43 protein-coding genes are annotated in these 54,667 nt (G+C 66.7%); 22 read left to right on the top strand and 21 right to left on the bottom strand.

What is annotated here, in order from left to right; all coding sequences use genetic code 11:
- Window positions 1–53 precede the first annotated feature (53 nt).
- The 8 genes from DN387_RS25340 to cpaB are packed head-to-tail and all read right to left on the bottom strand — an operon-like array spanning window position 54 to window position 7,496.
- The gene (locus DN387_RS25340) at window positions 54–311 is read right to left on the bottom strand and encodes a DUF3613 domain-containing protein (protein ID WP_054916705.1); all 258 of its coding nucleotides are present in this window, start codon (window positions 309–311) and stop codon (window positions 54–56) included.
- Window positions 308–991 (bottom strand): tetratricopeptide repeat protein, encoded by a 684-nt coding sequence (locus DN387_RS25335; RefSeq protein ID WP_043860936.1) that lies wholly within the window; start codon window positions 989–991, stop codon window positions 308–310. The genes DN387_RS25340 and DN387_RS25335 overlap by 4 nt, the downstream gene beginning before the upstream one ends.
- 14 nt (window positions 992–1,005) lie before the next feature.
- Window positions 1,006–1,890 carry a type II secretion system F family protein gene (locus tag DN387_RS25330; protein WP_054916706.1) on the bottom strand — a complete coding sequence of 295 codons (885 nt, stop codon included), beginning with the start codon at window positions 1,888–1,890 and terminating at the stop codon, window positions 1,006–1,008.
- Between the two features lies 1 nt (window position 1,891).
- Window positions 1,892–2,740: a type II secretion system F family protein gene (locus DN387_RS25325; protein WP_054916711.1), complete on the bottom strand. Its 849-nt coding sequence runs from the start codon at window positions 2,738–2,740 to the stop codon at window positions 1,892–1,894.
- 35 nt (window positions 2,741–2,775) lie between these two features.
- The gene (locus DN387_RS25320; protein ID WP_043860934.1) at window positions 2,776–4,050 is read right to left on the bottom strand and encodes a CpaF family protein; all 1,275 of its coding nucleotides are present in this window, start codon (window positions 4,048–4,050) and stop codon (window positions 2,776–2,778) included.
- On the bottom strand, window positions 4,051–5,241 hold the full coding sequence (locus DN387_RS25315; RefSeq protein ID WP_054916707.1) for a pilus assembly protein: 1,191 nt from the start codon (window positions 5,239–5,241) through the stop codon (window positions 4,051–4,053).
- Window positions 5,238–6,533 (bottom strand): type II and III secretion system protein family protein, encoded by a 1,296-nt coding sequence (locus DN387_RS25310; protein ID WP_054916708.1) that lies wholly within the window; start codon window positions 6,531–6,533, stop codon window positions 5,238–5,240. Before DN387_RS25310 ends, DN387_RS25315 begins: the two co-directional genes overlap by 4 nt.
- 21 nt (window positions 6,534–6,554) lie before the next feature.
- The gene (cpaB, locus tag DN387_RS25305; RefSeq protein ID WP_054916709.1) at window positions 6,555–7,496 is read right to left on the bottom strand and encodes a Flp pilus assembly protein CpaB; all 942 of its coding nucleotides are present in this window, start codon (window positions 7,494–7,496) and stop codon (window positions 6,555–6,557) included.
- Window positions 7,497–7,820: 324 nt separating this feature from the next.
- Between cpaB and DN387_RS25300 the strand changes: the two genes are divergently transcribed.
- Window positions 7,821–8,006, top strand: a complete 186-nt coding sequence (locus tag DN387_RS25300; protein WP_043860930.1) for a Flp family type IVb pilin — start codon at window positions 7,821–7,823, stop codon at window positions 8,004–8,006.
- Window positions 8,007–8,021: 15 nt separating this feature from the next.
- Window positions 8,022–8,429 (top strand): response regulator, encoded by a 408-nt coding sequence (locus DN387_RS25295; protein ID WP_043860929.1) that lies wholly within the window; start codon window positions 8,022–8,024, stop codon window positions 8,427–8,429.
- Between the two features lie 92 nt (window positions 8,430–8,521).
- Here DN387_RS25295 and DN387_RS25290 read toward each other — a convergent pair whose 3' ends face one another.
- The 3 genes from DN387_RS25290 to pbpC all read right to left on the bottom strand — a co-directional run bounded on the left by DN387_RS25290 (window position 8,522) and on the right by pbpC (window position 14,487).
- On the bottom strand, window positions 8,522–10,195 hold the full coding sequence (locus tag DN387_RS25290; RefSeq protein ID WP_043860928.1) for a ShlB/FhaC/HecB family hemolysin secretion/activation protein: 1,674 nt from the start codon (window positions 10,193–10,195) through the stop codon (window positions 8,522–8,524).
- A 109-nt stretch (window positions 10,196–10,304) separates the two neighbouring features.
- Complete coding sequence (locus tag DN387_RS25285) at window positions 10,305–11,858, bottom strand: collagen-like triple helix repeat-containing protein (RefSeq protein ID WP_368044656.1); 1,554 nt, start codon at window positions 11,856–11,858, stop codon at window positions 10,305–10,307.
- Window positions 11,859–12,144: 286 nt separating this feature from the next.
- Entirely contained in the window at window positions 12,145–14,487 is a 2,343-nt protein-coding gene (gene pbpC / locus DN387_RS25280) for a peptidoglycan glycosyltransferase PbpC (protein WP_054916712.1), read from the bottom strand.
- Window positions 14,488–14,591: 104 nt separating this feature from the next.
- On the opposite strand from pbpC, the gene DN387_RS25275 reads away from it, so the two are divergent.
- Window positions 14,592–14,885, top strand: coding sequence for a hypothetical protein (locus DN387_RS25275; protein ID WP_043860925.1), 294 nt, complete (start codon window positions 14,592–14,594; stop codon window positions 14,883–14,885).
- An 80-nt stretch (window positions 14,886–14,965) separates the two neighbouring features.
- Here DN387_RS25275 and DN387_RS25270 read toward each other — a convergent pair whose 3' ends face one another.
- The gene (locus tag DN387_RS25270) at window positions 14,966–19,915 is read right to left on the bottom strand and encodes an alpha-2-macroglobulin (protein ID WP_054916713.1); all 4,950 of its coding nucleotides are present in this window, start codon (window positions 19,913–19,915) and stop codon (window positions 14,966–14,968) included.
- A 147-nt stretch (window positions 19,916–20,062) separates the two neighbouring features.
- Here DN387_RS25270 and DN387_RS25265 point away from each other — a divergent pair, with 147 nt between their 5' ends.
- Entirely contained in the window at window positions 20,063–21,403 is a 1,341-nt protein-coding gene (locus DN387_RS25265) for an MATE family efflux transporter (RefSeq protein ID WP_054916714.1), read from the top strand.
- Between the two features lie 100 nt (window positions 21,404–21,503).
- Here DN387_RS25265 and speA read toward each other — a convergent pair whose 3' ends face one another.
- The 4 genes from speA to DN387_RS25245 all read right to left on the bottom strand — a co-directional run bounded on the left by speA (window position 21,504) and on the right by DN387_RS25245 (window position 25,742).
- Complete coding sequence (gene speA, locus DN387_RS25260) at window positions 21,504–23,417, bottom strand: arginine decarboxylase (protein WP_043860454.1); 1,914 nt, start codon at window positions 23,415–23,417, stop codon at window positions 21,504–21,506.
- 149 nt (window positions 23,418–23,566) lie between these two features.
- Entirely contained in the window at window positions 23,567–23,938 is a 372-nt protein-coding gene (locus tag DN387_RS25255; RefSeq protein WP_043860455.1) for a translation initiation factor Sui1, read from the bottom strand.
- A gap of 194 nt (window positions 23,939–24,132) precedes the next feature.
- Window positions 24,133–24,669, bottom strand: coding sequence for an NUDIX hydrolase (locus tag DN387_RS25250; RefSeq protein ID WP_054916138.1), 537 nt, complete (start codon window positions 24,667–24,669; stop codon window positions 24,133–24,135).
- Entirely contained in the window at window positions 24,669–25,742 is a 1,074-nt protein-coding gene (locus DN387_RS25245; RefSeq protein ID WP_043860457.1) for a DUF2333 family protein, read from the bottom strand. The genes DN387_RS25250 and DN387_RS25245 overlap by 1 nt, the downstream gene beginning before the upstream one ends.
- A 278-nt stretch (window positions 25,743–26,020) precedes the next feature.
- On the opposite strand from DN387_RS25245, the gene DN387_RS25240 reads away from it, so the two are divergent.
- The 6 genes from DN387_RS25240 (at window position 26,021) to accC (ending at window position 34,245) form a co-directional block, all read left to right on the top strand.
- Window positions 26,021–27,637, top strand: coding sequence for a PleD family two-component system response regulator (locus DN387_RS25240; protein WP_043860458.1), 1,617 nt, complete (start codon window positions 26,021–26,023; stop codon window positions 27,635–27,637).
- A 163-nt stretch (window positions 27,638–27,800) separates the two neighbouring features.
- Window positions 27,801–29,762, top strand: a complete 1,962-nt coding sequence (locus DN387_RS25235; protein ID WP_054916139.1) for a methyl-accepting chemotaxis protein — start codon at window positions 27,801–27,803, stop codon at window positions 29,760–29,762.
- A 165-nt stretch (window positions 29,763–29,927) separates the two neighbouring features.
- The gene (locus DN387_RS25230) at window positions 29,928–31,697 is read left to right on the top strand and encodes a protein-disulfide reductase DsbD (protein WP_054916140.1); all 1,770 of its coding nucleotides are present in this window, start codon (window positions 29,928–29,930) and stop codon (window positions 31,695–31,697) included.
- Between the two features lie 172 nt (window positions 31,698–31,869).
- Window positions 31,870–32,322 (top strand): type II 3-dehydroquinate dehydratase, encoded by a 453-nt coding sequence (aroQ, locus tag DN387_RS25225; RefSeq protein WP_043860461.1) that lies wholly within the window; start codon window positions 31,870–31,872, stop codon window positions 32,320–32,322.
- A gap of 91 nt (window positions 32,323–32,413) precedes the next feature.
- Window positions 32,414–32,872, top strand: a complete 459-nt coding sequence (accB, locus tag DN387_RS25220) for an acetyl-CoA carboxylase biotin carboxyl carrier protein (RefSeq protein WP_043860462.1) — start codon at window positions 32,414–32,416, stop codon at window positions 32,870–32,872.
- Window positions 32,873–32,889: 17 nt separating this feature from the next.
- Window positions 32,890–34,245, top strand: a complete 1,356-nt coding sequence (accC, locus tag DN387_RS25215) for an acetyl-CoA carboxylase biotin carboxylase subunit (RefSeq protein ID WP_043860463.1) — start codon at window positions 32,890–32,892, stop codon at window positions 34,243–34,245.
- 163 nt (window positions 34,246–34,408) lie between these two features.
- Here the strand turns inward: accC and DN387_RS25210 are convergent, their stop codons facing one another.
- Window positions 34,409–36,274, bottom strand: a complete 1,866-nt coding sequence (locus DN387_RS25210) for a sigma-54-dependent Fis family transcriptional regulator (RefSeq protein WP_054916141.1) — start codon at window positions 36,272–36,274, stop codon at window positions 34,409–34,411.
- Between the two features lie 268 nt (window positions 36,275–36,542).
- Between DN387_RS25210 and DN387_RS25205 the strand changes: the two genes are divergently transcribed.
- From DN387_RS25205 to DN387_RS25150, 12 genes are all read left to right on the top strand, one after another.
- Window positions 36,543–37,601 carry an ATP-NAD kinase family protein gene (locus DN387_RS25205; protein WP_043860465.1) on the top strand — a complete coding sequence of 353 codons (1,059 nt, stop codon included), beginning with the start codon at window positions 36,543–36,545 and terminating at the stop codon, window positions 37,599–37,601.
- A 22-nt stretch (window positions 37,602–37,623) separates the two neighbouring features.
- On the top strand, window positions 37,624–38,601 hold the full coding sequence (locus DN387_RS25200) for a thiamine pyrophosphate-dependent dehydrogenase E1 component subunit alpha (RefSeq protein WP_254506398.1): 978 nt from the start codon (window positions 37,624–37,626) through the stop codon (window positions 38,599–38,601).
- Between the two features lie 39 nt (window positions 38,602–38,640).
- Window positions 38,641–39,660: an alpha-ketoacid dehydrogenase subunit beta gene (locus DN387_RS25195; RefSeq protein ID WP_043860467.1), complete on the top strand. Its 1,020-nt coding sequence runs from the start codon at window positions 38,641–38,643 to the stop codon at window positions 39,658–39,660.
- A complete protein-coding gene (locus DN387_RS25190) occupies window positions 39,657–40,763 on the top strand; it encodes an acetoin dehydrogenase dihydrolipoyllysine-residue acetyltransferase subunit (RefSeq protein ID WP_254506396.1) in 1,107 nt (368 codons plus the stop codon). The genes DN387_RS25195 and DN387_RS25190 overlap by 4 nt, the downstream gene beginning before the upstream one ends.
- Window positions 40,764–40,987: 224 nt before the next feature.
- On the top strand, window positions 40,988–41,866 hold the full coding sequence (gene prmA, locus DN387_RS25185) for a 50S ribosomal protein L11 methyltransferase (protein ID WP_043860469.1): 879 nt from the start codon (window positions 40,988–40,990) through the stop codon (window positions 41,864–41,866).
- Between the two features lie 40 nt (window positions 41,867–41,906).
- Window positions 41,907–43,238, top strand: coding sequence for a DUF3426 domain-containing protein (locus tag DN387_RS25180; RefSeq protein ID WP_054916143.1), 1,332 nt, complete (start codon window positions 41,907–41,909; stop codon window positions 43,236–43,238).
- Between the two features lie 207 nt (window positions 43,239–43,445).
- A complete protein-coding gene (gene dusB, locus DN387_RS25175) occupies window positions 43,446–44,459 on the top strand; it encodes a tRNA dihydrouridine synthase DusB (RefSeq protein WP_043860471.1) in 1,014 nt (337 codons plus the stop codon).
- On the top strand, window positions 44,456–44,776 hold the full coding sequence (gene fis / locus DN387_RS25170; RefSeq protein WP_003186237.1) for a DNA-binding transcriptional regulator Fis: 321 nt from the start codon (window positions 44,456–44,458) through the stop codon (window positions 44,774–44,776). Before dusB ends, fis begins: the two co-directional genes overlap by 4 nt.
- 82 nt (window positions 44,777–44,858) lie before the next feature.
- A complete protein-coding gene (gene purH, locus DN387_RS25165) occupies window positions 44,859–46,466 on the top strand; it encodes a bifunctional phosphoribosylaminoimidazolecarboxamide formyltransferase/IMP cyclohydrolase (protein ID WP_054916144.1) in 1,608 nt (535 codons plus the stop codon).
- 181 nt (window positions 46,467–46,647) lie between these two features.
- Window positions 46,648–47,943, top strand: coding sequence for a phosphoribosylamine--glycine ligase (gene purD / locus DN387_RS25160; RefSeq protein ID WP_054916145.1), 1,296 nt, complete (start codon window positions 46,648–46,650; stop codon window positions 47,941–47,943).
- Between the two features lie 92 nt (window positions 47,944–48,035).
- Window positions 48,036–50,813, top strand: a complete 2,778-nt coding sequence (locus tag DN387_RS25155) for a hybrid sensor histidine kinase/response regulator (protein ID WP_043860474.1) — start codon at window positions 48,036–48,038, stop codon at window positions 50,811–50,813.
- 39 nt (window positions 50,814–50,852) lie between these two features.
- Window positions 50,853–51,449: a MarC family protein gene (locus DN387_RS25150; protein WP_043860475.1), complete on the top strand. Its 597-nt coding sequence runs from the start codon at window positions 50,853–50,855 to the stop codon at window positions 51,447–51,449.
- 3 nt (window positions 51,450–51,452) lie between these two features.
- Here DN387_RS25150 and DN387_RS25145 read toward each other — a convergent pair whose 3' ends face one another.
- From DN387_RS25145 to cobJ, 4 genes are all read right to left on the bottom strand, one after another.
- Window positions 51,453–52,106, bottom strand: a complete 654-nt coding sequence (locus DN387_RS25145) for a hypothetical protein (protein WP_054916146.1) — start codon at window positions 52,104–52,106, stop codon at window positions 51,453–51,455.
- The gene (locus DN387_RS25140; protein ID WP_054916147.1) at window positions 52,093–52,818 is read right to left on the bottom strand and encodes a hypothetical protein; all 726 of its coding nucleotides are present in this window, start codon (window positions 52,816–52,818) and stop codon (window positions 52,093–52,095) included. The genes DN387_RS25145 and DN387_RS25140 overlap by 14 nt, the downstream gene beginning before the upstream one ends.
- Window positions 52,819–52,873: 55 nt before the next feature.
- Window positions 52,874–53,665, bottom strand: coding sequence for a hypothetical protein (locus tag DN387_RS25135; RefSeq protein ID WP_043860478.1), 792 nt, complete (start codon window positions 53,663–53,665; stop codon window positions 52,874–52,876).
- Window positions 53,666–53,793: 128 nt separating this feature from the next.
- Window positions 53,794–54,667, bottom strand: an 874-nt coding sequence (gene cobJ, locus DN387_RS25130; RefSeq protein WP_254506394.1) for a precorrin-3B C(17)-methyltransferase, incomplete at its 5' end; no start/stop codon positions are given.

The following is a 54,667-nucleotide window of genomic DNA, read 5'->3' as shown; positions in this document are numbered from 1 at the left end:
CACAAAATCGTGAATGAAGCCCAGCCGACGCTGGGCTTTTTCTTGGGCATGACTCACTTGTCGCTATTGCTGGTCTTCTCCCACCGGAAGAAATCCGGAATCACGTATTTGTAGGTATCCAGCCAGCGTTGCATGCTCTGGTCGCGCTCCTTGGGCGTGGCGCTCTGCGGGGTCTTGGAGGCCTGCGCGCCGCTGGCCTGCACCTGCAACCACGCCTCGGTGGCCGACTGTGCCCTGGACGAAGGCCCGGGCTCGATCGCCTGGGCCAGGCCCGGCAGCATCACCAGCATCACCAGTATCCGACTGTTCATGACGACCTCTGCACGGCAGCCACACTGCCAGGTTTGAGTTGTTGGGCGCGCGCCTGCGCTTCGTTGAATTGCGCCGCACTCAGGCCCAGCCGGCTCACCAGGTCGGCCGCCTGCTGCCACTTGTCCTGGTACAGCAGCAAGGTCACCAGGTTGACCGCCGCCAGACGGTCGCTGTCCTTGAGTTCGATTGCGGTCAGAAACTCGAAGCGCGCCTGCTCCAGCTTGCCCTGGTTCAGGTACACCACCCCCAGGTCGTTGCGGATCTTCTCGTCGGTGGGGGCCAGTTGCATGGCCCGTTGCAGATGCTGCAGCGCCTGCGCGTTGTCGCCACGGGCCGCCGCCATCTGCCCCAGCCCATGCTCACCCTCGGCCGCCAGGCACCCGCCGAGCAGGCTGCGGTACAGCGGCTCGGCCTCGCTGCGTCCAAGCAGGCGCAGCACCTTGGCCTTGCGCACCCGCACCTGGGCCAGATCGGCCGGCAGCGCCTCCAGGTGCGCAAGGCTGGCATGCGGGCGCCCGTCGGCAAGCATCTCGTCGGCCATGTTCAGCGACAGCTCCTGGCTCGAATCGGGCTTGGCACAACTGGCCGTCGAGCCCGGCATGGCCAGCCACGGCGCCGAGCCATCCGTGGCGCAACCACCGAGCAACAACAACCCCAACGCCGCGATGCATGCCTTCATTGCGTCCACTCCTCTCAAGCCCCGAATGCCCTGGCCAGGGCGGTGAAGCCCGGGCCGGCGAGTACGATCAGCAACGCCGGGAACAGAAACAGCATCATCACTGCCGACATCTTTCCCGACATCTTCGAAATCCGTTCCTGCAAGGTGGTCAGGCGCCGGTCATCGAGCAGTTGCTTGAGCGCCAGCAGCGACTTCATCGCCCCGCCCCCCTGGGTCAGCAACTGGCGCAGGATGATGCAGGTGTCGCTGAACGCCTCCACCCCCAGCAACTGCGCGGTCTTCTCCAGCTCCGGGGCCAGCGCCAGCCCCGAATCGACCCGTGCCAACAACAGCCGCAACTCCTCGCTCAGCACCGGCAGCAGGCGCTGCCCCTCCAGGCTCAGCAGGCGCAGGCTCTGCTCCACCGCCAGGCCCGACTCGAACATGATGCGCAGCAGCGGTATGAAGGTCGACACCTCCTGCGCCACCTGGCGCTGACGGCGTGCCGCCAGCAGCGCCAGCAACCGCTTGGGCAGCAGGTAGCCCAACCCCAGCCCCATCAGCGGGAACAACCAGGGCGAACGGCTCTCGCGAAAGAACACCTCCTGCACCAGCACCGCCGCCCCCATCAGGCATAGCGGCAAGCCCACCTGGCAGGCCGCGAACAGCGAGCGCTGGCGCGAACGCCGCCAACCCACCCGGTCGAGCAACTGGCGGGTCTCGCCGTCCAGGTTCAGCGAACGCTGCCCCAGCCGGCTGTCGCCCATGCGCTGCAACCAGCCGCGCAGTGCCGGCTCGTCCGGCGCACGCCCCTGCAGGCGTTGCTCCACCAGGCGCTGGCTGCGCCGCTGACGCAGCCACTGACCCAGCAGCAGGGCGAACGCGCCAAACAACAACACCGCACTGAGCAACAAGGCCATCTCAGATACTCCGCAACATGCGCCACAGCGCCAGACACCCCAGCGCCTGCAGCACGAAGGCACTGAACAGCAGGCGCTGCCCGACACTGTCATGCCACATGGTCAGCAGGTAATTGGGGTTGCTGAACATGAAGTAGCCGGCCACGCTGACCGGCAGCACCGCCAGCACCACGGCAGTGATGCGGGTTTCACCGGTCATCGCGCGCAGTTGCCGCGCGCCCTGCTCGCGCTCGCGAATCACCTTGATCAGGTTCTCCAGCAACTCGCTGGCATTGCCGCCATAGCGGTGGTTGATGCGCAGGCCCAGGGCGAACAGGCGCAGCTCTTCACGCGCGTACAGTTCGGCCAGATCCGACATCGCATCGTCCAGGCTCACCCCCAACTGCACGTTGCGCTTGACCCGCTGCATGGCCCCCAGCAACGGCTCGCGCGAGGCATCGATGGCCCCCAGCACCGCATCGCTCAGCGTGCGCCCGGCCTTCAGGCTGCGCACGCAATGGTCAAGCAGCACCGGCAACTGATCGATGAGGCGGCGTACCCGGTGCTGGTACCGCCAGGCCAGGAACAGGCGCAACAGCAACGGCCCCGCCAGCAGCACCAGCAGCAGGCCAGGCCAGCCGCCGTACAGCCCGGCGCACACGGCCAGCAGCAGCCAGCCTGCCACCCACGCCATCAGCCGATCATTGCGGCGGTCGAAACCTGCACGCAACAGCATCAGCTCGAGCCAGTCGGGGCCATGTGGCCCGCTGTTGTCGGCGGCCTGCTGGTGCTGGCCCAGGCGCTGCAGAATGCGTTCGTTGCCCGAGCGGTGCAGGCTGGTATAGAACAGGCGCATCGAGATGCCGAGCATGACCACGCCCCCCAGCCACAACCACACCGCGCCGCTCACGGCCCGGGCTCCGCATCGTTGAGGTCACGGCGCAGCTTGTCGCTGGCCGGGTTGACCGCCTCGCGCAGGAAGGTGTCGCCGCCGCGCCGGTCGAGGCGAAACAGCGTGTTGGTGACATACACGTCGTCGCGCACCCCCACCACCTCCAGCACCTCACTCACGCAGCGACGGCCATCGGGCAGGCGGGCCAGCTGGATCACCACGTCGAGCGCGGCGCAGATCATCTGGCGCAAGGTCTTCTCGGCCACCTGGCGACCGGTCAGGCCCACCAGAGTCTCCAGGCGCAGCAGCGCGTCCTGCGCGTTGTTGGCGTGCACCGTGCTCATCGAACCGTCGTGGCCGGTGTTCATCGCGGTCAGTACATCGAGCACCTCGACCCCGCGGATCTCGCCCAGGATGATGCGGTCCGGACGCATGCGCAGGGCGTTGCGAATAAGCTCGCTGGCCTTGATCTCGCCATGCCCCTCGGCATTGGGCGGACGGGTTTCCAGGCGTACCACATGCGGGTGATCCAGCTGCAGCTCGGCCACGTCCTCGATGGTCACCAGGCGTTCACGGGGGCTGATCAACTGGCTGAGGATGTTCAGCAAGGTGGTCTTGCCGGTGCCGGTGCCGCCGCTGACCAGGATGTTGCAGCGCTTGCCCACGGCTCGTTGCAGAAAGTCGAGGATCGCCTGGTCGATGGCGCGGGTGGCCAGCAGGTCGGCGCTCTTGAGCATGTCCTTGCGAAACTTGCGGATCGACAGGCACGGCCCGTCCAGCGCCACCGGCGGGATGATCGCATTCACCCGGCTGCCGTCGGGCATGCGCGCATCGACCATCGGCGACGACTCGTCCAGGCGCCGCCCCAACGGCGCGAGGATGCGCTGCATCACACGCTCCACGTGATGCGCGTCGATAAAGCGCAGGTCGGTCTGCTGCAGCACGCCCGCGCGCTCGATGAACACCCGGTGCGGGCCGTTGACCAGGATCTCGGTGACGCCCGCATCGCGCAGCAGTACCTCAAGCGGGCCGAAGCCGGTGAGCTCGTCGACGATCTCCTCGGCCAGGCGCTCCATCTCGTAGCGCGACACGGCCAGGTGCTGACGCGCGATGTAGTCGCCCACCTGCTCCACCACGAACTGCGCCAGCGCCGGGCGCGCGCCCTCCAGCAGGTTGAGGCCGGTGTCCTCGATGGCATCGATGATGTGCCGGTGCAAGGCCCGCTTGAGCCCCTGCGGGTCGCTGCCCGGGTTTTGCCGCGGGCCGCCGAACAGCTCGTCGCCGCTCATCTACTTGTGCCCCCACAGGCGCTTCATCCAGTTGCCCGCCTTCGGTTGCAGGCTTTCCGAACGTCGTGCCAGCCGCTCGCCCAAGGCCTTGAGCGCCTGGGTCAAGGCCTCGCGCGGGGCCACCTCGAACAGCGACAGCCCCTGGTTCTTGGCGTTCAGGCGCACCTCGGGGCTGTAGGGCAGCACCACCAGCACCGGCAGGCCATAGCGCTTGCCCAGCGCGTCGGAGTCGGGCGCCACGCTGCGCAGGTAGCGGTCCACCAGCAGGCTCGCGTGTTCCAGTTTCATGCCCTTCTCGCGCCACAGGGTCAGCACCTCCAGGTTGCGCCGGCAGTCCAGCACGTTCTGGTCGGTGTACCAGATCAGCTTGTCGCAATGGCTGACGAAGGTGCGCAAGGGCTCGCTGTCGGGCTGCCCGGCCAGGTTCACCACGATGTGCTGGAAGTGCTGGCGCAGCGCGCTGAGCAGCATGTACAGCTCGGCCGCGCTGGTGCGCTCCAGTGCCTCGTCGCTGTCGGTATAGGCCAGCAGGCGCAGGCCCGAGGGTTCGCGGGCGAACGCGCTGTCGATCAGGGTGGCATCCAGGCGGCGCAGGTGGCGCAGCGCATCACCGAAGTGAAACGAGGCCTCAAGCCCCAGCAGCGCCAGGCTGTCGCCACGGGGCAGGCCCAGGTCCAGCAACAGGGTCTGCTGACCACTGCCCTGTACCACCCGCGCCAGGTGACTGCTGAGCAGGGCGCCGTCGCTGGCGCACTGGGTGCCGTACAGCACCGTCAGGCCGCCCAGGTGCGGGTTGCTGGTCACCGGTGGCAGGCGCTTGCTCAGGCGGCGCACCAACCCGGCCACTTCGCTTGAGCGCGAGCCGTAGGCGACGAAGTCCCGCGCACCGGCGCGCATCGCATTGAGCACCAGCTGGTTGTCCATGCCATCGCCCAGGGCAACGATCGCCAGCATCGGCTTGGCCTCCAGCACCCCTTCGATCAGCGCGCACTGGCTCACCACCTGCTCGCGGTCCAGGCCCACGAACACCAGGTTGGCGAAGGTCACATCCACCAGTGCGAGCAGTTCGTCGAGGCTGCCGCTGCCGGCCCCCACCACCTGGCCCAGCGGCGCCAGGGCGGTTTTCAGCCACTGCAGGTCACCGTCGTCACGGGTGATCGCAAGGAAGGTCTGGCTCAGGCTCTGGCTCATTGGCTCAATCCACTGCGCTGTTCGAAGTTGCCGTTCTCGAGAAAGAACAGACGCCCCCAGCTCGGGTCGTAGGTGCGCAGGCGCTCGCCGGGCAACTCGGGCAACTTGGCATTGGCCGCCAGCGGTTGCACCAGGCGCGGGGTCACGATCATCAGCAGCTCGGTCTCCTCACGGCTGATCGACGACTGGCGAAAGAACGCGCCCAGGATCGGCACGTCGCCCAGGCCCGGAAACTTGTCCACCGCCGAGCGCGCACTGCTGCTGATCAGGCCGCTGATGATGAAGCTCTCGCCATCGGCCAGCGACACGCTGGTGTCGGTGCGCCGCACCGTCAGGCCCGGCACGGTGACGCCGGCGATGCGCACTGCGTTGTTGTAGTCCAGCTCGCTGACCTCCGGCGCCACCTTGAGGGTGATGCGGTCGCGGCTGACCACCGTGGGTGACAACGCCAGGCGAATGCCGAACTCCTTGTACTCGATGGTCACCGTGTCGCTGCCGGTGCTGGGCACCGGAATGGGGATTTCGCCGCCGGCCAGAAAGCTCGCGGTCAGGCCGCTGAGTACCACCAGGCTGGGGCGCGCCAGGGTGTAGGCGAAGCCGCTGCTTTCCAGCGCATCGATGGCCGCCAGGAAGCGGCTGCTGCCGCCGCCCCACACGATATTGAACACATCGTTGTTCAGCGGGATGCTCGGGCGCACCTTGACCAGCCCGCCAACGCCGCCACCGTCGGGGCTGGTCACCGCACCCGGCACGTAGCCCGGCGACACCGTGGTGTTGGGCACGCTGCCCGGCGAGCCGAACAGCGAGTTGTTGGAACCCTTGAAGAACAGCCGCGTACCGGCCTCCTTGAGCTTGGTGCGGCTGACCTCGACAAAGCGGATATCGGCCTGCACCTGGCTCGGCAGCAAGGGGTCGAGGCTGGGCGGCAAGGCGCTGTCGGCCATCTCGGCAGTGGCCCGGCCCTTGATGAACAGCATGCTCTGGCGCGGCACGCTGGCGCATGCGGTCCACAGCATCAGGCTGGTGGCGCCGGGGCCCACGGCGCTGACCACCACGCCGCGCTCGCCACTGGCCTGCACATCGGCGATGTTGGGGTCGCCCACTGCCGCCCGGGTGATCGGCACCGGCAGGCGGATCTCCTGCTGCAGGCCCTGGTCCAGCTCGATGCTGGCCGGCACCGGGCTCAGCCCGGCACAACCCGACGGCGCCGCCAGGGCATGGGCAGCCGGCCCCCCCAGCAACAACAGGGTCAGGATGGAACGCTTGAACATCAGCTCGGAACGACTGCTCATCAACGGGCATCCTTGCTTCGATCAGGGGGTGGGCGTTGAAGCCTGGGGGCCTCGAATGATCTGCATCTGGTGCCTGGGCGCCTGGCCTGCAACCGGGGCGGCGGCCGGGGTCATGGCCAGTTGACTGAAGCGAAAGAGGTCGCGGTTGGCGTTGTCCAGTTGCGGTGCAGCGGCCTGCGGGTCGGCCCAGTAGCTGGCCAGGCGTTTCTCTTCGGCGCTGCGTACCGCCAGGCGCAGGCTGCCTGCCTGGGCGGCCAGCAACAGGCGGCTGGCCAGGGCTTCAGGTACCGCCAGCACCACGGTGCGCGCCATGGCGCGACGCTGTTCCTGGGCCGCCTTGGCATCGGTGTCGGCCTCCGGCGGGCGGCCATCGTTGGCCAGCCCCAGTTGCTCGCCCACGCTGAGCAGGCGCAAGGCTGGCACGGCCACCTGGGCCGAGGCCTGCGGGTTGAGGTTGTCTTCGCGCAGGTACAGCAGCACATCCACGTAGTCGCCGGGGCGCAGTTGTCCGGCGGCGCCGACCACTTCGTCCACCGCCACCGCCAGGGCGCGCTCGCCGGGGTGGATCATGCGCGCCAGCGGCCCACCGGCCTCGAAACTGCTCTCCTCCAGCCAGGTACCTGCAGGCAGGGCCCGCCAGCTGGTGCGGCCCAGCACCTGCTCGGGGCGCTGGAAGCTGCCGGCCGGGGCCACCAGCAGGCGCTCGACACTCAGATCCTCGGCTGTCAGCACGGTGTAGGCGGGTACGTCGCGGCGCAGCACCAGCACGGGCTTGCGCAATGCGTCGGTGCCAGCCTCCGTGGCCTGGTCCACCGGCTGAGCCGGGCCGGCCGGCCCTGGCGCCGCCGCTTGCGGGGGCTCCGGTGCCTCGGATGCACGGCTGAGCACCAGCCCCCAGTAACCTGCCAGCACGGCACCGATCAGGAACAGCACGGCAAGGATCATGGTGATGCGACTGCTCATGTCGGCGCTCCCTCTGCCTGAACATCCCTTCGGCCGCGCGGTGTGCGAACTGGCCCGCAAACATGAAGTTGCAAGTAACTATTTCGCTATTTGACGGTAGCGCAGCTAGGACAAAACGCCATTACCCGTCAGTTTTTTTTCGGTCCGAAACCCGACACCCCCTGAAAACAACAGCTTATTGGCGCCAGCGTTGACACCCTTACTTTGGTATTAATGCCTTCTTACATTTGCCGGTTTCGAACCGCTTGACGATGCTGTGATGGCAAAGGGGAATCACCGTTTCCGGGCCCCATTACCCGCGCCTGTGGCGCAAGGAGAAGTACCATGGTCCTTTCCCGCATCCTCAAGCACTGCAAGCTGTTCTTCCATCGCAAGGACGGCGCGTCCGGTATCGAATATGCCATCGTGGCCGCCATGGTGGCCGTGGTGATCATCGGGGTCTCGACCGATGTGGGGGGCGGGGTGAAAAAGGTCTTCGACGATATCGTCGCCGCCCTGCCCTCAGCCTGATGACAGGACCTGAACATGCCGGCTTCCCACTCACGTCAACAGCTGCTGCTGGTGGATGACGAAGAAGACGCACTGCTGGAGCTGGCCGAGCTGCTGGAGGGCGAGGGCTTCTGTTGTCACACGGCAACCTCGGTCAAGCTCGCCCTGCAGCAGTTGACGCGACATCCCGACATTGCCCTGGTGATCACCGACCTGAACATGCCGGAAGAGAGCGGCATCTCGCTGATCAGGCGCCTGCGCGAGCACACGGCGCGTCAGCACCTGCCGGTGATCGTCACCTCGGGGCATGCCGACATGGATGCGGTCAGCGATCTGCTGCGCCTGCAGGTACTCGACCTGTTCCGCAAGCCGATCTACCACCTGCGCCTGCTGGAAACCCTGGACAACCTGTTCCCCAAGCCCCGCCTGCAACTGGTTCAGTAACGCCTGGCCGCCACGCGGCCCTCGCGGGTCAAGCCCGCTCCCACAGTTAGTGCGCATACCTTGTGGGAGCGGGCTTGACCCGCGCTCGGTCGTCACAGCTGGTAACTGAAACTCAACGTATACCGTGGCCGCCGATTGAAGCTGTCCAGCGCGATATCCGACATCGGCTTGGCCGCCTCCAGCGAGATGTTGTAGTAGCGCGCATCGCCAAAGCGCAGCCCCAGCGCCGCCGACGACAATCGTGAATCACGCACCGCCAGCTCGTTGAACCAGGTACGCGCGGCGTCCACCACCACGTACGGCTGCAGTACCTTGAGCCAGCTGCCATCGCGCTTGAAACTGTAGTTGACCTCGTATGCCGCACCCCAGCCCTTGTCGCCGGAAGCCTGATCGCTGGGGTAGCCGCGGCCGAAGTTCTGCCCGCCGAACACCGCGCGCTCGCTGTCGGGCAGGCTGTCGTCGGTCCAGTACAGCGCCGCCGATGCCACCCCCTGCCAGTTCTGCAAGAACCGGTCACTCTGCACCCCCGACAGGCGCAGGCGCAAAAAGTCCAGGTCGTAGTCGCTGTCGGTCTTGGCACCGAAGTGATCGAGGCCCTGGTACACACCGGCACTGAGGATGCGCAGCTGCTGCGCGTCCGACTTGCTCCAGTCTGCCTCGAAGGCAAAAGCGCGCACATCGGTGCGGGTACTGACCTTCAATGGCAGGCCGACCACCCGGTAGTCGGTGCTGTCGTTCACCGCATAGAAGCGCGCTGCCACGTTCAGCCATTCGTTGCTCGAGGCGATCAGCGCCTGGCTCAGGCCAATGGAGTAACGGTCGTTCTCGCGGTGCTGCTTGAGGTCTATGCCGTTCTCCAGGCGCACCCGCGCCGCCGGGTTGCTGCGGTAGGTCGAGGCCGAAAGATTGAGCTGGGTGCCTTCGGCGTCCACGTACTGCGAGTAGTCGAGACGGTAGTAGCGTTCGTCATCCTGCCCCGGCGGGAACAGCGCGCTGAAGCTCAACTGCTCGGCCACCGCGGTCTGGGCGTTGCTGTTCAGGCCGAGCAGCGCCTGGGTGTCGTCGCGGCTGCCGTCGGTGAGGCTCAAGGTACTGGTGAACGGCTTGCGCGAGGCCTGCGCGATCAGCCGCGTGGCGCCGTCGGTGGTGCCCGGCGGCGGCACCTGGGCCTGCAAGGTCAGGCCCGGCACCCGGCTCATCAGCGCGGTGTAGCGTTCGAAGGTCTTGCGGGTGAGCGGGCGCTCGGCCTTGAGCTTGCCCACCAGCTTGTCGAGGTAGGCCGACACCGGCCCCACATCGCCCTGCAGTTCGTAATCACGTATGTAGCCTTCCACCAGCACCACGCGCAGACGGCCTTCGGCGAAGTCCTGCGGCGGCAGGTAGGCATACGACAACAGGTAGCCATCCTGCTGGTAGCGCTGGGTGAGGCGGCGGGTGGCCTCGATCAGCTCGCCCAGGGTCACCTCGCGGTCGAGCAGGCCCTGGTAGTTGTCGCGCAGTTCGCTGAGCGGGTAGATGGTGCCGCCTTCGATGCGCACCCGCTGCACGCGCACCCGCGTGCCCATCAGCAGCGGCTGTGGCTGCTGGCCGGCATCCGGTGCGGGCAGGTTCAGTTGGGGAGTGACGGGACGAAAGGCATCGGCGGGCAGGTTGGGCGCTGGCAGCTTGCGCTCGGTCTCGTTGCTGTTGAGGAAGCTCGGCAGGGGCTCGGCATGCAGCGAAGCCACCCAGGACAGACCCAATAACGCGACGAACATCGATCGCATAGGACACTCCATGATCCTGAAAAATACGAGGGAACCAAAGACGGTTCCCTCGTCAGCCTCAAGCGTAGGTGTTGCCCGTAAAATCGTCTAATCGATGATGGCCATTTAGTTACTTGTTACCCCCGAGGCCGCCTTTCAGGCCCGTGGTCAGGCCATTGAGCAGACCGCCCACGCCGCCGCCCCCTTGCCCGTTGCCGTTGACCAGGGTACCGACCTGGCCCACGGTGCCGCCCACGGCATTGACCGTCGCCCCCAACTGGGTGGTGACCGGGTTGTTGCCGGCTGCGGCAATCTGATTGCCCACCCCGCTGACTGCGCTGCCCACCTGGGTGACCAGGCCGTTGACCGGCGCACCGATGCCGGTTGCCGCGCCTACCTGCTGGGTAACGCTGGTCACACCGCTCACCACCGGGGTGAGGCCGGCGCCCACGCTGTTGCCCAACGCAGCGGTGGGCACCCCGGCCGGCACGCTGGCCACGCCATTGCCGCCCAGTACCGGCCCCAGCGAGGCCACGGTCTGGCCCACCTTGTTGACCGTGCTGCCTGCGGCGTCGAGCAGGCCGTTGCTGCTGCCGGCGCCGAGCCCGCTGCCCAGGCCCGCCACGGCGCCACCGGCGGTTTCCAGCAGCCCCGCACCGGGGGCGCTGCCACCGCTGCCGGTGCCGGTGTTGACCAGGCCACCGCTGGTGCCGACCGCCGTGCCGACATGGCTTACCAGCCCGCCGACGGCGGTGGTCAGCGGGTTGCCGTTGCCGGCACTGGCGACCTTGTCGCCCACCCCGTCGACTGCGCTGCCAACCTTGTTCAACAGGCCGCTGACCGGTGCACCCACCCCGGTGGCATCACCCACCTTGCCGGTGGCGCCTTCCACCAGCGACACCACCTTGACCACCTGGTTGCTCAATTGCTGGTTCAGGTTGCCCAGCTTGCCGGTGGTGCTCTGGGTGCTGAGGGTATCGCCAAGCATCACCACCACGTCGCCGACCTTGTCCACCACACCGTTGACCACGGGTATCTGTTCGATCAACTGGCTGCTGGCCACCGACTTGACCCCGCCGCCGATATCCGACACCCCGTTGCCCACGCCCTTGACCGTCTCGCCCAGGGCATTGCTGCCAGTGCCAAGCGTACCCAGGCCCTTGCCCAGGCCATCGCCGATGCTGGTGACGGCGTTGCCGGTGGCCGTCACCAGGTCGCCGGCACCGGTGCTGCCCACTACCGGTACGCCGCTGACGGCGTTGCCCACGCCGGACACGCCCGTGCCCACGCCCGACACGCCGCTGCCAACCTGGGCCACCACCTGGCCGACGACCGTGGTCGAGGTCGTGCCACCACCGTTGTTGCCGCCACCACCATTGTTGCCACCGCCGCCATTGTTACCGCCACCGCCGTTGTTGCCACCGCCGCCATCCGTACCGCCACCGCCAGTGCCACCTCCGCCGTCCGTACCGCCACCGCCAGTACCACCACCGCCGTCCGTACCGCCACCGCCAGTACCACCACCACCGCCGTCCGTGCCGCCACCACCGTCAGTACCGCCGCCGGTACCGCCACCACCACTGCCGCCATCGGTACCCGAATCGGGTGTGGAACTGCTTACGTGACTCTTGTGACCGCCACCGCCGCTGCTGCAACCGGCCAGGCTCACGGTCAAGATCAACATCACTGCCGTACTTGCTTTGATCCACGCTTGAGTTTTCATGGCGACTCCCTGCTACTGCTGCCGCTGCTTTTATAGGTGTGAAGCACCGGGTTTCCGGCCACTCCACGTCCGTTGCAGCTATCTGAGCGCGCAGGCGCAAGGGGAACAATTCTGAGCTTGGTATTAACCCGATATATACAGTCGCAGCACCAGCAAAAGCCCTTTTGCTTCAGGCACTTGAAAGCAAGGGGAAGGTGCTTTGGCAGCCCTTCCCCTTTCGCGTTATATCCATCTTACGGGTGCGCGGTCAGTCGTTGACCTGGAACTCGACCCGCGCGGTCTGCCCGCTGGCATCCAGCACGCTGAGCTCGTAGCGCCCCACCTCCTCCAGGTTCACGGCCAGCGCCGCCTGGGCTGTGGTCTCGCCCAGGGGTGCGCCGTTGAGGAACCACCAGCGCTGGCCTTCGCCACCCAGCGCCGAAACGCTCAGGTGCAGGGCATCGCGGCTGGTGGCGGGACGACGCAACTGGTCGCCCGGGCGTATCCCCACCACCGACAACGGCGCGGCACTGACCGGTACCTGCGGCGGGCAGCTCGGGTCGATGGCCGGCAAACGCGCCTCGCGCCGCTCCAGGCGCGGCAACCACGGGTCCAGTGGTGCCGGCCACAGCGCGATGTCGCGCGGCGCGGCCCCCGCACAGGCTGCATCCACCCGCAGGCCCCGGGCATTCACCCAAACCTTCTCCAGCAGCCCCACACCCAGGGGCTGGTCCTGCGCGAGCAGGGTCGGCGGCGTGGTGTTGTCCAGGGTCCAGGCAAAGCGCTGGCGCCGGCAGTTGGGGTCGGTGCGTGCCATGGGCTGGCCCAGCGGCCAGCAGATCGCGGCCACCCCGACGTTGCCCGGCACTGCCGGCACCGGGGCAGCAATGCCGCGCTGGCTGTCGCGGTTGCTCAGCACGTCATGCACCTGCAGCATCAGCGGCGCGGCCGAGGCCAGGCCGAACTGCCCCGGCACCGGGGTGCCGTCGGGGCGGCCGATCCAGATGCCGATCAGGTAGCGCGGCCCCACGCCGATCGACCAGGCATCGCGAAAGCCGTAGCTGGTGCCGGTCTTCCAGGCCAGCTGCGGGCGCTGCACCAGTTCGGCGTGCGGGTCGCGGTCGGGACGCGCCTGGCCACTGAGGATGCGCCGGATGATCCACGCCGAACCCGGCGACAGCAGCCGGCGCTCGACCAGCGGCGCATCCGGTTGCAGGCGCAGCGGCGCGCTCATGCCGTCGCGGGCGAACGCACTGTAGCCACTGACCAGGTCTTCGAGGCGGCTGCCGGCGCCGCCCAGGATCAGCGACAGGTTCGGCTCGGCCGCCATCGGCAGGCTCAGCGGCATGCCGCCCATGCGCATCTGCGCGGCAAAGCGCTTGGGCCCGTAGGCTTCGAGCAACTGCACCGCCGGCAGGTTGAGCGACAACGCCAATGCCGAGCTGGCCGCCACCGGGCCACTGAAACCCATCGAGAAATTGCCGGGGCGATAGTCGCCATAGCGGCGTGGCACATCCTGCAGCAACGACTCCGAATGGATCAGGCCGTCATCCATGGCCATGCCGTACAGAAACGGCTTGAGGGTCGAGCCCGGCGAACGCAGGGCAGTGATCATGTCGACGTGGCCGAAACGGCGCTCATCGCCAAGGTCCACCGACCCCAGGTAGGCGCGCACTGCCATGGTCTGCGACTCCACCACCAGGATCGCCGCCGAAGTGCGCTCGGGCAGGCGTGCGCGCCAACCCAGCAGCAGGTCTTCCAGGCGCCGTTGCAGCGAAGCGTCGAGGGTGGTGTGGATCAGCGGCGGGCTGTCGGCACGGTTCAGCCGGCGAGCCAGCAGCGGAGCCAACGCCGGCTCCTGGCGTGGTGCCAGCAGCAGCGGTTCTTCCTGCGCTTCGGCGATGCGCTGCTGCGGCCACACCTGGTACTCGCCCAGGCGTTGCAGCACCTTGTCCCGGGCCAGGCGCGCGCGCTCCGGGTGGCGGTCGGGGCGCAGACGGCTGGGCGCCTGGGGCAGCACCGCCAGCAGCGCAGCCTCGGCCGGGGTCAGTTGCAAGGGCGACTTGCCCAGGTACGCCCAGCTGGCCGCCGCCACACCCTGCAGGGTGCCGCCGAACGGTGCGCGGTTGAGGTACAGCTCCAGGATCTGGCGTTTGGACAGGTGCCATTCCAGCTGCGCGGTGCGCCACACCTGGCGCAATTTGCCCGGCAGCGTGCGCGAGTGCGGGTCGAGCAGGCGCGCCACCTGCATCGACAGCGTGCTGCCGCCCGACAGCACGCGCCCGCCCGTGAGGTTCTGCCAGGCGGCACGGCCCAGGGCCAGCGGGTTGACCCCGGGGTGCCGGTAGAACCAGCGGTCCTCGTAAGTGAGCAAGGCTTCGAGGTAGTAAGGCGACACCTGATCGAGGGTGACCGGGTAGCGCCACACGCCCTCGGCATCGGCAAAGCGCCACAGCGGCGTGCCGTCTTCGGCCAGCACCACCCGCGCCAGATCGTCGGCCGGCATCGGCAATGGCCACAGGCGATCAGCCAGCCACAGCAACAGCACACAGGCAAAGGCGGCGCACAGCAGCCGGGCGATGCGCGAGCGGGGTCGGGCTAAGCTGAACATCAGGCGCGGACACCTTTTTGCGTGGGTGAGGAACCGAGCCGGCAGGATGATGGCCAAAGCTCTGGGCACGGCGACTGCGCCGTAGCGTCGATCAGGAAGCGATTATGCATGTAGAAGGTTTTTTCGAATGGCTGGGGCAAGCGCTCGGCGCGGTGATCCGCTTCGTGGTGGATGCCCTGAGCGGGTTGTTCAATCTACTGGCCAATGCCGGCGGCAACTTCATCGACGGCCTGGCACGCACACTGGGCATGGACACCTCGCTGGTCAGCATCCTGATGCTGGTGATCGGCCTGCTGTTGCTGTACTCGGCCGTGCGCGCGTTCATGCGCGCCTCGATCATCATGGGGATCATCTGGCTGATGCTGGGGTTGTGGGTGTTGAGCTGGGTGGTGCGGTGACAGCATCGCGGGTCAAGCCCGCTCCCACAGGGATTACTGCGACCCTTGTGGGAGCGGGCTTGACCCGCGATGGGGCCTGACTAGCGCCCCAGAATCACCATGTCACCCGGGCTTTCGCCCACCGCCTGCCAGTTGGGCCGGTACATCGACTCCACCTGCACCGGCGGCACGCGGTAGGTGCCCGGCGTGACCGCACGGGCCAGGTACAGCAGGTGCGTCACGCCGTACGGGTCGACGTTCATCGCCGCCACGTAGCGGTCATCGCGAAACTCCTGGTGCACCACGTTGGCGTTCTGCATTGCTTCACGCCATTCCTTCACTGCACTGCTGGCGTTGTCCAGGCTGGCCGCACTTTGCGCCAGGTTCTGGTTTTCCAGCTCCAGGCCCGCCGGCAGCAGGTCGACGATCAGCGCGTCCGGCACCCGCTCGTTGGCGCGGATACCAATGTGCACCAGCACCAGGTCGCCACTCTTGAGCGACTTGATGTTCAGTGCCCGGCCATTCATGCCCAGGTACTCGCGGTAGATGCTCATGTTGGTGCCGACCGCACGGGGTGCGAAGCGCGGGTAACCCGACACGGTCAACTGCTGGTACACGGTCTTGTCGCTGGTGTTGGTCACGGTCAGCGGCGAGGCCAGCAACGGCCCCTCCAGCTTGAGCCCGGCCTGGGTCGGGCCCAGGTCGCGCAGCTCGCCCGCGCTGTCCAGGCGTGCACTCCAGCGGCCTTCAGGCTGCTTGAGCATGCCACGCCCGGCCATGAACAGCGCATTGCGTTCCTGGGTGGACAGGTACGAGCTGCTGGCCATCTTGTCCGACAGCTCGAACAGCCGCTGGTCGAGCTGGTCGGTGGCCAGCTTGTTCTCTTCGAGCAGGGCCAGGATCAGCGCCTCGTCACGTACCGGGCTGCCATAGTCGCTCAGCCACACGTCCTGGCGCTTGACCGCCAGGCCCGCCTGCAGGGCCTGCGCCGAGCGCGGCTTGTCGCCCATCTTGTCCAGTGCGATCGACAGCTGTACCAGCGGCAGGCCCGAGCGTGCATCGGCGCGGCGCTCGAACAGGCTGCGCAGGGCACCCAACGGGGCCTGCTGGGTACGCGCCAGCACCAGCGCCGCATACGCCTGTACTGCGAAGCGGCTGTGCTCGGCGTTGCTGGTGTAGTACGGCTCGATCAGGTTGCGTTCCTGCAGGTAGCGCAGCAGGCGTTCGTTGGCCTTTTTCAGCGCCTCGGGCGGCACCGCGTAGCCTTGCTCGCGAGCACGCTGCAGGAAGTCGGTGACGTAGGCGGTCAGCCAGTACTCCTCGCTGTCGTCCGCGCTCCACAGGCCGAAGCTGCCGTTGTAGCGCTGCATGCCGAGCAGGTGCTCGATGCCCATCTCGATCTTGCGCTGGCGCACCTTGGGCTCTTCACCCTTGATGCCCAGGCGCTTGAGCGTCTCGGCATCGGCGTACAGCGACGGGTACAGCCCGCTGGTGGTCTGCTCCAGGCAGCCATAGGGATAGGCCTCGAGGGCACGGATCTGCTCGGCGATGTTCAGCGGCGGGCGGCTCGACAGCGACAGCATCGCCTCCAGGCCCTGGGGTTCGAACGCGGCCAGGTCCTCGGCGGGCAAGGTCCATGGCTGGTCCTTGAGCGCGGCGCGGTAGTGCCTGAGCTGCGCCGGGTAGGCCGGGCGAATGCCCAGGGTCCACTCGCGGGTGAAGGCGGTGTTCGGTTCGCCCGGCAGCACCAGGCCGCTGACCTGCACCTTGACCTTGCCCTGGCCCAGGCCACCCACGGCCTGCACGCCCAGCAGCGAGGTCACGCGCTGGCCGTCACGCAGGCTCAGTGGCTGCTCGGACGGGGTCAGCAGGTTCAACTGGCCCTCGGTGGTCACCTTGACCGTGAACTTCTGCGCCTTGCCCGACAGGTTGGACAGGTCCAGCGCCAGCTCGGTACGGTCGCCGCCGGCCAGAAAACGCGGGGCCGACAGTTCGGCGATCAGCGGCGCGGCGACCACGGTCTTGGCCTCGGCCATGCCGAAGCGCTCGTCGGTCCAGGCCTGGGCCATCACCCGAAGCTCGCCGTTGAAGTCGGGGATGTCCACCGTCGCCTGACCTTCGCCCTTGGCGTCCAGGGTCACCGGGGCGCTCTGCAGGGCCACGATGGTCACGCTGGTGCTGGGACGCTTGCCGCCCTTGGCCATGGCCGCGTCACCGCCGAATGCCAGGCTGGCCAGGCGGCCCTGCCCGGCTTCGATCAGCTGGCCGTAGATATCCAGCTGGTCGGCGCCGTAGGCCTTGCGGCCGAACATGCCGGTGAACGGGTCGGGGGTGGCGTAGCTGGTGATATTCAGAATGCCCACGTCCACCGCGGCCAGCAGCACCTGCACCTGCTTGGGGATGCTGCCATCGGCATTGCGCGCCTGCACCTTGACGGTGAGCGGCTGCTTGGGACGCATCTTTTCCGGGGCCTTGAGGGTCAGCGCCAGCTTGCGCTCGGCGCGATCCAGCGGCAGGTGCAGCACGCCCACGGCACGTTTGGGCGTGGCATTGGCCTTGCGCTCGCCGGGGCGGATCACCAGGGCGCTGACGTACAGGTCGTGGCGGGCCCATTTGGGGTCGAGCTTGACCGCGTAGGTCTTGCCTTCGGCAGGCACGTCGATTTCTTCCCACCACAGCGGGCCGTCATTGCCCTCGACGATCAGGTAGCCCTTGCCGGCAGCCGGCGGGGTCACGGTGATCTGCGCGGTGGCGCCATCGGCGTAGGCCGGCTTGTCCAGCGCCAGCTTGACCTGGTCGGGGCGCACGGCGCCGCCGTCGGTGTTGTCCTGGGCACGCCAGCCAGCCCAGAAGCGCACGCTGCTGGTCACGCCGGTGCTCGGGTCTTCGACCTCGACACGGTACGGGCCCCATTCCACCGGGAAGCTCAGCTTGGCAGTGCTGCCGGCCTTGATGCTGACCGGCTGCTCGGACTGCAGCAGGAATTTCTCGTTGTAGTTGTAATCCCAGCCGTCACTGGAGGAATAGTTCCAGTAGTAGTCGCGGCGCTCCTGAATCAGGCGCACCTTGAGGTTGTCGGCGGCCAGCTTGTGGCCGTCACGGTCGGCCATCAGCAGTTCGAACTCGACCGGGGTGTTGCCGTCGACCTCTTCACCGTCGAACAGCCCACGCAGGCCGGGCATGCGCTCGGCCGGCCAGATCGGCTGCTCCAGGCGCCGGGTGATCGGCCGGCCACCGGACTCCTGCAGGCTGGCCTGCACGCTCAGTTGCAGCGGCGAATGCGCCTCGGACCAGCGGCTTTCGATCTGCAGCGTGGCATCGCCCGACGCGTCCAGGGTGGTTTCGTCCAGTTCCAGGTCGTGGCTCAGGTCTTCCTCGGTGATCGAGCCGAACTGGTAGCCCGGCAAGGCCGGCACCGCTTCGCGCAGCGGGCGCACGTAGGCCTGGCCGCTGAGGCGGTTGCCCGAGGCCGGGGCGCCGTAGAGGTAGCGGCCATTGACATGGATTTCAGCGGTTTCGCCCGGGCTCAGCGGGGTCGCGCTGCCCTTGAGTTCCAGGGCCAGGCGCTCGGGCATGAAGTCTTCGACAAGGAACTCGAACACCTGCTTCTTGCCGCCGCCCAGGTCGAACACCAGCTGCCAGCGCCCGGTCGGGGCTTCGCTGGCCAGTTGCAACTGGTACTGGTAGAAGCCGTTGGCATCGGCCTCCCACACGAACTTGCGGCTGACCTGTTCATCCGGACGACGCACCTCGACACTGACCGGCTGGGCTTTCACCGGCTTGCCGTCCTGGTCGCGCAGCAGGCCGTTGAGCAGCACGGTTTCACCCGGGCGATAGAGGTCGCGCGGGCCGAACACGAAAAACTGCAGCGGGTTGGCCTGCGGCCCGGTCAGCGCGAATTCGGAGAGGTCGAGCGCGGCGCTGTTCAGGCGCAGCAAGGTGGTGTGCACGCCCTGCTTGGCCAGCAGTACGTCGGCCTTGGGCGGCATCGGCAATTGCGCATGGCCATCGCCGTCGGTCTTGGCCTGGGCCAGCAGCTTGCCTTCGCGGTCGAGCAGTTCGAGGTTGACCCCGTCCAGGGCCTTGCCGCCGTCCAGCGCCTGGGTGAACACGTCCAGGCGGTTGGTGTAGCGATGCGCCGACAGCCCGATGTCACTCAGGGTGAACAGGGTGGCCGGCTGCGAATAGTTGTAGCGGCCCGAGGCGCGCATCACCGCCAGGTACACCCCAGGTTCCTGCAACGGCTTGATCCCGGCAATCGGCAGCAACAGGGTTTCGCGGGTGTTGCGCACCGGGTTCAGGTCGAAGCGGCCGGCATACACCAGGTCGGCCTTGCTCAACAGTTCTTCGGAGTTGTAGTACTCGAGCGAGGTGTTACGGCCCCAGCTGGCCAGGAAGCTGGACATCGACTCGGGCTTGATGCGGAAGAACTCGACGTCCACCTTGTCGATGTTCAGCGCGATCACCGGCAGGCCTTCGGCCAGGCGCGTGGGCAGCAGCGAGCCGCGGCTGGCGAAGCCCACGGTGGGCTGCATGTCGCGGGTTTCGAGGCGGCTGACGTACTCGCTGGGGAGCTTCTTGCCGTTTACCCCGAGCAGGCCGGCATCCACGGTCAGCACCAGCTTGCGCTGCGGCTCCAGGTGACGCAGGCGCAGCTCCATCTGGTTTTCGCTGAGCTCCCAGGCGCCGTCGAGCTTGCCCCGGGTGGTGTCCACCAGGTGCACGCGCTCGGCAAGGTTCTGGTCCTTGTCCAGCGGCACCGAGAAGGTCACCGACAAGGCGCTGGCACCGTCGACCTGCACTTCGGAAACGTCTACCACCGTCAGCTCGCGACCGGCGTAGCGCTCGCCCAGGCTCGCCTGGGTGGGCGCCGGGGTCGCCGCCGGGGCCGGTGCAGCTGCGGGCGCGGCCGGTTCGGCGGGGGCCGGCGCCGGGGCTACCGGGGCGGCCTGTTCCGTTGGCGCGGGGGCCGGGGCCGGTTTATCAGTAGACGAGTCGCAAGCACTGAGCAGCGCCATGGCGCACGCCAGCCACAATCCTTTGTTGAGCATGGAGGGTAACTCTTACGGTAGCAGGGTCTGAGACGAGCACTATATAGCAAGCTCGCGGGCATCGCTGATCGAGGCGCCCGGCGTGAGACAGCGTTCACCAGTTTTAGTGCCGGGGGCGGCTACAATGCCGGTTCTCAAGGAGCCTGCATGTCCCGACTACTCAGCGACTGGCGCGACCGCCCGACCCACCACAGGGTCTGGGCGCTGGCCGCGCCGATGATTCTTTCCAACATTTCCGTGCCCATGGTGGCGCTGGTGGACAGCGCCGTGATCGGCCACCTGCCCCACGCGCACCAGCTCGGCGCCGTGGCGGTGGGCGCCAGCCTGTATACCTTCCTGGCGTTTCTGATGGGCTTCCTGCGCATGGGCTCCACCGGCTTTGCCGCCCAGGCGGCCGGACGCGCCGACGGCGCCGCGCTGCGCCAGGTGCTGGTGCAGGGGCTGCTGCTGGCGTTGCTGTTCGCCGTGCTGCTGGGGGCACTGGCGATTCCCTTCAGCCACCTGGCACTGGGCCTGATGCAACCGAGTGCCGCGCTGCAGGAAAACACCCTGGCGTTCTTCCACACGCGCTTGCTCGGCCTGCCGGCAGCGCTGGCCAGCTTTGCCCTGGTGGGGTGGTTTCTGGGTACGCAGAACGCCCGTGCCCCGCTGGCGATCCTGCTGACCACCAACCTGCTCAACATCGTGCTCAACCTGTGGTTCGTGCTGGGGCTGGACTGGGGTGTGCTGGGCTCGGCGCGGGCGTCGGTTATCGCCGAATGGTCGGCCGCGCTGCTCGGCCTGGCGCTCACGCGCCCGGCCCTGCGCGCCTACCCCGGGCAGGTGGCCTGGGCGCTGCTCAGGCGCTGGCAGAGCTGGCGCCCGCTGCTGAGCGTGAACCGCGACATCTTCATTCGCAGCCTGGCGTTGCAGGGGGTGTTCTTCCTGATCACCGTGCAGGGTGCGCGCCTGGGCGAGGCGACGGTGGCGGCCAATGCGCTGCTGCTCAACGGCCTGCTGCTGACCGCGTATGCACTGGACGGCCTGGCGCATGCGGTGGAGGCACTGTGCGGGCATGCGATCGGCGCCGGGGACCGCGGCGCATTGCGCCGTTCGATGACGGTGGCGTGTGGCTGGTCGTTGATCGTCAGCCTGGGGTTTGCCGGGGTGTTCCTGCTGGGCGGGCACTGGTTCATCCAGTTGCAGACGGATATCCCCAGCGTGCGCGAGACGGCGTTCGAGTACCTGCCATACCTGGCGCTGCTGCCACTGGTGGCGGTGTGGAGCTACCTGCTCGACGGGTTGTTCATCGGCGCGACAAGGGCACGGGAGATGCGCAACGGCATGCTGCTGAGCGTGGCGATAGCACTGCCGTTCGCCTATGCGGCCAGCGGGCTGGGCAACCACGGGCTGTGGCTGGGCTTTCTGCTGTTCATGGGGCTGCGGGCGGTGACGCTGGGGGTGATGGGGTGGCGGTTGCAGCGGCGTGACGGGTGGTTTGTGGTGTAAGTGCCGGCCCTATCGCGGGTCAAGCCCGCTCCCACAGGTACTGCATCAGCTTCAAGGATGATGAAAAACCTGTGGGAGCGGGCTTGACCCGCGATTACGGTCAGGAGGACAGGTAGGACGAGCGGGTCAGCCCGAGGCGCAAGGCATCCAGGAACTGGGTACGCTCACGCGCCGTGATCTTCGCGCTGGCGCATTTGTCGCGGTAGTGGGTCATCAGCTCTTCGGGCGACAGGTGCACGTAGCGCAGCATGTCCTCGATGGTGTCGTGGGTCTCGATGCCGGCGTGGTACACGCTGCCGTTGGGGTTCTGGTAGATGTTCACCGAGTCGGTGTCACCGAACAGGTTGTGCATGTCCCCGAGGATTTCCTGGTACGCGCCCACCAGGAAGATCCCCAGCAGGTAGTCCTCGCCCTCGTTGATGGCGTGTACCGGCAGGCTGGTCTCGATGCTCTGCTCGTCGACGTACTGGTTGATCTTGCCGTCCGAGTCGCAGGTCAGGTCCTGCAGCACCGCACGGCGCAGCGGCTCTTCGCCCAGGCGATGCAGCGGCAGGATCGGCAGCACCTGGCCGATGGCCCAGGTGTCGGGCAGGCTCTGGAACACCGAGAAGTTGCAGATGTACTTGTCGGCCAGCTTGTCGTTGAGCTCGTCCAGCACCTGTCGGTGCGAGCGCTGGCGCGCCTTGAGCGAGTTGTGCAACCGGCGGCACACGGCAAAGTAGCACTGCTCGGCCAGGGCCTTCTGCGCGAGGGTGATCTTGCCGTCGGCGTATTGCGCGGCCACGTCGCTCATGTAGTGGGTGGCACGCCAGTAGGTCTCGGTGACCATCTCGATGTCGGTCGGGCCCAGCAGGTCGGCCAGCCACTGCACGGTTTCGGGCAGGCTCTGCTTGTCCTCGATCTCGGGTACTTCGTCGTTGTGCTTCTCGACGTCGGTTACCTGCACCACCAGCATCGCGTGGTGCGCGGTCAGCGCGCGGCCGCTCTCGGAGAAGATGTGCGGGTGCGGCAGGCCCTGCGCGTCGCAGAACTCCTTGAGCATGCCCACCACCACGCCGGCGTAGTCGTCCATGTCGTAGTTGATCGAGCTGGCATTGCGCGAGTGGGTGCCGTCGTAGTCCACGCCCAGGCCGCCGCCCACGTCGATGTGGTCCACTGGCAGGCCCAGCGCACGCAGCTCGCCGTAGTAGCGGATGGCTTCCTTGAAGCCGTGCTGGTAGTCCGCCAGGTTGGCGATCTGCGAACCCATGTGAAAGTGCAGCAGGCGAATGCCCTGGTCCAGGCCGGCATCGCGAAAGCGCTGGACTACCGAAATCAGTTGCGCAGCCGACAGGCCGAACTTGGACTTCTCGCCGCCGGTATCGGCCCACTTGCTCGAAGCCAGCGACGACAGGCGCACGCGCAGGCCGACCTGCGGCTTGACCTTGAGGTCGGCGGCTTCCTCGATCACCAGTGCCACTTCGGATTCTTTCTCGATCACGATGAACACGTTGTGACCCAGTTTCTGCCCCATCAGCGCCAGGCGGATGAACTCGCGGTCCTTGTAGCCGTTGCAGACGATGGTGCCGCCCTTGGGCGCCAGCGCCAGCACCGCCAGCAGCTCGGGCTTGGAACCGGCCTCAAGGCCGATGGACACGTTCTGCGTGGCGATGATGTTCTCCACCACCGCTTCCTGCTGGTTGACCTTGATCGGGTACAGCGCGGTGTACTGGCTCTGGTATTCCAGGCGCGCGATGTTGGCATCGAATGCGCCGGTCAGCTGGCGCACGCGGTGTTGCAGGATGTCGGGGAAACGTACCAGCAGCGGCAGCGACAGGCCGCTCTGGCGCAGCTCGTCGACCTGCTCGTACAGGTCGATCGGCGCACTGTCCGGCCCGTTGGGGCGTACTTCGACGCGCCCGGCCTCGTTGATCGCGAAGTAACCCGCGCCCCAATGGCGAATGCCGTAAACACTGCGGCTGTCGGCCACGGTCCATTGGCTGCCATCGTCTTTGCGTGTGCGTCGTACGGACATCGAAGTCCCCTATAAAGAAAGTCGTGAACACCGGCCAGGGCGTGCTGGCCAGTGTAGAAAATGAAGATGACGATTCTCCCTGTTCAGGCATAGACCCCTGCCCAGGGAACGAGTTTAGAAGTGCTGCAGGAAAAACCTCGCAGCGGCCATCAGCCGCCGGACTTTTTCGCCTTGAAGCCTTGCTTGATCAGCTCGGCCAGCAACAACTCGACGTGGTCGCCCTGGATCTCGATGACGCCGTCTTTCAACGCGCCGCCCGTACCACAACGCCGCTTGAGCGTGGTGGCCAGTTCCTTGAGTTGATCCAGGGGGAGCGGTACGCCACTGATGGTGGTCACCGTCTTGCCGCCACGGCCTTTGCTTTCACGACGCACACGGGCAATGCCGTCGCCTTCGGGGATGAGTGTCTGCTTGCAGATGCAGGCATCGACGGGTTTGCTGCAGTCCGGGCAATGCCGGCCTGCATCGGTGGAGAACACCAGGCCACCGAGGGCGGCGAATGATGCGGCTTTCTTGGCCACTTTTGATCCTCTGCGTTGAGGACAAAAACTGGTCGATGCCCCGGGGCGAGGTACCGACCGCGAAGCCCCACTCTGGCAGGGGCAGCGCACCTGCCGCGGCAAGCCGTGGCAGGGTGAAAAGGCCGCGCAGTGTAACCACAATTGCGCCGAATGCTAAGTGCAAAACTGCGCCATTTTGCTTGGCTTTCGCGACGTCAGCCGCGCCGCGCCACGAAACGGTTCAGCGCCGCCAGCGAGTCGGGGCAGTAGGGGGTGCTCAGGCTGTCGTCCAGGGCTGCCTGCAAGGGCATGAAGCGGGCCTGGCTGACCTCCTCGGGCTGCAGGCGCAAAGGCCCGTCCCAGACCGCCGAGAACACCGCGCACCAGAGCCGGTTGCCAGGCTGGTCGAAGAAGAAGCGCTCGTGGAAGCTCAGCGACACGCCGCTCACCCCCAGCTCCTCGGCCAGCTCGCGCGCGGCGCAGCGCTCGTAGCTTTCGTGCTCGTCGACCATGCCGCCGGCGGCCACATCCCAGTAGCCGGGGTAGATCGCCTTGCTCAGGGTGCGCTGGTGCACGCACAGCTCGCCGGCACTGTTGAACAGCAGGATGTAGGTGCCCCGCCCGATCAGCCCCTGCTCGCGCAGCTCGGCCCGCGGCCTGGCGCCGAGCAGGTTGTCCTGCTCGTCGACCCAGGCGATGCGCTCGGCATCCGAGGCGGCGCGGTGCGCCGCCTCGCTCTGGCTGAACAGCATCAGCCCTGGGACAGCAGCTGGCGCAGGTCGATCACTGCGGCGTTGGCGCGGGAAATGTAGTTGGCCATCACCAGCGAGTGGTTGGCCCACATGCCGAAGCCGCTGCCGTTGAGTACCATCGGGCTCCACAGCGGCTCCTGCGAGGCTTCCAGCTCACGGATGATCTGGCGCACGCTGACGGTGGCGTTCTTCTTGGCCAGCACGTCGGCGAAGTCGACCTCGATGGCGCGCAGCAGGTGCGACAGCGCCCAGGCCTGGCCACGGGCTTCATAGAACACGTTGTCGATCTGCAGCCACGGCGTCTCGACCACTTCCTCGTCCAGCTGCGGCACCTGGCCCGGCACCACCGATTCGGTCTTGAGGGTGGTGTTGAGCTTGACCCGGCCCACGCTGGCCGACAGGCGCTGGGACAGCGAGCCCAGGCGCGTGGCCACATCGCCCAGCCAGTTGTTGAGGTTGTCGGCACGGGTGTAGAACAGCGCGCCCTGCTGGTCTGGCGAAGCCAGGCGCTTCTGGTAGCGGTTCAGCGAATTGATGCCTTCCTGGTACTCCGACTCGCTCGACGGCAGGATCCAGCTCTTGTTGTCGAAGTTGAAGCGCGGCTCGGCCTTGGCAAGATCGGCGTCTTCGGCCGACTGCGACTGCGAACGGGCGAAGTCCTTGCGCAGGGCACGGCTGAGGTCACGTACCTGCACCAGCACGCCATATTCCCAGCTGGGCATGTTGTCCATCCACAGGCCCGGCGGGAAGCGGTCGTTGGAGATGTAGCCGCCTGGCTTGTCGAGCAGGGTGGCAACCACGGTCTTGAGGGTTTCGACGGTGGTGTAGCCGACGACCATCTGCTGGCCGTTGCGCTCGGCGGCGGCCTGGGCGTTCTGCTGCACCGGGAACAGGTCGGGCTCCTGGCTCCAGTACCAGCCCAGGGCGATGGTCACCAGCAGGTACAGACCGATCAGGGTGCCCAGCGCCCGGCTGAACAACAGCCCGCCGAAGTAGCTGCGGGTGCCCGAGCCACGGGCGTCCACCCGCTCGCGTGCCTCGGCTTTGCCTGTACGGTTTTTCCAGTCCAGCATGGCGTTGTCCTTTCTGTCAGGTCGTGTCCAGGGTTCGACCGCGCGGCCCCCGCTTCGTGCCCACGCCGGCCAGCATTGTGTGCCAGCGTGCGCGGCCGGGGCGCCAGCCAAGCCTGCACTATAAATCAAGCGCGCCGCTTCGCATAAGTGACTAACGGGTCAGGAAAGGAATTTAGCGCCACCCCAGTTAATTGATGCAGCACACTCGATTGCCGGAAAAGTGGTGCTAGCATAGAGCCATCACTCGAATTGCCTCACCCCTTACAAGTAGTCAGGACATGACCGAGCCAGAAGACCCGAATCGTGCGCGCCTCAAGCAACACTTTGCCCAGCGGGTCATTCACCAGGCCCGGCAAATTCTCGAGATCTGGCAGCGCCTGCAGCGCAGCGAGTGGACCAGCTGCGACCTGAGCGAGCTGGGCGAGGCCAACCTGCGCCTGCAGCGCTACGCCGAACGCTTCGAGCAGCCCGAGCACAGCCTGCTGGCCGATGCCATCGGCCAGACCCTGGCGGCGGTGGAGGCCAACAGCGCGCGCCTGAGCAGCAGCCTGATCAACGAACTCAACCGCCTGATGCAGCGCCTGTCGCGTACCGGGCTGCGCCAGGGCGACCAGCTCGAGCGCACCCCGCTGCCGCCGCTGCGCAAGCCCATCTACGTGATGCTGCAGGACCACGAGCGCGCCGAGCGCCTGGCCAAGCAGCTGGAGTTCTTCGGCCTGGGGGTCGAGCCGCTGTACAGCCCCGAGGCATTCCAGGCCTCGATGGCCGAGCGCCTGCCGGCGGCGATCGTCATGGATGTCGACTTCGGCGGCCAGGGCCAGGGCCTGCAGCTGGCTGCCCAGGCCCAGCAGGGCCTGGAGCAGCGCGTACCGCTGCTGTTCTTCAGCCTGCACGAAACCGACACCCCCACCCGGCTTGCCGCGGTACGCGCCGGCGGCCAGGAATTTCTCACCGGTACCCTGGAGGCCTCCAGCCTGCTGGAAAAGGTCGAGCTGCTCACCAGCGTGACCCAGTACGAACCGTTCAAGGTGCTGGTGATCGACGACTCGCGGGCCCAGGCACTGCACACCGAGCGCCTGCTCAACAATGCCGGCATCGTCACCCGCACCCTCACCGATCCGATCCAGACCATGGCCGAGCTGGCCGACTTTCAGCCCGACCTGATCATCCTCGACATGTACATGCCCGCCTGCACCGGCACCGAGCTGGCCAAGGTGATCCGCCACAACGACCGCTATGTGAGCGTGCCGATCATCTACCTGTCGGCCGAGGACGACCTGGACAAGCAGCTCGATGCCATGAGCGAGGGTGGCGACGACTTCCTCACCAAGCCGATCCGTTCGCGCCACCTGATCACCACCGTGCGCAACCGTGCGGCCAGGGCGCGCAACCTCAAGGCGCGCATGGTGCGCGACAGCCTCACCGGGCTGTACAACCACACGCACATCCTGCAACTGCTCGAAGACTGCAGCTTCCGGGCGCGGCGCGAAGACCGCCCGCTGAGCTTTGCCATGCTCGACATCGACCACTTCAAGAAGGTCAACGACAGCCACGGCCACCCCATGGGCGACCGGGTGATCAAGAGCCTGGCGCTGTTTCTCAAGCAGCGCCTGCGCAAGACCGACTTCATCGGCCGTTATGGCGGCGAAGAGTTCGCCATCGTGATGCCCAACACTGACCTGCACGCGGCGCACAAGGTGCTGGACGAGATTCGCCGGCGCTTTGCCGAGATCCACTACCCGGCGCAGCCGCGTGACCTGTCGTGCACCTTCAGTGCCGGGGTGGTGCAACTGAGCGACGGGCTGGATGCGCTGAGCATGGCCACCGCAGCGGACGAGGCGCTGTACCTGGCCAAGGGTGCGGGGCGCAACTGCGTACAGCGGGTCGAGGCCTGAGCCTTTTCGCCAGCAACCCGGCCCCTGTAGGAGCCGGCGTTGCCGGCGACAGGGCCACCATATAGCCACTTTATTTCGCAACACCCCTGCCATCGTCATAACCACGTCATAAAAACGCAATAACTTCAGGCACTTGCCATCCCGCCGTTGGTAGAGCCCGCTCATGCGCCTGAAGTTGCTGACCAATCTGAACACCCTGCTGCTGGTAACCGTGTGCCTGGCCCTGGGGGCGACCCTGTGGTGGTCGCAACGCGCCCTGGAACAGCCCTACCTGTTGATGGAGCGTTACCTGGCGCTGTCCCAGCAGTTCCAGAACCAGGTGGCCCGCAACACCCAGGATTACCTGAACAGTGGCGATGCCCTGCGCCACGCCACCGCCCTGCAAAGCACCCAGGACCTGCAACAGGAACTGGCCCAGCTGCCCGATGAGCTGGCCGCGCAACTGCGCCCCAGCCTCGACACCCTGCAGGCATTCACCGCCAATGAGCTGCTGGCCGCCGGCAAGCTCGCCGGCGACCCCCAGGCCCTGTTGCTGCAGGCCGAACGCGAACTGGGCGCCAACCTCGAACAGCTCGCCCGCTACGCCCACGACAGCGGCCATCCCGAGGCGGCGCATTACCAGTCGGCACTGCTGGAAGCCAGCCTGCACCTGGGCCGCCTGTCGCTGGCGCGTGACAAGCTGGTGAGCAGCGGGCGCAGCGAGCTGGCCGACGAGGTGGAGCGCGAACTGCAACTGATCATCACCCAGGCCAAAGCCCTCGACGCCCTGCCATTGCTGGGCGTGACCGCGGCGGTGGAATCCGGCGCCGACGACTTCGCCGCGATGATGGGCCTGCAGAGCGAGGCCACCACCAGCGCCGAAGACGTCGGCGTGGCCCTCAAGCGCGAGCTGGGCAGTTTGCTGGCGCGCTACCCGGCAGAACTGCAGCGCACCCGCGCGCAGATCGAGCGCCGTACCGAACTGGCCACCACCACCCAGGCGCGCATGGCCGCCGTGCAGCAGGCCATCGCCGACCTGGAACCGGGGGTGCGCGCGCAGCATGGGCAGATCCAGGGCGAAGTGCGGGTGATCCAGGGCCTGATGATCGGGTTGATCCTGCTGATCGCCCTGCTCATCGACACCTTGCAGCGGCGCCTGGCGCGGGTGCTGGGCAACCTGGCGCCGGCGCTCTCGCAGTGGGCCGGCGGCGACTTCAGCCAGGCCATTGCGCTGGGGCGCAGCAACCGCGAAATGCACGACATCCAGGATTCGCTCAACCGCCTGCGTGCCTACCTGGTAGACCTGGTGGGCACCATCCGCAGCAACGCCGAGCAGGTGGCCGGCAGCAGCCACGCCCTGGCCGGCATGAGCAGCGCGCTGCACGACGGCGCCGAGCGCCAGGCCGGCGACACCGCGCAGATCCGCGATGCGCTGGGCGAACTGGAGGCCACCATCACCCAGGTGGCCGGCGATGCCAGCCAGGCCGCCGACGCCAGCCGCCACGCGGGGCTGGCGGTGGAACAGGGCCAGGCGGTGATCGGCCAGAGCCTGAGCGGGCTGCGCCTGCTGGTGGACGAGGTGCAGGGCAATGCACAGATGATCGAGGGCCTGGCCCAGGAGTCGGCGACCATTGGCGGCGTGCTCACGGTGATCCGCTCGATTGCCGAACAGACCAACCTGCTGGCCCTGAATGCGGCCATCGAGGCGGCAAGGGCCGGCGAGATGGGCCGCGGCTTTGCCGTGGTGGCCGAGGAGGTGCGTTCGCTGGCCCAGCGCACCACCGGAGCCACCGGCGAGATCCAGACCCTGATCGCGCGCCTGCAGCAGGCGGCACGCGAATCGGTGGAAGGCATGCGCGCGCAGCTGGAGCACGCCGAGGCCACTGCCCAGCAGGCGCAGTCTGCCGATGGAGCGCTGGACGAGATTGTCGCGGCGATCCAGACCATTGCGCAGACCGCCGTACGCATCGCCGACGTGACCGCGCAGCAGAGCGGTGCGGTGAGCGAGATTCGCGACCATAGCGAACGGATCCACGAACTGGGCGCGGACAACCTGGAGCGCATTGGCGAGGGGCGCGAGCAGGGTGAGCATCTGCTGCGCCTGGGCGGGGAGCTGAACACCGCCGTGCAGGCGTTCCGGGTCTGATCCAGGGGACTCTCGCGGGTCAAGCCCGCTCCCACAGGTATGCATCCTGATTGAGCCAGATGCATTGTCTGTGGGAGCGGGCTTGACCCGCGATGGGTTCAACTCGATTGCTCCTGCTCAAACTCCGTTATCATTGCCCCCACGTTCCCCCCAGCGAGACCGCTCATGCGTCGCCTGCTTTGCCTCCTGCTTCTGGTCCTGGCCCTGCCCGCCATGGGCGCCGGGCTGCTCGACAACCGCCCCAGCGCCACCCTCGGCGCACCGGGCCTGAACAACAGCGCCGACTTCCTGCCCGTGCGCGAAGCCTTCAAGCTCAACCTGATCCAGGGCGACGCCCAGGCCATCAAGCTGCGCTTCGTCACCACCGAGGGCTACTACCTCTATCGTCACCGCTTCCAGTTCCGTACCGAACCTGCCGACATCGCCCTGGGCACCGCGCAGCTACCTGCCGGCGAGGCCAAGCACGACGAGTACTTCGGCGACGTCGAGGTGTACCACGGCATCCTCGACATCGACCTGCCACGCACTGCCGACCAGCGCCCCTTCACCCTGGTGGTGAGCTATCAGGGCTGCGCCGACAAGGGCCTGTGCTACCCGCCGGAAACCGAGCGCCTGAGCATCGACGGCGTCGCCGCAGCGTCCACCGCCGCCGCCCCGGCCAGCAGCAACGCCTGGAGCTGGAAGGAAATGCTGCTGTTCTTCCTTGCCGGCGTCGGCCTGACCTTCACCCCCTGCGTGCTGCCGATGCTGCCGATCCTTTCCGGGGTGGTGCTGCGTGGCCAGGTCGGTGGCGGTCGCGGCCTGGCCCTGTCGCTGGCCTACGTGCTGCCGATGGCCGCCTGCTTCGCCCTGCTCGGCGCGCTGATGGGCCTGTTCGGTGCCCAGCTCAATTTGCAGGCACGCCTGCAATCGGCCTGGGTGCTGGTGCCCTTCGCGGCATTCTTCGTGGTATTCGCCCTGGCCATGTTCGGCCTGTTCGAACTGAAGCTGCCGCAGTTCATCAGCAGCCGCCTGGACCGCGTGGCCGGGCAGACCAAGGGCGGCTCGCTGCTGGGCGCCGCCGTACTCGGGGTGGTTTCCAGCCTGCTGGTCTCGCCCTGCGTGTCGGCGCCACTGGCCGGTGCGCTGCTATATATAAGCGCCAGCGGCGATGCCATCGGCGGGGCGCTGAAACTCTTCGCCCTGGGCCTGGGCATGGGCGCGCCGCTGCTGCTGGTGGCCACCGGCGGTGCGGCCTGGCTGCCCAAAAGCGGGCCGTGGCTGGTCACGGTGAAGAACGCCATCGGCGTGCTGCTGCTGGGCCTGGCCATCGGCCTGCTCAGCCGCGTGCTGCCCGGCCCGCTCACCCTGCTGCTGATCGGCCTGCTGGCAGCCGGCGTGGCGCTGTTCCTCGGCGCCCTGGAGTTCGGCGTGAAGACCACCGGCCAGCGCCTGGCGCAGCTGCTCGGCCTGTTGCTGCTGGCCTACGCGCTGGCCTGCTGGTACGGCGCCTTCAGTGGCCAGGCCGACCCGCTGCGGCCACTCCCCGCCCCCGCCAGCACCCCCTCGGCCGCACCGGTCAGCGCCTGGCAGACGGTGAACACCCCCGCCGCCCTGGATGGCCTGCTGGCCGAAGCCAGGGCGGCCGGGCAACCGCTGCTGCTGGACTGGTACGCCGACTGGTGCATCAGTTGCAAGGTGATCGAGCATGACGTGCTCGGCGATCCGGCCGTGCAGGCGCAACTGCAGGGCTACCGCCTGGTACGGTTCGACATCACCCAAAGCAACGCCGAGCAACGCGCGCTGCTGGACCGCTACCAGCTGTTCGGCCCGCCGGGCTTCCTGGTGTTTGCCGCGAACGGCAGCGAAAAAACCGACAGCAGGGTGATAGGCGAGGTAAAAGCCGGCGAATTTGCCGAACACCTGGCGCGCATTCGCAGCGAAGTGGGTCTATAACTGCTGGGGCCGCTTGAAAAGCGCCACGGATGACCGAAATTGGCAAGATAGTCATAAATTTCGCGCGAATCTCGGTCATCGTGCTGGCTATTGCAGGTAACTGGACAGTGCTCGGCAGTTTGCGGCATAGTCGCCGCGCTACGTTTTTGCCCGACAATAAAAGGAACCGCAGATGGCAACGCTACTGGTGCTGCATGGCCCCAACCTGAACCTGCTAGGCACCCGCGAACCGGGCGTCTACGGGGCCGTGACCCTGGCCCAGATCAACCAGGACCTGGAGCAGCGTGCACGCGCCGCCGGCCACCATCTGCAATACCTGCAAAGCAATGCCGAGTACGAACTGATCGATCGCATCCACGCCGCACGCAACGAAGGGGTGGACTTCATCCTGATCAATCCGGCGGCTTTCACGCACACAAGCGTCGCATTACGTGACGCATTGCTGGCGGTGAGCATCCCATTCATCGAAGTGCATCTGTCCAACGTGCACAAGCGCGAGCCGTTTCGCCACCACTCCTACTTTTCAGACGTCGCCGTAGGGGTGATCTGCGGCCTGGGCGCCACCGGCTATCGCCTGGCCCTGGAGTCCGCCCTGGAACACCTGGCAGCGCACGCCAAACCCTGAATAACCGAAGCCTGGCCGCAGGCCGGGCCGTGTACGAACGTTAACATTCACGTTTATACGACCCTGACCGACCCTTGGGAGTTGATGATTAATGGATATCCGTAAAGTCAAGAAACTGATCGAACTGCTGGAAGAGTCTGGCATCGACGAGCTGGAGATCAAGGAAGGCGAAGAGTCCGTCCGTATCAGCCGCCACAGCAAGACCCCGGCCCAGCAGTACTACGCGCCAGCCCCGATGGCTGCCGCACCGGCCGCCGCCCCTGTGGCCGCCGCTGCCCCGGCTGCCGCCGAAGCGCCAGCCGCGCCGAAGCTCAACGGCACCGTGGCCCGCTCGCCAATGGTCGGTACCTTCTACCGCAAAGCCTCGCCTACCTCGCCTGCCTTCGTCGAAGTCGGCCAGACCGTGAAGAAAGGCGACACCCTGTGCATCGTCGAAGCCATGAAAATGATGAACCACATCGAAGCTGAAACCAGCGGTGTGATCGAATCCATTCTGGTAGAAGACGGCCAGCCGGTTGAGTACGACCAGCCGCTGTTCACCATCGTTTGAACCGCGGAGAACCAACGATGCCAGCCAAGTTGGAAAAAGTCCTGATCGCCAACCGCGGGGAAATTGCCCTGCGGATCCTGCGCGCCTGCAAAGAGATGGGCATCAAGACCGTCGCCGTGCACTCCACCGCCGACCGCGAGCTGATGCACCTGGGCCTGGCCGACGAATCGGTATGCATTGGCCCGGCTTCGGCCACCCACTCCTACCTGCACATCCCGGCGATCATCGCAGCCGCTGAAGTGACCGGCGCCACCGCCATTCACCCAGGCTACGGTTTCCTCGCGGAAAACGCCGATTTCGCCGAGCAGGTCGAGAACTCCGGCTTCGCCTTCATCGGCCCCAAGGCCGACACCATCCGCCTGATGGGCGACAAGGTGTCGGCCAAGGACGCGATGATCAAGGCCGGCGTACCGACCGTTCCGGGTTCCGACGGCCCGCTGCCGGAAGACGAGGAAGAAGCCCTGCGCATCGGCCGTGAAGTCGGCTACCCGGTGATCATCAAGGCCGCCGGTGGCGGTGGTGGTCGCGGCATGCGCGTGGTGCACAAGGAAGAGGACCTGATCGCCTCGGCCAAGCTGACCCGCAGCGAAGCCGGCGCCGCTTTCGGCAATCCGATGGTGTACCTGGAGAAGTTCCTGACCAACCCGCGTCACGTGGAAGTCCAGGTACTGTCCGACGGCCAGGGCAACGCCGTGCACCTGGGTGACCGCGACTGCTCGCTGCAGCGCCGCCACCAGAAGGTGCTGGAAGAAGCGCCAGCCCCGGGTATCGACGAAAAGGCCCGCCAGGAAGTCTTCGCCCGCTGCGTCAAGGCGTGCATCGACATCGGCTACCGTGGTGCCGGCACCTTCGAGTTCCTCTACGAGAACGGCGCGTTCTACTTCATCGAAATGAACACCCGTGTTCAGGTGGAGCACCCGGTTTCGGAGATGGTCACCGGTATCGACATCGTCAAGGAGATGCTCAGCATCGCCGCTGGCAACAAGCTGTCGTTCACCCAGGATGACGTGGTGATTCGCGGTCACTCGCTGGAGTGCCGGATCAACGCCGAAGACCCGAAGAAGTTCATTCCGAGCCCGGGTACCGTCAAGCATTTCCACGCACCGGGCGGCAACGGCGTTCGCGTCGACTCGCACCTGTACAGTGGCTATGCGGTACCGCCGAACTACGACTCGCTGATCGGCAAGCTGATCACCTACGGCAAGGACCGTGACGAAGCCATGGCGCGCATGCGCAATGCGCTGGACGAGATCGTCGTCGACGGCATCAAGACCAACATCCCGCTGCACCGCGAGCTGGTGCGCGATGAAGGTTTCTGCAAAGGTGGCGTGAACATTCACTACCTGGAACACAAGCTCGCCAACGACGAGTGATGCAGGTGTGATGTGAAAAAACACCCCGGCCTGGTGCCGGGGTCTTTTTTTTGGGCTGCGGTACGCCCATCGCGGGTCAAGCCCGCTCCCACAGGAACGCCATTGATCTCAGGATCACCGCTGTACCGGTGGGAGCGGGCTTGACCCGCGATGAATGCGCCGCCTAGTCCCGCCCCATGCGCGGCATCTCGATGCCATGCGCATGCACCCGCCGGTACAAGGTGGCCCGCGAAATACCCAGCGCCTTGGCCGCCTCCCCCGGTTTCCAGCGATGGCGTACCAGCGCCTCCAGCAGCACCTGGCGCTGCGGGCTCATGCTGGCCTGCACCTGGCCCTGCACCTGCGCCCCGCGCACATCCGCCGGCAGGTCCTGCAACTGCAGCGTGCCACCGGCGCACACCGCGCAGGCGTAACGCAGCACCTGGCGCAACTGGCGCAGGTTACCCGGCCAGCGATACCCCAGCAGGCACTCCAGCGCTGCCTCGCTCAAGCCCACGTCCACCCCGCAACCGGCCGCCTCCTCGGCCAGCAAGCGGTTGATCAAGGCCAGCCGGTCACTGCGCTCGCGCAGCGGCGGCAGCTCGAAGCGCGCATTGGCCAGACGAAAGTACAGGTCTTCGCGAAAGCGCCCGTCGGCCACCCGCGCCGCCAGGTCGCGGTGCGTGGCGCAGATCACCTGGATATCCACACGCTCGCGCCTGGCCGCACCCAGCGGCGCCACCTCGCCTTCGGCCAGCACCCGCAGCAGGCGGGTCTGCAAGGCCAGCGGCATGTCGCCGATCTCGTCGAGAAACAGCGTGCCGCCATCGGCCTGCTGCAGCAGCCCGCGCATGCCCTTGCTGGAAGCCCCGGTAAACGCCCCGGCCACATAGCCGAACAGCTCGCTCTCGATCAGGCTCTCGGGAATCGCCGCGCAGTTGAGCGCCACGAACGGCTTGCCGGCCCGCGCGCTGCGTTCATGCAACTGGCGCGCGAACACTTCCTTGCCCGCACCGGTCTCGCCCACCACCAGCACCGCCAGGTTGCAGTTCTTGACCCGCACCGCCAGGCGCAGGCTTTCCTCCACCCGTGCATCCACCCCGCCCGGCACCGGCACCACCCGCGCCGGACGCTGTGGCGAGCTGACCCGCACATGCAGCGCATCGCCATCGGCGCTCCAGCTCAGGCGCTGGGCCGACTCGTCGGTCACCGCGCGCAACTGGTCCAGGTCGAACAGCTGGCCGATATGCGCCGGCAGCTCGCCGTAGCGCGAGAGCAATGCCGAGCGCGCCAGGCTGTTGAGCGCCTGCAGGCGTCCGTCGGCATCCCAGGCCAGCAGAAAGTCCGGCTGGCTGTCCACATACCCCGGCGCGCTGTGCGCCCGCAACACCCAATGCGCCTGGGCGTTGTGCATGAAAAACGCGTTCTCGATCTCCCGCGCGGTCTGCACCACCAGTTGGCGGATCAGGTGCTGGCTGCGCCGGTCGTCCGGCGACTGCAGCGCCGACACGTCGACCACCCCCAGCAGCTTGCCCTGCGGGTCGAACACCGGCGCCGCCGAGCAGGTCAGGCCGATGAACGCGGCACGAAAGTGATCGCGCTTGTGCACCGTGACCGGCACCTGGCTGGTCAGTACCGCCGCCACCCCGCAGGTGCCCTCCTCGCCTTCCGACCAGCAGGTGCCCAGGTACAGGCCGGCCTTGCGGCAGTCGTTGCGCAGCGCGGCGTCGACGCGGTAGTCGATGGTGCGACCCTGCGCGTCGGTCAGCAGCACGCAGTAGTCGGCCCCGCGCACCCGCTCGTGCAGGCGCGCCACCGCATCGCTGGCAATGCGCATGAACAGCTCGGCGCGTTCGCGGCATTCGTTGAGCAGGGTTTGCGACAGGATGCGCGGCCCTTGCTGCGAGGAAGGGTCGAGGCGGTGCTGCTCCATCGAGCGGCGCCAGGAGTCGAGGATCAACGGCGGTACCGGCGCCTGGGGCTGGCGGTCGGCATTCTTGAGCACACGGCTGACACAGTCGACGTGGGCTCTGGAGTTCGCGGCAAGCATGGGGCCTCCGGTTCTCGTGTTCTTGTCGTTATGCGGCCCATTAAGCGCCGTTTGCCAGGCCCCGACAAGCACCGCCTGGGCAAGCGGCGCCGTGAGACGCAGCGTCTCGGTGTCTCGCCGCTGCGCTGCCCGCACTGCAACGCAGCGTCTTGCCGACGCCCCGCGAGTACGCCCCTGGAATGCTGCGCAAAGGCTCTGGGTCAAGCCTTTCACCCAACCTGGCACCACCCTTGCTCCAACCCTGGTACACAAGAACCAGAGGTGCGCCATGAGCCATCCCGCCCCCACCGTGGGCATCATCGTCAACCCGGCCTCGGGCCGCGACCTGCGCAGGCTTACCGCCAGCGCCGGCCTGTACTCCAGCACCGACAAGGCCTCGGCCGTGCAACGCTTGCTGGCCGCCTTCGCCGCCACCGGCATCCGGCGCGTGCTGCTGCCGCCGGACATGACCGGCATCGCCGCCGCCGTGCTCAAGGCCAGCAACGGCCCACAGGCCGCCGGCCAGCGCTGGCCGCAACTGGACATCCTCGACATGCCGCTGCGCCAGACCGTGGAGGACACCCGCCTGGCCGCGCGCCAGATGCTCGCCCGCGGGGTCGCACTGATCGCCGTGCTCGGCGGCGACGGCACCCATAAGGCGGTGGCCGCCGAGGTCGGCGACATTCCGCTGCTGACCCTTTCCACCGGTACCAACAACGCCTTCCCCGAATTGCGCGAGGCCACCAGCGCCGGGCTGGCCGGCGGGCTGTTCGCCGCCGGGCGCATCCCGGCCCAGGTGGGCCTGCGCCGCAACAAGCGCCTGCTGGTGCGCGACCCGGCGCGGGAGCTGTGCGAATGGGCGCTGGTGGAAGTCGCGGTGTCGCCGCAGCGCTTCATCGGCGCCCGCGCCCTGAGCCGCGCCGAAGACCTTGCCGAAGTCTTCGCCACCTTCGCCGAACCCCATGCCATCGGCCTCTCGGCGCTGTGCGGGCTGTGGTGCCCGGTGTCGCGCCACGCCGCCGAAGGGGCCTGGGTGCGTCTTAACGGCCAGGCCGAACAGGCGCTGCTGGCGCCGCTGGCCCCTGGCCTGGTGCAAGGCTGCGGCATCACGGCCGCCGGCCCGCTGGCACCGGGCGTCGCCTACTCCCTGAGCCTGTCCAGCGGCACCCTGGCGCTGGACGGCGAGCGCGAGATCGAGTTCAGCGAGCACGACCGCCCCACCGTCACCCTCGACGCCCACGGCCCCCTGAGCATCGACGTGGAGGCCGTACTGGCCTTCGCCGCCCGCCATCGCCTGCTGGCGGTAGGCCGCGAACACCCGCAACACCCTGCGCACCCTCAGTGCTGAGACAACCCTGGAGAACAACAAGATGTCCACTCACCTGAACACCGAGCAACTCCTGCATGCCTACCGGGTCATGCGCACCATCCGCGCCTTCGAAGAGCGCCTGCACATCGAGTTCGCCACCGGCGAGATCCCAGGCTTCGTGCACCTGTATGCCGGCGAAGAGGCGTCGGCCGCCGGGGTCATGGCGCACCTGCGCGACAGCGACTGCATCGCCTCCAACCACCGCGGCCACGGCCACTGCATCGCCAAGGGCGTGGACGTGCACGACATGATGGCCGAGATCTACGGCAAGAAGACCGGCGTGTGCGGCGGCAAGGGCGGCTCGATGCATATCGCCGACCTGGAAAAGGGCATGCTCGGCGCCAACGGCATCGTCGGCGCCGGCGCGCCCCTGGTGGCCGGCGCTGCCCTGGCGGCCAAGCTCAAGGGCACCGATGACGTGGCCGTGGTGTTCTTCGGCGACGGCGGCTCCAACGAGGGTGCGGTGTTCGAGGCCATGAACCTGGCCGCGATCATGAACCTGCCGTGCATCTTCGTGGCCGAGAACAACGGCTACGCCGAGGCCACCGCCTCCAACTGGTCGGTGGCGTGCGACCACATCGCCGACCGCGCCGCCGGCTTCGGCATGCCCGGTGTGACCATCGACGGCTACGACTTCTTTGCCGTGCACGAGGCGGCCGGCGCCGCCATCGAGCGTGCCCGCAGCGGTCAGGGCCCGTCGCTGGTGGAGGTCAAGCTGACCCGCTACTACGGCCACTTCGAAGGCGACGCGCAAACCTACCGCGCCCCGGACGAGGTGAAGAACCTGCGCGAAACCCGCGACTGCCTGATGCAGTTCCGCCAGCGCACCACCCGCGCCGGTCTGCTCGGCGACGCCCAGCTGGACCTGGTGGATGCCCAGGTCGAGGACCTGATCGAAGACGCCGTGCGCCGCGCCAAGTCCGACCCCAAGCCCCAGCCTGCCGACCTGCTCAGCGACGTGTACGTCGCCTACCCCTGAGCACGCTGCCCATACAACAAGAACAATCGGAGAATCATCATGGCGAGAAAAATCAGCTACCAGCAGGCCATCAACGAAGCCCTGGCCCAGGAAATGCGCCGCGACCCCACGGTGTTCATCATTGGCGAGGACGTCGCCGGCGGTGCCGGTGCACCGGGCGAGAATGACGCCTGGGGCGGTGTGCTCGGCGTCACCAAGGGCCTTTACGGGCAGTTCCCCGGCCGCGTACTGGACGCGCCGCTATCGGAAATCGGCTATGTGGGCGCAGCGGTCGGCGCCGCCACCCAGGGCCTGCGCCCGGTGTGCGAACTGATGTTCGTCGACTTTGCCGGCTGCTGCCTGGACCAGATCCTCAACCAGGCAGCCAAGTTTCGCTACATGTACGGCGGCAAGGCGGTCACCCCGCTGGTGATGCGCACCATGGTCGGCGCCGGCCTGCGCGCCGCCGCCCAGCACTCGCAGATGCTCACCTCGCTGTGGACCCACATCCCGGGCCTGAAGGTGGTGTGCCCGTCGTCGCCGTATGACGCCAAGGGCCTGCTGATCCAGGCGATCCGCGACAACGACCCGGTGATCTTCTGCGAGCACAAGCTGCTCTACAGCCTGCAGGGCGAAGTGCCGGAAGAGGTCTACACCGTGCCGTTCGGCGAGGCCAACTTCATGCGTGACGGCGACGACATCACCCTGGTGACCTACGGTCGCATGGTCCACCTGGCCATGGAGGCGGCGGCCAACCTGGCGCGCCAGGGCATCGACTGCGAGGTGCTCGACCTGCGCACCACCAGCCCGATGGATGAAGACAGCATTCTCGAAAGCGTGGAAAAGACCGGCCGCCTGGTGGTGATCGACGAAGCCAACCCGCGCTGCTCGATGGCCACCGACATCAGTGCGCTGGTGGCGCAGAAAGCCTTCGGCGCACTCAAGGGCCCGATCGAGATGGTCACTGCGCCGCACACCCCGGTGCCGTTCTCCGACGCGCTGGAAGACCTCTACATCCCCACCGCCGCCAAGATCGAGGCTGCCGTGCACACAGTGATGAAAGGGAGGGACGCGGCATGAGCCAGATCCATACCCTGACCATGCCCAAGTGGGGCCTGTCGATGACCGAGGGGCGCATCGACACCTGGCTCAAGCAGGAAGGCGAGCACATCAGCAAGGGCGACGAGGTGCTGGACGTGGAGACCGACAAGATCTCCAGCAGCGTCGAGGCCCCGTTCAGCGGCGTGCTGCGCCGTCAGATCGCCAGGCCCGACGAAACCCTGGCAGTGGGGGCGCTGCTGGCCGTGGTGGTCGAGGGCGAGGCCAGCGACGCGCAGATCGATGCGGTGGTGCAGCGCTTTCAGGCCGATTTCGTGCCTGGTGACGGCGCCGAGCAGGACAGCGGCCCGGCGCCGCAGAAAGTCGAGCTGGACGGGCACCGGGTGCGCTACTTCGACCTCGGCGAAAGCGGTACGCCGCTGGTGTTGATCCACGGCTTCTGCGGCGACCTTAACAACTGGATGTTCAACCACCCGGCGCTGGCCGCCGAGCGCCGGGTGATCGCCCTCGACCTGCCCGGGCATGGCGAGTCGGGCAAGCACCTGCAACGCGGCGACCTGGATGAGCTGAGCCAGAGCGTGCTGGCCCTGCTCGATCACCTGGACCTGGGGCGCGTGCACCTGGCCGGGCACTCCATGGGTGGTGCGGTGGCCTTGAACCTGGCGCGGCTGGCACCTGCGCGGGTGCAGTCGCTGAGCCTGATCGCCAGCGCCGGGCTGGGGCGCGAGATCAATGGCGGCTACCTGCAGGGCATCGTTGCGGCGGCCAACCGCAACGCCCTGAAGCCGCAGATGACGCAGCTGTTCTCCGACCCCGGGCTGGTGACCCGGCAGATGCTCGAGGACATGCTCAGGTTCAAGCGCCTGGAGGGGGTGGACGAGGCCCTGCGACAACTGGCCGACGCACTGGCCAGCGACGGCGTGCAGCGTCACGACCTGCGCCCGGTGGTGGCGCAGCAGCCGACGCTGGTGCTGTGGGGCAGCGATGACGCGATCATCCCGGCCACCCATGTGGACGGCCTGCCAGCCGAGGTGGCGATACTGCCGGGCCAGGGGCACATGGTGCAGCTGGAAGCGGCCGAGCAGGTCAATGCGCGACTGCTGGCGTTTTTGCGCGGGCACTGACCAGCACCGGTTTGTCTCTCGAGGGCTGCTCTGCAGCCCGATCGCGGGTCAAGCCCGCTCCCACAGGGATCACTGCCGTCTCTGTGGGAGCGGGCTTGACCCGCGATCACGCCAGTACAGACACTGCAGCGCCCCCGATACAAACCCCTCGCACTCAAGTAAACTGGCGCGCTTCGCGCAGCCCCCAGCGGCTGCCCTCCACGAATTACCCAAAGGTGCCCGCCATGCCCTGGCTGCAAGTACGTCTGGCCATCAGCCCGGAACAAGCCGAAACCTACGAAGATGCCCTGCTCGAAGTCGGCGCCGTCTCCGTCACCTTCATGGACGCCGAAGACCAGCCGATCTTCGAACCGGACCTCAACACCACCCCGCTGTGGTCGCACACCCACCTGCTGGCCCTGTTCGAAGCCGACGCCGAACCCGAGGCAGTGTTTGCCCACCTGCAACTGCTGACCGGGGCCGCCCTGCCCGAGCACCAGGCCGAAGTGATCGAAGACCAGGACTGGGAACGCAGCTGGATGGACAACTTCCAGCCCATGCGCTTCGGCCAGCGCCTGTGGATCGTGCCCAGCTGGCACGCCGCCCCCGAGCCGGACGCCGTCAACCTGCTGCTCGACCCGGGCCTGGCGTTCGGCACCGGCACCCACCCGACCACCGCCCTGTGCCTGGAATGGCTCGACGGCCAGGACCTGAACGGCACTGAAGTACTCGACTTCGGCTGCGGCTCGGGCATCCTCGCCATCGCCGCGCTGCTGCTGGGCGCACGCAAGGCAGTGGGCACCGACATCGACGTGCAGGCCATCGAGGCCTCGCGCGACAATGCCGGGCGCAACGGCATCGCCGACGCGCTGTTCGACCTGTACCTGCCCCAGGACATGCCGGCCATGCAGGCCGACGTGCTGGTAGCCAACATCCTCGCCGGCCCGCTGGTCTCGCTGGCCCCGCAGCTGTCCGGCCTGGTACGCCCCGGCGGCCTGCTGGCGCTGTCGGGCATCCTCGCCGAACAGGGCGATGAAGTGGCCGCCGCCTACGCCAAGGACTTCGACCTGGACCCGATCGCCGTGCGCGATGGCTGGGTACGCATCAGTGGTCGCCGGCGCTAACTGCGCCTAGACTACAACTCTGCACAACCCGGACCGCCGCATGACCGACAGTTTCGTCACCCAGTGCCCGCATTGCCAGACCAGCTTTCGCGTCAGCCACACTCAATTGAGTGTGGCCCGCGGGGTAGTGCGCTGCGGCAATTGCCTGCAGGTATTCAACGCCGCCAAGCAGCTGCTGGAGCAAAGTGCAGCGCAACAGGCGCTGCAGGTCGCCCCCGCGCTGCCGCCGGCAACGCCGTTGCCTGCGCCGGTGGCCGAACCCGAACATGCACCGCAGCCAGCGCCGCCGGCCCCCGCGCCGATCAGCCAGCGCGAATGGACGGCCAGCGCGCTGGACGTCGACCTCGACCAACTGGACCTCGACCAGGAACTCGCCCGCCTGGAGCAACGCGAAATCCAGCCGATCAGCGAGTTCAAGCGCAGCCAGGCCGAAGACTTCGACCTGGCGCCACGCCGCGAGGACAGCCTCAGCGCCCAGCGCGACGGCCCGGACGACACCTCGTACACCGACAGCCTGTTCAGCAGCCCGGCCGACGAACGCGAAGCCCAGGCAACGCCGCAGCCGCCGCTGGTCGACGAACCCGTCCCGGCTGTCGTGGCGCTGCCGGGCGAGCGCACCGAACCCTCGCTGTCGCTGGACCTGGACGGCCTGGATGACGAGCCCCCGCTGCGCGAGCAGCCCCTCCACGACCCCGACGTGGTGGCCGAGCACCTGTCGGCACGCGACCCGGGTGATGAGCCCGATACGCCGGACCCGGCGCTCGACGACGCCCCGAATACCCGCCACGAACCCGACCTTGGCCCGATGGCCGCACGCTCGCCGCGCAAGCCGGCGCTGGTCGACATCGTCGACGACCCGCTGCAGCTCGACTGGCAGAAGCCGCGCAGCCACTGGGGCCGGCGCCTGCTGTGGGCGCTGCTGACTCTGCTGGCAGGCGCGGCACTGGCTGGCCAGTACATCGCCTATCACTTCGACGAACTGGCCCGCCAGGACCAGTACCGCCCCTGGTTCCAGCAGCTGTGCCCGCAACTGGGCTGCGAAGTGCCTTCCAAGGTCGACATCGCCCGCATCAAGAGCAGCAACCTGGTGGTCCGCAGCCACCCGGACTTTGCCGGCGCGTTGATCGTGGACGCGATCATCTACAATCGTGCGCCCTTCTCGCAGCCATTCCCGCTGCTGGAGCTGCGGTTTGCCGACCTCAACGGCCAACTGATCGCCAGCCGTCGCTTCAAGCCCGGCGAGTACCTGAGCGGCGAGCTGGCCGGCAAGGCCGAAATGCCCAGCCAGACCCCGATCCACATCGCCCTGGACATCCTCGATCCGGGCCCGAAGGCGGTCAACTACAGCCTGAGCTTCCGCTCGCCGGAGTAAACCCAGCGACCAGCGGCAAGCTTCAGGCGGCAAGAGAAAAGCGCGGTATCACGCCACTCCTGCTTTTGGCTGGGGCTTGAAGCTTGTCGCTTGCCGCTCAAACTGTTCATATTTTATCCAGATCGACCTTTATCCGGTCACCGAGAGCGGGTATCATGCCCACCCTTTTTCGAACTCTAAGATCGGCCCCCACAACAGGGAACTCCTATGTCGGCGGTACGCATCGGCCCATACACACTGCAGAACGCCCTGATCCTTGCCCCGATGGCCGGGGTCACGGACCAGCCTTTTCGTCAGCTGTGCCGACGAATGGGCGCAGGCCTGGTGGTGTCCGAAATGGTCAGCAGCGACATGAGCCTGTGGAACAGCCGCAAGTCGCGCCTGCGCATGATTCACGATGGCGATCCCGAGCCCCGCTCGGTGCAGATCGCCGGCGGTGACGCGCAGATGCTCGCGGCCGCGGCCCGGGCCAATGTCGAGGCCGGCGCGCAGATCATCGATATCAACATGGGCTGCCCGGCAAAAAAAGTCTGCAACAAAGCTGCAGGCTCTGCTTTATTGAAGGATGAAGTGCTGGTCAACGAGATCCTCCAGGCGGTGGTCGCCGCCGTGGACGTACCCGTTACCCTCAAGATCCGCACCGGCTGGGACCGGGACAACAAGAATGGCCTGACCGTGGCGAAGATCGCCGAGCAGGCAGGCATTCAGGCACTGGCCGTACATGGCCGCACCCGTGCCGACCTGTACACCGGCGACGCCGAGTACGACACCATCGCCGCCATCAAGCAGGCGGTGTCGATACCGGTATTTGCCAATGGCGACATCACGTCGCCGCAAAAGGCCCGACAGGTGCTCGACGCCACCGGCGCCGACGGCCTGCTGATCGGCCGCGCCGCCCAGGGGCGGCCGTGGATCTTTCGCGAGGTCGAGCACTACCTGCGCACCGGCGAGCTGTTGCCGGCACCGCAGTTGGCTGAAGTGGAACGAATTCTGCTGGAGCACCTGGCCGCGCTGCACGCCTTCTATGGCGATGTGATGGGTGTGCGTATCGCCCGCAAGCATGTGGGCTGGTACCTGGCAACGTTACCGGGCGCCAGGGAGTTTCGCGCCCGCTTCAATGGTTTGGAAGAAACACACGCGCAGTGCGCCGACGTTCGCGAGTTTTTCCGCGAACGTGAACAGAGCCTTGAGACAGAGGACGGACAAGGGGTGGCCGCATGACGATGATGACCGAGACTTTAGTGAGTGGAACAACGCCCGTGAGCGACAACGTCAACCTGAAACAGCACCTGAACACCCCGAGCGAAGAGGGCCAGACCCTTCGCGGGAGCGTGGAGAAGGCGCTGCACAACTACTTTGCGCACCTCGAGGGCGCTGCTGTCACGGACGTGTACAACCTGGTGCTCTCTGAAGTCGAGGCACCCTTGCTCGAAAGCGTGATGAACTACGTCAAGGGCAACCAGACCAAGGCCAGCGAGCTGCTGGGGCTCAACCGGGGCACCTTGCGCAAGAAGCTCAAGCAGTACGATCTGCTGTAACAACGAATCCACACCAGAAAAGGCGGCTCCCATTCGATGAGGTCGCCTTTTTTGCTGACTCCACCGCGTTATGGAATCTGAAATGACCGACCAGACTACCCGCCTGCCGATCCGCCGCGCCTTGATCAGCGTTTCCGACAAGACCGGAATCCTCGAATTCGCCCGTGAGCTGCAACAGCTCGGCGTCGAGATCCTGTCCACCGGTGGCACCTTCAAGTTGCTCCAGGACAATGGCGTCGCCGCGGTGGAAGTTGCCGACTACACCGGCTTTGCCGAAATGATGGACGGCCGGGTCAAGACCCTGCACCCCAAGATCCACGGTGGCATCCTCGGCCGTCGCGGTACCGATGACGCCATCATGGCCGAGCACGGGATCAAGCCGATCGACCTGGTCGCCGTCAACCTGTACCCCTTCGAAGCCACCATCTCCAAGCCGGGCTGCGACCTGCCGACCGCCATCGAGAACATCGACATCGGCGGCCCGACCATGGTTCGCTCGGCGGCCAAGAACCACAAGGACGTGGCCATCGTGGTCAACGCCAGCGACTACGGCCAGGTACTCGAGAGCCTCAAGGCCGGTGGCCTGACCTACGCCCAGCGCTTCGACCTGATGCTCAAGGCGTTCGAGCACACCGCCGCCTACGACGGCATGATCGCCAACTACATGGGCACCGTGAACCAGTCGGCCGACACCCTGAGCACCGAAGACCGCAGCCAGTTCCCGCGCACCTTCAACAGCCAGTTCGTCAAGGCCCAGGAAATGCGCTACGGCGAGAACCCGCACCAGAGCGCGGCGTTCTACGTCGAGGCCAAGCCGAGCGAGGCCGGCATCGCCACCGCCACCCAGCTGCAGGGCAAGGAGCTGTCGTACAACAACGTGGCCGACACCGACGCCGCGCTGGAATGCGTCAAGAGCTTCGTCAAGCCGGCCTGCGTGATCGTCAAGCACGCCAACCCGTGCGGCGTGGCCGTCAGCCCGGACGCCGAGGGCGGCATCCGCCAGGCCTACGAGCTGGCCTACGCCACCGATATCGAATCAGCCTTCGGCGGCATCATCGCGTTCAACCGCGAGCTGGATGCCGAAACCGCCAAGGCCATCGTCGAGCGTCAGTTCGTCGAAGTGATCATCGCCCCGAGCGTGAGCGAAGAAGCCCGCGCCGTGGTGGCCGCCAAGGCCAACGTGCGCCTGCTGGCGTGCGGCCAGTGGTCGGCCGAGCGTGCCGCTGCCTGGGACTACAAGCGCGTCACCGGCGGCCTGCTGGTACAGAGCCGCGACATCGGCATGATCACCGAGGGCGACCTGAAGGTGGTGACCAAACGTGCGCCGACCGAGCAGGAAATCCACGACCTGATCTTCGCCTGGAAAGTGGCCAAGTACGTCAAGTCCAACGCCATCGTCTATGCCAAGAACCGCCAGACCATCGGTGTCGGCGCCGGCCAGATGAGCCGCGTGAACTCGGCGCGCATCGCCGCGATCAAGGCCGAGCATGCCGGCCTGCAGGTACAGGGTGCGGTCATGGCCTCGGATGCGTTCTTCCCGTTCCGCGACGGTATCGACAACGCGGCCAAGGTGGGTATCACTGCGGTGATCCAGCCAGGCGGTTCGATGCGTGATGCCGAGGTGATTGCCGCGGCCGACGAAGCCGGCATCGCGATGGTGTTCACCGGCATGCGCCACTTCCGTCACTGACCAACAGAAAAGGTGCAGACATATCCCTGTGGGAGCGGGCTTGACCCGCGATGCGAGCGACGCGGTACTTCCTGATCGCGTGGCCCCCATCGCGGGTCAAGCCCGCTCCCACAGGACCTCGCTCTTGCAATGACCTGCACAGAACAGCACTCATCCGAATTAGCGTCATCGAGGTTTTGACATGAACGTTTTGATCATCGGTAGCGGCGGCCGCGAACACGCCCTGGCCTGGAAAGTTGCCCAGGACCCTCGCGTCGAGACTGTCTTCGTCGCCCCCGGCAACGCCGGCACCGCCACCGAAGCCAAGTGCAAGAACGTCGACATCGACGTCACCGCCCTGGAGCAACTGGCCGACTTCGCCGAGAAGAACGTCGCCCTGACCATCGTCGGCCCCGAGGGCCCGTTGGTGGCCGGCGTGGTCGACCTGTTCCGCAGCCGCGGCCTGGACTGCTTCGGCCCCACCAAGGGCGCGGCGCAGCTGGAAGGCTCCAAGGCCTTCACCAAGGACTTTCTGGCCCGTCACAAGATCCCGACCGCCGACTACCAGAACTTCACCGAAGTGGAGCCGGCCCTGGCCTACCTGCGCGAAAAAGGCGCACCGATCGTGATCAAGGCCGACGGCCTGGCCGCGGGCAAGGGCGTGATCGTCGCCATGACCCTGGCTGAAGCCGAGGACGCGGTACGCGACATGCTCGCCGGCAATGCCTTCGGCGACGCCGGTTCGCGCGTGGTCATCGAAGAGTTCCTCGACGGCGAGGAAGCCAGCTTCATCGTCATGGTCGACGGGCAGAACGTGCTGCCGATGGCCACCAGCCAGGACCACAAGCGCGTCGGCAACGCCGACACCGGCCCCAACACCGGCGGCATGGGCGCCTACTCGCCAGCCCCGGTGGTCACTGCCGAGGTCCACCAGCGCGTGATGGACCAGGTGATCTGGCCGACCGTCAACGGCATGGCTGCCGAAGGCAACGTGTACACCGGCTTCCTGTATGCCGGGCTGATGATCGACAAGGCCGGCAACCCCAAGGTCATCGAGTTCAACTGCCGCTTCGGCGACCCGGAAACCCAGCCGGTGATGCTGCGCCTGGAATCGAGCCTGGTGCTGCTGATCGAAGCGGCGTTCGCCAAGGCCCTGAACAAGGTCGAAGCGCAGTGGAACCCGCAGCCGAGCCTGGGCGTTGTACTGGCCGCCGGCGGCTACCCGGGCGACTACGCCAAGGGCGCACCGATCAGCGGCCTGGACGCCGCAGCCAAGCTCACCGGCAAGGTTTTCCATGCCGGTACCGCCCTCAAGGACGGCCAGGTGGTCACCAGCGGTGGTCGCGTACTGTGTGCCACTGCCCTGGGTGAGACCGTCGAAGCCGCGCAGCAGCAGGCCTACCGCCTGGCCGCCGAAATCGAGTGGGACGGCAGTTTCTACCGCACCGACATCGGCTACCGCGCCATCGCCCGTGAACGTGGCGAGCACCAGGAGTAAGCTGACACGGCAAGGCTCCAAAGGGGCCTTGCCTTCGGCTTGGCACGCCGCGCATAGTTGCAAACCGGCATTTGGCTAGGAAGGGATATCTCGTGCGTTGGCTCAGGATTGCCATTGGACTCACCGTCAGCCTGCTGACTCTGCTCTGCCTGTTCCCGGCCACGGCCGATTCGGGCAGTGGGTGGTCGGTATTGCTCGACGATCAGGCCAACCTGCAACTGAGCGACATCCGTTCCGAGCGTTACCGTAACCAGTTCAGTCCAATCGAGCTCAACCAGCTCGATGCCGCCGAGCCCCAGCAGGCGCTCTGGCTGCATTACCACCTGCCCCCACACCAGCCCGAACAGGTACTGCGCCTGTTCGCCCCGGACCTGTCGCACCTGAACCTGTATGTGGTCGACGGCGCCCGGCTGATCGAGCAGTCCCACAACGGCCGCCCGGACACCAACGGCCCGGTGAGCCTGACCACCAACGATCACCTGCTGGCGGTGCCGAGCAGCGACCAGGCCCAGGACCTCTACCTGCGGCTGGTCTCCGAGCACCAGCTGCGGCCCGGCATCAGCCTGATGCCCGCCGTGAGCGCCGCCGCCGACCAGCGCCAGCCACTGCTGTTCGGGTTGCTGTTCGGCTGCATGGGCATGCTGATCCTGCACAACCTGGTGCGCTTCGGCTATTCGCGCTCCACCAGCAGCCTGTGGCTGGCCGGCTACCACAGCCTGATGCTGCTCAGCGCGCTGATCCTGCTCAACCTGAGCGGGCCGTGGAACCTCTGGCAGACCTCGCAGACCCCGGCCGCCTACCTCACCGCCCTGCTCGCCAGCCTCTGCGGGCTGGCCTTCACCCTGCGCTTCTTCGCCCCCCTGCAGCAGCCGCGCCTGGCCCGCCTGCTGCAAGGCGAGATCCTGCTGATCGCCATCGGCGGCCTGTTGCTGCTGTTCGTCGACACCTTGCCGTTGAACCTGGCCACCTACGCACTGGTGGCCCTGGCCAGCCTGAGCATGCTGATCACGGCCGTTTGCCACTGGGTGCGCGGCTTCGCTCCGGCGCGCCTGTTCAGCCTGGCCATGCTGGTGTTCAACCTGGGCTGCCTGGTGGTGCTGCCGGCGCTGCTGGGCCTTACCCGCACCCCCACCGAATGGCTGCTGTTCATTCTGCTGGGGTTCACCGCCTTCACCGGCCTTCTGCTCAACATGGCCCTGGGCGAGCGCCTGCGCAGCATCAGCGAGGCGCGCTTCAGCGCCAGCCGCGAGCTGGCCGCCAGCACCGCCGAAATCAACGCCAAGGCAGAGTTTCTGGCACGCATCAGCCACGAGATCCGCACCCCGATGAACGGTGTGCTGGGCATGACCGAACTGCTGCTGGGCACCCCGCTGTCGGTCAAGCAGCGCGACTATGTGCAGACCATCCACAGTGCCGGCAACGAGCTGCTGACCCTGATCAACGAGATCCTCGACATCTCCAAGCTCGAGTCCGGCCAGATCGAGCTGGATGACGTGCAGTTCGACCTCAACGCCCTGATCGAGGACTGCCTGAGCATCTTCAGGGCCAAGGCCGAACAGCAGAACATCGAACTGATCAGCTTCACCCAGCCGCAGGTGCCGCGGGTCATCAGCGGTGATCCCACGCGCCTGCGCCAGGCCCTGCTGAGCCTGCTGGAAAACGCTCTGAAAAAGACCGAGCAGGGCGAAATCCTGCTGGTGGTGGCACTGGACCAGCGCGGCAGCAGCCCGCGCCTGCGCCTGGCCGTGCAGGACAGCGGCGAACCGATCCCGCCCAGCGAGCGCGAGGCACTGCTGCAGGCCGAGTTGCACAGCGAGCACGTGCTGTCGAGCAACAAGCTCGGCGGCCTGCTGGGCCTGGTGATCGCCAAGCAACTGATCGCCCTGATGCAGGGCGAGTTCGGCATCAAGACCAGCCACAACCAGGGCAACACCCTGTGGATGACCCTGCCGCTGGACCCGCAGCGCCTCGAACAGCCCGCCGCCGACCTCGACGGCCCGCTGCGCGATGCCCGGGTGCTGGTGGTGGACGACAACGACACCTGCCGCAAGGTGCTGGTGCAGCAGTGCAGCGCCTGGGGCATGAACGTGAGCGCCGTGCCCTCGGGCAAGGAAGCCCTGGCCCTGCTGCGCACCAAGGCGCACCTGCGCGACTACTTCGATGCCGTGCTGCTCGACCAGAACATGCCCGGCATGACCGGCATGCAACTGGCCGCCAAGATCAAGGAAGATCCGAGCCTGAACCACGACATCCTGATCATCATGCTCACCGGCATCACCAATGCGCCGAGCAAGGTCATCGCCCGCAACGCCGGGGTCAAGCGCATCCTGGCCAAGCCCGTGGCCGGCTACACCCTCAAGACCACCCTGGCCGAAGAGCTGGCCCAGCGCAGCAAGGGCCAGATGCTCGGCATGCAGCCGCCCAGCCTGGCCACCCCGCTGGACGTGCCCGCCGACTTCCGCATCCTGGTGGCCGAAGACAACAACATCTCCACCAAGGTGATCCGCGGCATGCTCGGCAAGCTCAACCTGGAGCCCGACACCGCCAGCAACGGCGAGGAAGCCCTGCAGGCCATGAAGGCGCAGCGCTACGACCTGGTGCTGATGGACTGCGAGATGCCGGTGCTGGACGGCTTCTCGGCCACCCAGCAGCTGCGCGCCTGGGAGGCGGTCAGCCTGCGCCCGCGCACGCCGGTGGTGGCGCTGACCGCGCACATCCTGGCCGAGCACAAGGAGCGCGCACGCCAGGCCGGCATGGACGGGCACATGGCCAAGCCGGTGGAGCTGTCGCAACTGCGCGAACTGATCGAATACTGGGTGGCCCACCGCAAGCCCCACGAGCAGCCCGACAACGCGCCTGTCCCCCACTGATACACTTGCCCAACGCCCCCTTTGCCGCGAGCCCACGCCATGCTCCATGAGTTGTTCAGCGTCTACCTGAAGATGCTCGTGCTCTACAGCCCGTTCTTCGTCCTGTCCTGCTTCATCAGCCTGACCCGCGGCCACTCCAGCAAGGAGCGCAAGCAGCTGGCCTGGCGCGTGGCGCTGGCGGTACTGATCGCCAGCGTGCTGCTGTACCTGTTCGGGCGGGCAATCTTCGGCATCTTCGGCATCACCCCCGACGCGTTTCGCATCGGCGCCGGCAGCGTGCTGTTCATCTCGGCGCTGGGCATGGCCCAGGGCAAGTCGGCGGTCAACACCGACAACGTGCAGCAGGACGTGACCATCGTGCCGTTGACCATCCCGCTGACCGTCGGCCCCGGCACCATCGGTGCGCTGCTGGTGATGGGCGTCAGCCAGCCGCACTGGGACGACAAGCTGCTGGCCATCGTGAGTATCGCCCTGGCCAGCTTCACCGTTGGCCTGGTGCTGTTTCTGTCGCACCGCATCGAACGGCTGCTTGGCGACCAGGGCCTGCAGATCGTCAGCCGGCTGATGGGCCTGTTCGTGTGCGCCCTGGCGGCGCAGATCATCTTCACCGGGATCAAGGGCTACCTGGTGCTCTAGCCCCTACCGGTCCTGGAAGAAACCTTCCGAGAGTGCCCGGGTCTGGGCCAGTACGAACGTGCGATGGCTCGCGTACGCCTGGCGATCGAACAGGTAGCAGCCACCATGGGGCGTCAGGGTCACGTAGCGCCGGTAGGTATCGGTCAGAAAGCCGTGTTCGACGTCCACTTCAAAGCGCATCACCAGCCCGCAGAAACACAGCATGGGCTGGTTGCGTCGATCGGTGAAACAGGGCGTGACCTTGCAGTGCATGGCCTTCTCCACGTCGCGCCTGGGCATGGCCGAAGACTCGAAGTGGCGCCGGGCCTTGGTCTCCAGGTCGAGGTCGCGCAGCGACTGGCTGATCACCTGGTGAAACAGCACCTCGGCGTCCCGCTGTACCACCGTGACCTCGAAGGCACGCACCTGCGCCAGGTCGTGGGCAGCCGTGGACACCGACGACAGAAAGCTGATCAGGCGGCAACCATGCCGCAGCAGGCAGGCATGGTGGAACTCATTCCAGGCCTGCGGCGAGGCATGCTGACCAACCGCTTTGCTGGCGTACATCTCGGCGTACACCATCAGGTCCATCATGTCCTGCATGTCGGCAGGGTCCATGCCATCACCGAACGACACCCGGTTGTCGCCGATCACCTGCGAACGCTCAGTGGAGGTCATGGGTGCCCCCTTGCAGCGAGCAGTCGGCCTTGGCCTTGGCCTGCGGCACCACCCGCCTGAGCACAACGGCATCGTCCTCCAGGGCTGCCACCGTCATGTCGCGCAGTCGCGCATAGCGCGCAACCGACAACTGCTTGTGGCTGTAGAAGAACAGCGCGTCGCCCGGGCTGTCGACCCCGCAGAACGTCTGGTGCAGAAAGTCCTGCTGAAGCGGCACCACCAGCGCCAGGCTCACAAACAGGCTGAACACCTGGTCTGGCGCAGTACACGCACTGAGCTGGAAGTTGATCGCCGTGCGCTGGCTGGCCTGGCTGTGCGCGAGCACCTGGGCACGAAACAGCTGGCGCGCCGGGTGCTCGTAGGCCAGTTCGCAAATCTGCTCCAGCATGTCGGTCATCTGCCGCACGATGGCCGCAGGCAACTTCTTCTTCAGGTGCCTGGTCACCAGCGCGACGATGCTCAGGTCATCCAGGCCGGCGAACCTGGATACATCGGACTGCACGGTCTGGGTGCTCCACATGAGCTGGCCCAGGCCGTCCACATTGCGCTTGAACCAGGCCCGGGGGTTGGCGGTGACCAGGCCGTCCTGGTTGGCCGACACCTGCGCCAGCAAGTTGGAGTTCAATACATCATCCCTGTCCGGTGCGCTCAACCCGCCGGGAAATGAAATCAGCTGCGCACCATTGACCCATGTCTCGTACTGCATTGCCATGCCTCGACTCCTTGAGGATAGCGGCACCGGCGCCTTGACACCGGTGCCGGTAGAATTACTTCTTCTTGATTTTCCTGAAGAAGTTATCCGAGGAAATACCCATGTAGTCGTGGATGTCGTCTTTGTTGCGCTGATAGACACGTTCGTTCCAGTTGACCATGGTGGCCACCTGAGTGATGTCCATGGTTTCGTTGTCCCACTTCCAGAACAGTGCGCCGCCCTTGTCGGTACGCTTGTTGTATTCAAGCCCGATGAACAGTGTCACGGCTTCGCCGTTATCCGTTTCAAGGCACGGCAGAATGCGGCAACTGTCCTTGCTCGCGCCGGTGCTGTTGTTGTTGAACAGGGTGATCATGTCCTCGTCGCCCTTGAGCTTGTCGAGGGCCCTGGAAACCAGCGGGATCATGGCGGCTGCGTTGCCACCGGCCACCGAGGCGACGATTTCCAGCACCACGCTGTCCATGGTGATGTCGCGCTTGCTGGTGTTGTAGCTCTGACGGTCCGAACTGGTCATGAACCAGCCGGCGTGCAGCATGGCCTCCCGGTAGGCTGCCAGCCATTGCAGGGGCTGCTCCTGGATACTGCCCGAGGTGTTGGCCACCATCTCGGCGAACAGGGTGGCGTCCTTGGCCATCTGGCGCTTGTCCGCCGACAGCTTGTCGGCAAAGGTCAGAATCGTCGGGCCTTCGCTGGTCATCAGTGCCACTTCGCCCGTTTCGTCATCGAGCCCTTCACTGGCCAGCAGCCCGCGCATGGACAGCGGCGAATGCTGAAGATCCGGTACTTCCAGGTTGCTGAAGAATTCAGCGCTTTTTTCCGCGCAGGGAAACACAGTCGAGTTATCCATAACATCATCCTTGTTCAGTTTTGGTTTGCCGCGGCACAGCCAGGCCACTGCAAACTATCACCGGGCCTGCATGAAAAAAGGTGCGCCCGTTTCCAGGCGCACCTTTTTTTCCCTACGAGACCCTGTGGCTATCCAGGGCGGCCGGCGCCATACCAACGCGGCGTGTACACCCACTCGCCACCGTCGGCACGCGCGAAGGTGCAGGTGGTGGACGACCCCACCAGCACCATGGTGCGCATGTCCACCTGCTCTGGCGTCAGCTCGCCCAGGGTCAGGGTGCGCAGGGTCTGGCCGGGGCGGCCGATGTCACGGCCCAGCACCACCGGGGTGGCTGGCGTTCGGTGCTGGCGCACGATCTCCAGGGCACGCCCCAGCTGCCAGGGCCGCGAGCGCGAGATCGGGTTGTAGAAGGCCAGCGCCAGGTCGGCCTGGCAGGCGAGGTCCAGGCGTTTCTCGATGATGTCCCAGGGCTTGAGGTTGTCCGACAGCGACAGCACGCAGAAGTCATGCCCCAGCGGCGCACCGGCCTGCGCGGCGGTGGCCAGCGAGGCCGAGACGCCCGGCAGCACCTGCAGCTCGACGCTGTGCCACTGCGGGTCCGTCGACTCGTGCAGGGCTTCGAGCACCGCCGCTGCCATGGCGAACACGCCCGGGTCGCCCGACGATACCACCACCACCGAGCGGCCTTGCGCGGCCAGCTCGAAGGCATGCCGTGCGCGCTGCATTTCTTCGCGGTTGTCGGTGCAGTGCAGCACCTGATCGGCGCGGAACGGGCCGGCCATGCGCACATAGGTTTCATAACCCAGCACGTCATTGGCGCGTGCCAGCTCGGCCTTGACCGCCGGCACCATCAGGTCGGCGGCGCCCGGGCCCAGGCCGATCACCGCCAAGCGGCCACGGGCGCGCCCGATCCGTTGCGGGTCGATCGGCTGGCCGGCCACCGCAATCGCCACGCCCTCGCCTGCGCACTGCGGCGCCAGCAACTGCGGCCAGGCCTGCGCG

This window comes from Pseudomonas sp. FBF18, from assembly GCF_024261405.1.
In the GTDB taxonomy this organism is placed as follows: domain Bacteria; phylum Pseudomonadota; class Gammaproteobacteria; order Pseudomonadales; family Pseudomonadaceae; genus Aquipseudomonas; species Aquipseudomonas palmensis.
The sequence above is the reverse complement of the archived record's forward strand: the minus strand, read 5'-3'. Positions and strand labels throughout refer to the sequence as shown.

Excerpts from the sequence above, each read along its gene's own strand:
- DN387_RS25330 (WP_054916706.1), bottom strand. The coding sequence starts at position 1,890 with ATGGCCTTGTTGCTCAGTGCGGTGTTGTTGTTTGGCGCGTTCGCCCTG.
- purH (WP_054916144.1), top strand. The coding sequence starts at position 44,859 with ATGACCGACCAGACTACCCGCCTGCCGATCCGCCGCGCCTTGATCAGC.
- DN387_RS25230 (WP_054916140.1), top strand. The coding sequence starts at position 29,928 with ATGCGTCGCCTGCTTTGCCTCCTGCTTCTGGTCCTGGCCCTGCCCGCC.
- DN387_RS25195 (WP_043860467.1), top strand. The coding sequence starts at position 38,641 with ATGGCGAGAAAAATCAGCTACCAGCAGGCCATCAACGAAGCCCTGGCC.
- DN387_RS25285 (WP_368044656.1), bottom strand. The coding sequence starts at position 11,858 with ATGTTGATCTTGACCGTGAGCCTGGCCGGTTGCAGCAGCGGCGGTGGC.
- DN387_RS25140 (WP_054916147.1), bottom strand. The coding sequence starts at position 52,818 with ATGGCAATGCAGTACGAGACATGGGTCAATGGTGCGCAGCTGATTTCA.
- speA (WP_043860454.1), bottom strand. The coding sequence starts at position 23,417 with ATGTCCGTACGACGCACACGCAAAGACGATGGCAGCCAATGGACCGTG.
- fis (WP_003186237.1), top strand. The coding sequence starts at position 44,456 with ATGACGATGATGACCGAGACTTTAGTGAGTGGAACAACGCCCGTGAGC.
- DN387_RS25335 (WP_043860936.1), bottom strand. The coding sequence starts at position 991 with ATGAAGGCATGCATCGCGGCGTTGGGGTTGTTGTTGCTCGGTGGTTGC.
- DN387_RS25325 (WP_054916711.1), bottom strand. The coding sequence starts at position 2,740 with ATGCTCGGCATCTCGATGCGCCTGTTCTATACCAGCCTGCACCGCTCG.
- cpaB (WP_054916709.1), bottom strand. The coding sequence starts at position 7,496 with ATGAGCAGTCGCATCACCATGATCCTTGCCGTGCTGTTCCTGATCGGT.
- DN387_RS25265 (WP_054916714.1), top strand. The coding sequence starts at position 20,063 with ATGTCCCGACTACTCAGCGACTGGCGCGACCGCCCGACCCACCACAGG.
- DN387_RS25290 (WP_043860928.1), bottom strand. The coding sequence starts at position 10,195 with ATGCGATCGATGTTCGTCGCGTTATTGGGTCTGTCCTGGGTGGCTTCG.
- DN387_RS25270 (WP_054916713.1), bottom strand. The coding sequence starts at position 19,915 with ATGCTCAACAAAGGATTGTGGCTGGCGTGCGCCATGGCGCTGCTCAGT.
- DN387_RS25210 (WP_054916141.1), bottom strand. The coding sequence starts at position 36,274 with ATGCTTGCCGCGAACTCCAGAGCCCACGTCGACTGTGTCAGCCGTGTG.
- DN387_RS25275 (WP_043860925.1), top strand. The coding sequence starts at position 14,592 with ATGCATGTAGAAGGTTTTTTCGAATGGCTGGGGCAAGCGCTCGGCGCG.
- aroQ (WP_043860461.1), top strand. The coding sequence starts at position 31,870 with ATGGCAACGCTACTGGTGCTGCATGGCCCCAACCTGAACCTGCTAGGC.
- prmA (WP_043860469.1), top strand. The coding sequence starts at position 40,988 with ATGCCCTGGCTGCAAGTACGTCTGGCCATCAGCCCGGAACAAGCCGAA.
- DN387_RS25145 (WP_054916146.1), bottom strand. The coding sequence starts at position 52,106 with ATGACCTCCACTGAGCGTTCGCAGGTGATCGGCGACAACCGGGTGTCG.
- DN387_RS25205 (WP_043860465.1), top strand. The coding sequence starts at position 36,543 with ATGAGCCATCCCGCCCCCACCGTGGGCATCATCGTCAACCCGGCCTCG.
- accB (WP_043860462.1), top strand. The coding sequence starts at position 32,414 with ATGGATATCCGTAAAGTCAAGAAACTGATCGAACTGCTGGAAGAGTCT.
- accC (WP_043860463.1), top strand. The coding sequence starts at position 32,890 with ATGCCAGCCAAGTTGGAAAAAGTCCTGATCGCCAACCGCGGGGAAATT.
- DN387_RS25190 (WP_254506396.1), top strand. The coding sequence starts at position 39,657 with ATGAGCCAGATCCATACCCTGACCATGCCCAAGTGGGGCCTGTCGATG.
- DN387_RS25310 (WP_054916708.1), bottom strand. The coding sequence starts at position 6,533 with ATGAGCAGTCGTTCCGAGCTGATGTTCAAGCGTTCCATCCTGACCCTG.
- DN387_RS25180 (WP_054916143.1), top strand. The coding sequence starts at position 41,907 with ATGACCGACAGTTTCGTCACCCAGTGCCCGCATTGCCAGACCAGCTTT.
- DN387_RS25150 (WP_043860475.1), top strand. The coding sequence starts at position 50,853 with ATGCTCCATGAGTTGTTCAGCGTCTACCTGAAGATGCTCGTGCTCTAC.
- purD (WP_054916145.1), top strand. The coding sequence starts at position 46,648 with ATGAACGTTTTGATCATCGGTAGCGGCGGCCGCGAACACGCCCTGGCC.
- DN387_RS25295 (WP_043860929.1), top strand. The coding sequence starts at position 8,022 with ATGCCGGCTTCCCACTCACGTCAACAGCTGCTGCTGGTGGATGACGAA.
- DN387_RS25300 (WP_043860930.1), top strand. The coding sequence starts at position 7,821 with ATGGTCCTTTCCCGCATCCTCAAGCACTGCAAGCTGTTCTTCCATCGC.
- DN387_RS25135 (WP_043860478.1), bottom strand. The coding sequence starts at position 53,665 with ATGGATAACTCGACTGTGTTTCCCTGCGCGGAAAAAAGCGCTGAATTC.
- DN387_RS25250 (WP_054916138.1), bottom strand. The coding sequence starts at position 24,669 with ATGCTGTTCAGCCAGAGCGAGGCGGCGCACCGCGCCGCCTCGGATGCC.
- DN387_RS25340 (WP_054916705.1), bottom strand. The coding sequence starts at position 311 with ATGAACAGTCGGATACTGGTGATGCTGGTGATGCTGCCGGGCCTGGCC.
- DN387_RS25315 (WP_054916707.1), bottom strand. The coding sequence starts at position 5,241 with ATGAGCCAGAGCCTGAGCCAGACCTTCCTTGCGATCACCCGTGACGAC.
- DN387_RS25235 (WP_054916139.1), top strand. The coding sequence starts at position 27,801 with ATGCGCCTGAAGTTGCTGACCAATCTGAACACCCTGCTGCTGGTAACC.
- DN387_RS25245 (WP_043860457.1), bottom strand. The coding sequence starts at position 25,742 with ATGCTGGACTGGAAAAACCGTACAGGCAAAGCCGAGGCACGCGAGCGG.
- DN387_RS25320 (WP_043860934.1), bottom strand. The coding sequence starts at position 4,050 with ATGAGCGGCGACGAGCTGTTCGGCGGCCCGCGGCAAAACCCGGGCAGC.
- pbpC (WP_054916712.1), bottom strand. The coding sequence starts at position 14,487 with ATGTTCAGCTTAGCCCGACCCCGCTCGCGCATCGCCCGGCTGCTGTGC.
- dusB (WP_043860471.1), top strand. The coding sequence starts at position 43,446 with ATGTCGGCGGTACGCATCGGCCCATACACACTGCAGAACGCCCTGATC.
- DN387_RS25200 (WP_254506398.1), top strand. The coding sequence starts at position 37,624 with ATGTCCACTCACCTGAACACCGAGCAACTCCTGCATGCCTACCGGGTC.
- DN387_RS25240 (WP_043860458.1), top strand. The coding sequence starts at position 26,021 with ATGACCGAGCCAGAAGACCCGAATCGTGCGCGCCTCAAGCAACACTTT.